Origin of the sequence: Streptomyces sp. NPDC005805, assembly GCF_040630445.1 — a bacterium.
Classification (GTDB): domain Bacteria; phylum Actinomycetota; class Actinomycetes; order Streptomycetales; family Streptomycetaceae; genus Streptomyces.
On record NZ_JBEXXN010000034.1, the window covers coordinates 1 to 57,671 of the forward strand.

Here is a 57,671-nt window from a genome sequence, read left to right on the forward strand (position 1 = left end):
CCGCAGGGTGAGCGCCTCGGGCGCCTCCAGCTCGATGCGCCGCCGCAGCCGCAGCCCGGGGCCACCGCCCCGGGGCGACCGGGCGGTTCAGCCCCTGGTGGGGGCGTGCGGCGTCAGGGCGTGATGAGCGGCGTGCGGCCCTTGGCCTCGGTGTAGCGCTTGGCCACGTCCTGCCAGTTGACGACCTGCCACATGGCCTCGATGAAGTCGACCTTCTGGTTCTTGTACTGCAGGTAGAAGGCGTGCTCCCAGGCGTCGAACACCAGGATCGGCACGGAGCCCTGGCCCACGTTGCCCTGGTGGTCGTAGACCTGCTCGACGATCAGCCGGCCGCTGACGGGCTCGTACGCCAGGACGCCCCAGCCGGAGCCCTGCGTGGTGGCGGACGCCTTGGTGAGCTGGGTCTTGAACTTGGCGAAGGAGCCGAAGGACTCGGTGATGGCGTCCGCGAGGTCGCCCACGCCGTCCGCCGCCAGCGGCTCACCGCCGCCGCCCTCCTTCGGGCCCGTCATGTTGTTCCAGTAGATGCTGTGCAGGATGTGGCCGGAGAGGTGGAACGCGAGGTTCTTCTCCAGGCCGTTGATCGAGCCCCAGGCCTCCTTGTCGCGGGCCTCCTCAAGCTGTTCGAGGGTGTCGTTCGCGCCCTTGACGTACGCGGCGTGGTGCTTGTCGTGGTGCAGCTCGATGATCTGCGGATTGATCACCGGCTCCAGCGCCGCGTAGTCGTACGGGAGTTCAGGAAGCGTGTAGATGGCCATGATCGGTGGTCCCTCCGACTGCTTTCTTGTTGCACACTCTATGCAACTGCACGCTAGCAGCAGATGCCCGAAGGAGTGATCAGCCCCTGGTCCTAGGCCGGGGCGTGCCCCCGGCGGGCCTTCCGGCGGAGGACCCTCAGGCGCGGCGGGCGCGTTCGCGGGCCGCGGCGAGGCGGTCGAGGTGGTCCTCGTACGCCTTGGTGTACGCGGCCGCCCGGCCCTCGTCCGGTGCGACGGTCCCGCTCGGCGCCGTCCACGCGGCGGTGTCCAGCGCCACCCCGTGCCGGGCCGCCGACGCCAGGACCGCGCCCCGCGCCCCCACCTCGCCCTCCATGACGCGCAGTTCGCGCCCCAGCACGTCGGCGAAGAGCCGCATCCACGCGGGGGAGCGGGTGCCGCCGCCGCAGATCGCCAGCGAGCCGGTGAGCCCGGCCGCCTCCAGGCAGTGCCGGGCGGCGAAGGCGATCCCCTCGCAGGTGGCCCGGACCAGGTCGCCCCGGGTGGACTCCAGGCTCACCCCGGACAGCTCCGCCCGCAGCCGGGGCTCGACGAAGGGCGCCCGCTCGCCGGACGGCGCGAAGTACGGCAGCACCCGCACCCCGTGCGCCCCGGGCGGGGTGTCCGCGAGGAGCGCGTCGACCTCGGCGTGGCGCACCCCGGTGGTGGCGAGGACCCAGTCCAGGGCCGCGGTGCCCACCATCGCGGGCATCGCGCGCAACCAGTGGCCGGGCCGGTCGGTGGAGATGTGCAGTCCGGCCGGCTCCCCGTCCAGGGCGAGGGAGCGGGTGGCGACCAGGGAGGCCAGACAGGTGCCCACGATGAGCAGCCCGTCCCCGGGCTCCGTCACCCCCGCGCCCAGCGCGCAGGCGGGCAGGTCGTAGGGGCCGTTGGCGATCGGCGTCCCGGCGCCGGGCAGCCCGCCGGCCACGGTCGCGGTGGCGAGCGGGTCGGCGACGGGCGGCAGCAGCCCGCGCCGGGCGCCGAGCCCGAAGGCGTCCACCACCTCGTCCGCCCAGGTGCGGGTGCGGGGGTCCAGGAACGGCATGGACGCGTCCGAGACATCGGTCGCCCGCCGTCCCGTGAGCCGTTCGAAGACCATGTCCTTGCAGTACAGGGCGGTCTCCGCCGCGTCCAGGGCGGCGGGCTCATGGCGTTCCAGCCAGGCGAGGACCGGGCCGGGGCAGCCGGGGAACACCGCGCTGCCGGTGCGCCGGAACACGGACTCGAACACCCCGGAGGCCAGCCACTCGTCGACCAGCCCGTGCGCCCGGCCGTCCATCCAGGAGATCGCCGGGCGCACCGGGCGGCCGTCGGCGCCGACCAGCCAGACGCCGTCGCCCTGTCCGGTGAGGCCGATCAGACGCACCTCGGGGCAGGTGGCGGTCAGGGTGCCGAGGGCGTCGGTGACGGCCTCGTACACCTCGTCCATGTCCTGCTCGACGCGGCCGCCGCGGATGTCCAGCCCGACCGGGCGGGACTCGGTGGCGAGCGTCCGGCCGCCCTCGTCGAAGGCGGCGGCCTTCACCACGGAGGTGCCGACGTCGACACCGATGAACACGGTCATGCTGCGGCTCTCCTCGGGGTCGGACCCGGCCGGGTCCGGGTCGCGGTCGGGCGGTTCGGTCGCGGGGCGGGTCCGGGGCGGCCGGGTCCGGCCGGTCAGTCCAGCGCGTGGACGAGGGGTTCGCCCCGGACGTACCGGGCCACCTCGGCGGCCGCGATCGCCGCCGCCTTGTGCGCCACCTGCCGGCTCGCGCCGCCGAGGTGCGGGGTGAGGACCGTGTTCGGGGCGGCCAGCAGCCGGGAGCCCGGCGCGGGCGGCTCCTGCGCGTAGGTGTCCAGGGCCGCGGCGGCCAGATGTCCCTGCCCCAGCGCGTCGCACAGCGCCTCGGTGTCCACCAGGCCGCCGCGCGCCGCGTTCACCAGGACCGACCCCTCGGGCATCAGGGCCAGTTCGCGGGCGCCGATCAGCCCCTGGGTCTCGGCCGTCAGCCGGGCGTGCAGGGTCACCACCCGGGAACGGGTCAGCAGCGCGTCCAGGGAGTGCGCCCGCATGCCGTGCACATCGCCGCGCACATAGGGGTCGAACACCTCCACCTCGGCGCCGAAGGCGGTGAGCACCCGGGCGACCCGGCTGCCCACCGCGCCGTAGCCGACCAGCCCCACCGGCAGGTCCTCCAGCTCCGGGCCGCACTTATCGTAGGTGTAGTACGAGGCGTCCCAGCGCCCCTCGTCCGCCAGCGACCGGTGGGCCTCGGGGATGCGGCGGAGCGCGGCGAGCAGCAGCCCGACGGTGAACTCGGCGGTGGCGGCGGCGTTCCGGCCGGGTGCGAAGCAGACCGTCACGCCCCGGGCCCGGGCGGCGGCCGCGTTCACATTGACCGGGCCACCGCGGCAGACGGCGATCAGCCGCAGGTCGGGGGCCGCGTCCAGGACGCGTTCGGTGAACGGGGCCATCTGGGTCACGCACACCTCGGCCCCGCTGCCCGGGCCCTTGCCGCGCAGGGCCTCGATCAGGGCGTCCTCGGCGTCGCTCGCCTCCTCGACCTCGCCGACCGTGCCGAAGGGCTCCAGGGGCCAGGGCAGGGTGAGTTCGTCCGCCGTGAAGGGGTGGTCGGCGAGGGCATGGCGCAGCGCCCCGACCAGGAGGGGGCTGCGCACGAAGTGGTCACCGGCGGCAAGGATCCTCGTCACGGCTGCTCTCCCGTCTCGGTGCCGCGGACCGGGCCGCGGGTTTCGGGCGGCGGCTGAGGGGCGGGCCGCCGGTCGGTGACCAGGATGGTCGCGCCGCCGGGGCCTTCGCGGCTTCGCCGGTCCGCCCGGCGCGTCGCGTCGCGCGGGCCGTGCCGTGTTGTGTGCGGGGTGCGCGGGTCGTGTCGTGCCGGGCGCGGGTCGTGCGGGGTGCGCGGTTCGTGTCGTGCCGGTTCCGTCATCGGGACCACCGTCCGTCCGGTCGGGGACGCCGTCTTCACGCGCGGGCACCCATTCTCGGTGCAGAGTGGGAGTTTCGCGGGACCTTCCGGAAAGGGGCCGGTATGTGGCTGGGCATCGACCTCGGCACCCAGGGCGCACGGGCCCTGCTCGCCGACGACGAGGGCCGCGTCCTCGGCAGCGGTTCGGCGCCGCTCACCGGGCTGCGGGACGGCGCCCGCCACGAGCAGTCGCCCGAGGACTGGTGGACCGCCGTGTGCGCCGCGGTCCGCGCGGCCCTCGCGGACGCGCCGCCCCCGCGCGCGCTGGCCGTCTGCGCCACCTCCGGCACGGTCTTCCTCGGCGACGCGGCGGGCCGGCCGCTCACCCCGGCCCTGATGTACGACGACGGCCGCGCGCCGGGCCGGGGCCTCGGGCGGGCCCGGTGGCTGGCCCGGACGTACCCACCAGGCCCGGGCGCGCGGATCATGCACCAGGCCGACCTGATCACCACCCGCCTGACCGGGCACCCGGTCCCCACGGACTCGGGCCACGCCCTGAAGACGGGCTACGACCCGCGGGCGGGCGCGTTCACGGGCGGGTTCACCGGGGCGGAAGGAGCGGCGGAGCCGGACGGGACGGACCCCGGCGCGGGGGGCGCGGACCTCGCCGGGACGCTGCCCGAGGTCGTGCCGCCCGGCTCGGTCCTCGGCGAGGTCTGCGCCGCCGCCGAGGCGGCCACCGGCATCCCCCGCGGCACCCCGGTCGTCGCCGGGACCACCGACGGCTGCGCCGCCCAGCTCGCCTCCGGCTCCCTGACCCCCGGCTCCTGGAACTCGGTCCTCGGCACCACCCTGGTCCTCAAAGGTGTGTCCGCCACACCCCTCCACGATCCCGGGGACGTGGTCTACAACCACCTCTCGGCGGACGGCTCCTGGCTCCCCGGCGGTGCCTCCGCCACCGGCGCCGGCGCGCTGCGGGCCGCCTTCCCGGACGCCGACCCGGCCCGGATGGACGCCCTCGCCGCCGCCCATGAACCCGCCGCCACCCTCGCGTACCCCCTGGTCGGCCGGGGCGAGCGGTTCCCGTTCACCGGCCCCGAGGCCACCGCCTTCCTGCTGGGCTCCCCGGAGTCGGACGCGGAGCACTGGGCCGCCCTGCTCCAGGGCGTCGCCCTGGTGGAACGCCTCTGCCTGGACTACCTGGACCACCTCGGCGCGGCCGTCGACGGGCCGCTCACCGTCACCGGCGGCGCGGTGCGCAGCGCGTACTGGACCCGGCTGCGGGCGGAGGTCCTCGGCCGTGAGCTCCGTGTCCCGGAATCCGCCGAACCCGCCCTCGGTATGGCGGTCCTGGCCGCGTACGGCGCGGGCGGGGCGGAGTCGCTGAGCGGGGCCGCGTCCCGGATGGTGCGGCTGCGCACCACGGTCCGGCCGGGCGGCGGCACGGCACGCTGGGACGGCCCGTATCTGCGGCTGGTGGACGAACTCGCGCGCAGGGGCTGGCTCCCGGAACCGGTCGCCGCCCACGCCCGGGCCCGGACCCGTACGCGCGGGACCGCCGGGTGACACGAGCCCCCCGCCCGGAATCACGCCGCCCCGGCCACCACCCCGCCACCCCCGAAGGGACCCCATGACCGCGACCCTGCTCCTCGCCCGCCACGGCCAGACCGTCTGGCACGCCGAGAACCGCTACGCGGGCGTCAGCGACGTCGCTCTCACCGACGAGGGCCGGAGGCAGGCCGAACGGCTCGGCGCCTGGGCGCACGCCGAGCCGGTGGACGCGATCTGGACCTCCACCGTGCCGCGCGCCATCGCGACGGCCGCGCCCGCCTGCCGGGTCCTCGGGCTGGAGCCGCACCGCGAACACGAGCTGCGCGAATGCGACTTCGGGGTGGTCGAGGGCCGCACCCTCGCCGAGTTCGCCGCCGAGGACCCGGCGGCGGCCGAGGCGTTCCGCGCGGACCCGGCCGCCCATCCGTTCCCGGGCGCGGAGGACCCCCGGGCCGCGGCGGCCCGGGGGTCCGGTGCGCTGCGCCGGATCGCCGGCGCGCACGAGGGGCAGCGGGTCCTGGTGGTCGCCCACAACACCCTGCTGCGGCTGGTCCTCTGCGAATTGCTCGGCATCCCGCTCGCCGACTACCGCAGGGTCTTCCCGCAGTTGCGCAACACCGCGCTGACCGAGCTGCGGCTGGCGCCGGACGGGAGCCGTCCGGCGCTGCTCGGGCTCAACCTGCCCTGCTGACCTCGTCGTTCGTCCCGGCTGCCGCGCGCCGCCGCTGGAGGGCGTAGCCCGTCGCGGCGAGTGCCAGGGTGAGCACCCCCGTGGCGAGGAGCTGGTTGCGGGTGTCCGGCTCGCCCAGCATCAGGACGAACACCGTCGCCATCCCGAGCAGCGCCGCGATGCTCAGCCACGGGTAGAGCCACATCCGCACGACCAGGGTCTCGGGCGCCTCGCGTTCGGTGCGGCGGCGCAGCACCAGCTGGGAGACGGTGATGAAGAACCAGACCACCAGGATGATCGCGCCGATGGTGTTGAGGAGCCAGGCGAAGATGTCGTCCGGCCGCCAGTAGCTGAGCAGCACACAGCAGAAGCCGATCACCGAGGACGCCAGCACCGCCGGGCGCGGCACCCCGCCGAAGACCCGCCCGAGCCAGGACGGCCCCTGCCGGCGGGCGACGAGGGAGCGGGCCATCCGGGAGGCGCCGTAGATGTTGGCGTTCATCGCGGAGAGCAGGGCGATCAGCACGACCACGTTCATGATCTCGCCGGCCGCCGGGATGCCCAGGTGGTCCAGGGTCGCGACATAGGGGCCGCCCTTGACGGCCGGGTCGTTCCACGGCACCAGGGCGACGATGACCGCCATGGAGCCGATGTAGAAGACGGCGATCCGCCACATCGCGGTGCGCACCGCCTTGGCGACCCCCTGCACCGGGTGCTCGGACTCGGCGGCCGCGATGGTGACCGTCTCCAGGCCGCCGTACGCGAAGACCGAGGCGAGCAGGCCGACGACGAAGCCCTCGTAGCCGTTGGGCAGGAAGCCGCCCTCCCCGGTGAGGTTGTCGGTGCCGGGGGACTCGGTGCCGGGCAGCAGTCCGGTGATCGCCAGTACGCCGATCGCGAGGAAGATCACGATCGCGGCGACCTTGAGGGCGGCGAACCAGAACTCGAACTCGCCGAAGTTCTTCACGGCCGCCAGGTTGGTGCCGCAGAAGACCACCATGAACAGCGCCACCCAGGCCCAGCCGGGGGTGCCGGGGAACCAGCCGGTCATGATCTCCGCCGCGCCGATGGCCTCCAGCCCGACCGCCACGCACAGCAGGAACCAGAACGCCCAGCCCGCGGTGAAGCCCGCCCAGGGGCCGAGGGCCCGCTCGGCGTGCACGGAGAAGGACCCCGAGGCCGGGTTCGCCGCCGACATCTCGCCGAGCATCCGCATCACCAGCATGACCAGCACACCGGAGAGGACGTAGGCGAGCACGATGGACGGGCCCGCCGCGGCGATGGCCGTACCGGAGCCCACGAAGAGCCCGGCGCCGATCACGCCGCCCAGGGCGATCATCGAGAGATGGCGCTGCTTGAGGCCGTGCGAGAGCGCGGCGGTGTCCTGCTGCCGTTCGGTGGGCGACGACGGGGGCGGCGGAGCGGCGGGCGGGGACAGTGACATGAGCGGCCCTGTTTCACTGACGGGGGCGGGGAGCAGCCGACAGTCTGGACGGGCTGTCCGGTCCCCGGGAACGTATGTCCGCTATACGGTCACGATGTTCACACAACGCCACCACGCGGCCACCGGGCACCTGGTTCAGCCGCGCGCCCGTCGCCGCTCCAGGACCTCCCGCGCACCCGCGACCAGCAGCACCAGCGCCGTCGCGCCCGCGGACCACAGCACCTGGGTGCGGGCGGCGTTGTCCAGCAGCATCAGGACCAGCACCGCGGCCATCGCCACCAGCGCGGCCACGGTCAGCCAGGGGAAGAGCCACATCCGCAGGGTGAGCGCCTCGGGCGCCTCCAGCTCGATGCGCCGCCGCAGCCGCAGCTGCGAGAGGGCCACCAGCGCCCAGACGAACAGCAGCACCGCGCCGACCGAGTTGAGCATGTAAAGGAACACCGTCTCGGGCCACGCCAGGTTGAGCAGCACCGATACGAACCCGAAGGCGACCGAGGCCAGCACCGCCCGGCGGGGCACGCCGCCCTTCGAGACGGTGAGCAGTGCCCGGGGTCCCTCGCCGCGTTCGGCGAGGGAGAAGACCATCCGGGAGGAGCCGTAGAGATTGGCGTTGAGGGCGGAGAGCAGCGCCACGAAGACGACGATCTCCATGATCCGCCCGGCGCCCGGGATCCCGATGCCGTCGAGCACGGTGACGAAGGGGCTGAGACCGGCCTTCTGCACCGTCCACGGCAGGACGGTCACGATCACCAGCATCGAGCCGACGTAGAAGAAGAGGATGCGCACCACGGCGCTGCGGACCGCCCGCGCCACGGCCCGCGCCGGGTCGGCGGTCTCGGCTGCGGCGATGGTGACGACCTCCAGGCCGCCGAACGCGAACACCACCACCAGTACCCCGGAGACCACCCCGGACCAGCCGTTGGGCAGGAAGCCGCCGTCGCCGGTGAGGTGGGACAGCCCCACGGGCTCGGTGTCGGGCAGCACGCCGAAGACGGCGAGGGTGCCGAGGAGCAGGAAGAGGACGAGAGCGCCGACCTTGAGGGAGGCGAACCAGAACTCGAACTCGCCGAAGTTCTTCACCGCCGCCAGGTTGGCCGCGGTGAAGACCAGCATGAACACCAGCACCCAGCCCCACTGCGGTACGGCCGGCGCCCAGCCGTGGGCGATGGCCGCGGCGGCCGTCGCCTCGGCGGCGAGCACGACCACCAGCAGGAACCAGTAGAGCCAGCCGACGCTGAAGCCCGCCCAGCGGCCGAGGGCGCGCTCGGCGTGCACGGAGAAGGAGCCGGAGGCCGGCATCGCGGCGGACATCTCGCCGAGCATCCGCATCACCAGCATCGCGAGGGTGCCCGCGATCAGATACGAGACGACGATGCCGGGGCCGGCGAGGGAGATCCCGGCGCCGGAGCCGACGAACAGCCCGGCGCCGATCACACCGCCGAGCCCCAGCATCGTCAGATGCCGCTGCTTCAGCCCGTGTTCGAGGGGCTCCCCGCTGTCGGGGGGCGCCGCCCCGGTGGTCGCGGGCGGGGGCGGGGCGTCGCGCATGGTGTGGAGTACTCTCGGCCGGCTCAAGTGGAGTTATGGGGTCCCTACAGTCTCGCCGAGTACCGTCCCCGGGCGCAAAACGCGCTGCACGGCCAGGACCTCAGTGACGAGCGTCACCCCACCGTCTGTGCCGGGGGCTCGCTTTGTGTGATCCCCACCAAGGTGCCAACGCGTGCTTTGTGGACGGCTGATGGTGATCCGGTTGGTTCCGCTGGGCTACGGTCGCCGTGTCCCGCTCCTTCCCCGTCCCTCACTTCGCGGAGTCCCCGATGAGCACTGCTGCCGCCCCCGTCCGATCCGGCCTGGTCCTGGCCGATCTGGTCCCCGCGTCCCGCGTCCGGGACGTCGCCCTGGTGGTCGGCGGTGCCGTCCTGACCGGGCTCGCCGCCCAGGTCTCCCTGCCGGTACCCGGCTCCCCGGTGCCGGTGTCCGGCCAGACCTTCGCCGCGCTGCTGGTGGGCACGGCCCTCGGCGCCCGCCGGGGCTTCCTCTCCCTCGGGCTGTACGCGGTCGCCGGTGTGGCCGGCGTCCCGTGGTTCGCGCAGGGCGCCTCGGGCTACGGCATGCCGTCCTTCGGCTACATCCTCGGGATGCTGCTGGCCGCGACGGTCGTCGGCGCGCTCGCCCGCCGGGGCGCGGACCGCACGGTCCTGCGCACCGCCGGCTCGATGGTCCTCGGCTCCGCGATCATCTACGCGGTCGGCGTCCCGTACCTGGCCGCCGCCACCGGTATGTCCCTGAGCGAGGCGGTCGCCGCGGGCCTGGTCCCCTTCCTCATCGGCGACGCCCTCAAGGCGGCCCTCGCGATGGGCGCCCTCCCCACCGCCTGGAAGCTCGCCGGCCCCCGCGCCTGACCACCCCGCTTCCCCCCGGCCCCCGGCCCGCCTCCGCGCGAGCCGGGGGCCGGGGCGTTTCCGCCCCCGGGCCCCGGCCCGGACGCACCCCGGCCCGGACGCACCCCGGCCCGGATGCAGCGCTGCCCCGAGCCCTTGCCCGGACGCACCCCGGCCCCGGCCCGGACGCAGCGCTGCCCCGGTCCGCGCGGAGGCGGACCGGGGCAGCGGGAACGGCGTGCGCCCGGCGGGATCAGCCCGCGGAGCGGGCGGCGGGGTCCGCCGTCCTGCGCCGGTGGCGGTCCCGGGCGATGCCCACCGTCAGGACCACACCCGCCGCGAGCAGCGACAGCAGCATCTGCTGGCGGCCCTTGTCGTCGAAGAGCATGTAGACGATCACGAACGAGATCATCGCGATGGTCGCGTACGTGAGGTACGGGAACAGCCACATGCGCACGACGAGCCTCTCCGGCGACTCGCGCAGGATGATCCCGCGCATCCGCAGCTGCGTCACACAGATGACCAGCCACACGAAGAGCGCCACCGCACCGCTGGAGTTCAGCAGGAACTCGAAGACCGTGTCGGGCCACTTGTAGTTGAAGAACACCGCGAGGAACCCGAAGGCGACCGACGACAGGATCGCCGCCATCGGCACGCCCCGCGCGTTGACCTTCGCGAAGGAGGCCGGCGCGTCACCGCGCTGACCCAGGGAGAACGCCATCCGGGAGGCGGTGTAGAGCCCGGAGTTCAGGCAGGAGAGCACCGCGGTCAGGATGATGAAGTTCATCAGCTCGCCGGCGTGCGGGATGCCGATCGATTTCAGGGCCGCGACGTAGGAGCCGTCGTCCAGGATCTCCTTGGAGTTCCACGGCAGCAGCGTCAGCACCACGAAGATCGAGCCCAGGTAGAAGACCGCCACGCGCCAGATCACGCTGTTGGTCGCGCGGGACACGGCCCGCTGCGGGTCCGCGGACTCGCCCGCCGCCAGGGTGACGATCTCGCTGCCCATGAACGAGAAGACGACCATCAGGATGCCCGTCAGGATCGCCCCGTAGCCCATGGGGAAGAAGCCGCCCTCGGAGGTCAGGTACGACAGACCCGCCCCGGGGTTGTCGGAGCCGGGCAGCAGGCCGAACACGGCCAGTCCGCCGACCACGACGAACGCGCCGATCGCGACGACCTTGATCCCCGCGAACCAGAACTCGAACTCGCCGTAGGAGGCGACGGAGGCGAGGTTGGTGGCCGTCAGCACGACCATCACCAGCAGCGCCCAGCCCCACTGGGGTACGGACGGGAGCCAGCCCTCCAGGATCTCGGCCGCGATCGTCGCCTCGACGGCGAGCACGACCACCCAGAAGAACCAGTACAGCCAGCCGATGGAGAAGCCCGCCCAGCGGCCGAGCGCCCGGTCCGCGTACGCGGAGAACGAGCCGGAGCTGGGGTTGGCCGCGGCCATCTCGCCCAGCATCCGCATCACCAGCACGACCATCAGGCCGACGAGCGCGTACGACACGAGGATCGCGGGGCCCGCCGCCGCGATGCCGGAACTGGAGCCGGCGAAGAGGCCCGCTCCGATGACACCGCCGATGGCGATCATGGAGAGATGGCGGTTCTTGAGACCGGCCTTGAGACCGTCGGGGGAGGAGGGCTGCCCGGGGTTCTCGGGCTGCTCACCTTCCTTTGTGAGGGTCATCTGCGACGTCATGCATGAATCCTTATGCCATTGGGGCCGCTCGGGTTACGAACTGGGGAAGTGAAACCCAATACGCCGGTGTGCGGAAGGTCTGCATCCGTTTCGTTGCGTTCGTCACTCCGGATCTTCACTCCGGACCCGGAGCGATCTTCACACCGGAATGCGGACGGACCCCGTGCCGGAGCCCCGCGCCGGGCCCGGGCCGCGGCCCGCCGAGCCGGGCCCCGCGCCGGACCGCGCCCGCCCCGCATGCCACACTCGGACCATGCGCGTGTACCTCGGCTCCGACCATGCCGGCTTCGAACTCAAGAACCACCTCGTCGAGTGGCTCAAGGCCCACGGCCACGAGCCCGTCGACTGCGGTCCGCACATCTACGACGCCCAGGACGACTACCCGCCGTTCTGCCTGCGCGCCGCCGAGCGGACCGCCGCGGACCCCGACTCGCTGGGCATCGTGATCGGCGGCTCCGGCAACGGCGAGCAGATCGCCGCCAACAAGGTCAAGGGCGTGCGCGCGGCGCTCGCCTGGAGCGAGCAGACCGCCGCTCTCGGCCGCGAGCACAACAACGCCAACGTCGTCGCCATCGGCGGCCGGATGCACTCCCTGGAGGAGTCGACGAAGTTCGTCGAGATCTTCCTCGGCACCCCCTACTCCGGCGAGGAGCGCCACACCCGCCGCATCGAGATGCTCTCGGCCTACGAGAACACCGGCGCGCTCCCCCCGATCCCGGCCCACCACCCGCAGGAGCCGACCGCCTGATGCCCGAGGGGCACACGATCCACCGGCTGGCCGCCGACTACCGGGAACGGTTCGGCGGCCGGCCCGCGCGGGTGAGCAGCCCGCAGGGCAAGTTCGCCGACTCCGCCGCGCTGCTCGACGGCACGGAGCTGGAGACCACCGAGGCCCACGGCAAGCACCTCTTCCTGGGCTTCGCCGGTGAGGAGTGGGTCCACATCCACCTCGGCCTCTTCGGCAAGGTGGCCTTCGGCGCGGCCCCCGCCCCGCCGCCCACCGACACCGTCCGGCTGCGCCTGGCCAACGCCGAGTCCTGGGTCGACCTGCGCGGCCCCACCACCTGCGCCCTGCTCACCGACGGCGAGAAGCAGGCGGTACACGACCGGCTCGGCCCGGACCCCCTCCGCGCGGACGCCGACCCGGACCTCGCCTGGGCCCGGATATCCCGCTCGCGCACCACCGTCGCCGCCCTGCTGATGGACCAGAAGGTCGTCGCGGGCGTGGGCAACGTCTACCGCGCCGAGGTCCTCTTCCGGCACGGCATCGACCCCTACCGCGCGGGCCGGGACCTCACCCGCCGCGAGTGGGACGCGATCTGGGCCGACCTGGTGCTGCTGATGCGGGAGGGCGTCCGCCTCAACCGCATCGACACCGTCCGGCCCGAGCACACCCCCGAGGCCATGGGCCGCCCGCCGCGCGTGGACGACCACGGCGGCGAGGTGTACGTCTACCGGCGGGCCGCGATGCCCTGCCACATCTGCGGCGCGGAGATCCGCACCGCGCCGCTGGCCGCCCGCAACCTCTTCTGGTGCCCCGACTGCCAGCACCGCCCGGCGCCCGCCAACTGACCGCGCCCGGCTGCCCCGCGCCACCGGCTGACCCGCGCCCGCCGCACGCCCGGCCGGCGGGCGCGGGACCAGATCAGAACCGGATCAGAACCCGTGCGGCAGCCACGGCGCCACGTCCGAGGAGAACGCGGACGACGCCTCCGCCAGCGCCCCCTCGCGCAGCTCGCTCACCCGCCCGGCCCGCGCCAGGGACGCCAGCGTCACCCCGCCGAAGTAGGCCGCGCCCAGCTCCCGTACCGACAGCGCCAGTTCCGGCGCGTCGCCCGTCCGCTCGCAGGACGCCCCCTTCGCGTCGCCGGAGAGCCGCCAGCGCCCCTCGTTCCAGGGGCAGAAGGCGTCCGAGACCTCCAGCACCACGTCCACCGGCGTCCGGTAGGTGCGGGCCGCGAGCGCCGCGCCCACCTCCACCGGCCGCGCGTGCAGGGTGTCCCGGACGCGCACCTCGCAGCGGCGGATGTCGGAGACCAGGTGCAGCAGCGGGTCGTCCACCGGCCGGTTGCGCGACTGCACCGAGACCGTGAGGTCGATCCCGCAGAGGAAGTCCCAGAGTGCCGCGTAGGCCCCCGGGTCCTCGGCGGCGATGTCCCGGAGCGAGATCGTGCCCTGCGGCCCGGTCGCCGACCAGTCCGGCTTGTTGTGGAAGCGCGCGAAGCCCACCACCCGGCCCGCCCGTTCCGCCACCACGCACTGGAGCGGGGAGCCGCCGCCCCGCTCCGAGGGCGGGTCGAGCAGCGGCAGCCGCTCCCAGCCGGGGGAGCGCCGCGGCATGCCGGGCCGGGAGTCCAGCGTCGACCGGTAGACGCGTTCGCACGCCTCGGCCGCCTCACCGACCTCCGCGAAGCGCAGCCGCACGTCCTCCGCGCCCGGCGGCAGCGCGATCCGCACCCGGGTGGAGTCGACGGCGACGGACATCTGGTGGCTGGCGATCCCGTAGCCGAAGCGGCCGTAGATCGCCGGCTCGGAGGCGGTCAACACCGCCAGCGGCTCGCCGAGGGCCCGTACGTCGTCGAGCTGACGGCGCATCATCGCGGTGAGAATCCCGCGCCTGCGGTGGGTCGCGGCCACGCTCACCATCGTCACGCCCGCCGTGGGCACCACGGACCCGCCCGGTACCGACATCCGGAACGAGAAGGCCCCGGCCGTGCCCACGCACACGTCGCCGTCCCAGGCGCCGAGGGAACGTTCCGCCTCGGTCAGGTCCTGCCACAGCCGGCGTTCCTCCGGCGCCTCCCCGACCCCGCCGAAGGCCCGTTCCAGGCCGGTGTACCAGAGATCCCAGTCGGAGGGGTCGAGAATGCGCAGCTCAGTCGTCATGTGCCCATCCCTACCAGGACCCCGCGGACAGCTGCGACCGTATTTCGAACGCATAGTCGCGGGGTACCCCTCCACGGGAGCCGGGCGGGTGGATAGGGTCCACCCGATGGCCCGAGGCTCGGCAGCAGACTCGTTCGGGGCCCGGACGCGGAAGGCCGTGCACCGGGTCCGCACCGGGCTGCGCCGTTCCGCCGTCGACTACTTCCGCGGCGGCGGCTCCGACCGCCTGGCCCTCGCCGGGCTGCTGCTGACCGTCCCGGCCCTGGTCTGGGGCACCGTCACCAACCCGGTCTGGTGCTCCCCGGTCGCCCTGGTCCTGCCCATCGTCGCGGGCGGCCTGGTGCTGCGCCCCGCGAGCCTGCTGGGGCTGTACGCGGCGGCCGCGGCGGGCCTGATCGTGGAGTCCACCGTCCTCGGCCCGTACACCGAGGGCCCGGCCCGGGTCACCCCCGGCACCGTCCTCACCGTCGCCGCCTGCGGCTTCTTCGGGCTGCTCATCGCGCAGTTCCGGGCCCGGGTCGGCGTGCCCTGGCGCCGTGGCGGCACCATGCTCTTCGACCTGCGCGAGCGCATCCGGGTGCAGAGCGCCCTGCCGAGGCTGCCGCAGGCCTGGCACCGGGAGATGGCGCTGCGGCCGGCCGGCGGGCAGTCCTTCTCCGGGGACTTCGTCGTCGCGGCCCGCACCAACGGCGGCCGCACCCTGGAGATCGTCCTCACCGACGTCTCCGGCAAGGGGATGGACGCGGCCTCCCGGGCCCTGCTCCTCTCCGGCGCGTTCGGCGGACTGCTCGGCTCCCTGCCGCCGCACGGCTTCCTGCCCGCGGCCAACGGCTATCTGCTGCGCCAGGACTGGGACGAGGGCTTCGCCACCTCGATCCACCTGGTCCTGGACCTGGACTCGGGCGACTACGAGCTGCTCTCCGCGGGCCATCTGCCCGCCCTCCAGCTCCACGCGGGGACCGGCCGCTGGGAGGAGAAGGCCGCCGAGGGGCCGCTCCTCGGGGTGTACGACGGGGCGCAGTTCGACCCGGTGAAGGGTTCCCTGCGCCCCGGCGACGTGCTGATGCTGTTCACGGACGGCCTGGTGGAGGCGTCCGGCCGGGACATCGCCGAGGGCATCGACCGGCTGACGGGTGAGGCCGACCGCTATGTGGCCGCCGGGTTCGAGGGCGCCGCCTGGCACCTCATCGAGGCGGTGGCCAAGGACGTCAACGACGACCGGGCGCTGCTGCTGCTGTGCCGCCAGGGGTGAGGGCCGGCTCCTCCTCCCCGGTCGTCCGTCCGCCCTCGGGGGGCGGGCCGTCGCCCGGGTCCTTCTTCCGGCCGCCGGGCAGGACGCGCGCCAGCCAGTGCGAGCGTCCGGCGGCCAGCGGGCCGAGGACGGCGAGCAGCAGGACATAGCTCGCGATGAACGGGGAGAGGCGCGAGTCCAGCCCGGCGGCGGCCGCCATCGTGGCGAGGATCAGCGCGAACTCGCCGCGGGCGAGCAGGGTGGTGGCGACGTTGGACGACTCCTGCGGTCCGAACCGGTAGAGCCGTCCGGCGGCGAGGCCGGCGACCACGTTCATCACCAGGGTGAGCACCACGGCGGCGAGCACCGGCCAGATGACGACCGGGAGGTCGCCCGGGTCGATGGAGAGGCCGAAGGCGAAGAAGAAGATGGCACCGAAGGCGTCCCGGAGCGGGTGCACCAGCTGCCGAATCCTTTCGCCCGACGAGGTGCTGCCGAGCATCAGACCGACCATGAACGCGCCGATGGCGTCGGCGACGCCGAACCACTCGGAGACCCCGGCCACGAAGACGGCGGCGCCGAGGAAGGAGATGACCAGCAGCTCGTCGTCCCGGGTGGCGAACAGCCGCCCGACGACGGCCGTGCCGAACCGGGCCGCGAGGGCCAGCAGCAGCAGGAAGGCGAAGGCCTTGCCGCCGTCCACCACGGCCGCGCCGAAGCTGTCGGCGCCGGAGAGGATCGGCTGGAGGGCGGCGAGGTAGAGGGCGAGGAAGATGTCCTCGACCACGATGATGCCGAGGATCGGCCGGGTCTCGGGATTGCCGAGCCGCCCCAGGTCGACGAGGACCTTGGTGACGATCGCCGACGAGGAGATGCCGAGGACACCGGCGAGGACCAGGGCCTCCGAGGTGCCCCAGCCGAGCGCGAAGCCGAAGGCGAGTCCGGCGCCGACGTTGAGCACCAGGTACGCCCCGCCGGCCAGGGCCATCTTGCGGCCGCCGGCCTTGAGGTCGTCGATGTGGAACTCGAGACCCAGATAGAAGAGCAGCAGCACCAGCCCGAGCGCGGAGAGCATCTCCAGCTCGTGCGGGTCGGAGACGAGGACCACGCCGGGGGTGTGCGGGCCGAGCAGGATTCCGGCGACGATGAACAGGGGGATGGTCGGCAGGCCGATGCGGCCGCCGAGCCGCGCGATGACGGCGGCGGCCAGGAAGGCCCCGCCCATCGCGATGAGGGTGTCTGCGTGTCCGATGGCCGTCCTCCGGATGTCGGGGGAGTCAGGGGACTCTGGTGAGGTCAGGGGAGTGTCAAGAAAGCGTCAATGATTAGTTTGCCAAAGGATTTATATGGCAACAATGAGTGCTGACACCCATTGACGCGCTTGACACCCCACCCGCCCCGGCCTACGCGCGCGTCCGCCCCGGCCTGTGCGCGCGTCGGGGCGCGCACCCACGGGCGCGGCAGGTCAGGGGCCGTAGAGTCGGCCCATGCCGGATTATCTGAGCCTGGCCGAGATCGAGGCCATCGCCCGCGAGGCCCACGCGGGGCAGACGGACAAGTCGGGACGCCCCTACGCGGAGCACATCGCCGCCGTCGCCCACGGGGTCCGCCAACGCGGCGGGAGCGACGAGCAGATCGCGGCCGGCTGGCTGCACGACGCCGTCGAGGACGACCGGCTCAGCCGGGCCTGGCTGGACGGGGCCGCCCTGCCGCGGTCCGTCAAGGACATGGTCCTGGCGCTGACCAAGGGGGAGGGGGAGGGCCTGGAGTCCTACACCGCTCGCGTCCTCGCCACCCCCGGCGCCCTCCTGGTCAAGGAGGCGGACCTGGCCCACAACACCGACCCGCGCCGCCTCGCCGCCCTGGACGAGGCGACCCGGGCCCGGCTCACCGAGAAGTACGCCACCACCCGCCGGCTCCTCGGCCTGGACACGCCCCGGCCCTGAGCCGGCGGGCCCGGACACGGCACCGGCCCCCGTGCCGCGAGGGCGCCGGGGGCCGGAAGGGGCGCTCCGGGCGGCGGGCCGCCCGGAGCCGGCGGGCTACCGCGCCGCGCCCGCCTTCGCCGGCTCCTCCTTGCGGAAGGCCCACGCCATGTCGGGCTCCGTCACAGGCCGCATCAGCCGGCGGACCGGCGGGGTGCAGAGCAGGGTGACCACCCCGGCCATCACCAGGGTGATGGTGACCAGGCCGATCGGGCCGCTCAGCCAGTCGTTCTCCGCGAAGACGCCCAGGTAGTCGCAGGCCTTCACCACGAAGCCGTGCAGCAGGTAGCCGCAGATGGTGCCCGCGCCCAGCGCGGTCATCCAGCTCTGCCGGCTCGGCACCCAGGCCAGGAACGCGGCGGTCAGCACGGCCGCGCAGCCGAAGAAGCCGAGGACGATCAGGGCCCCGGACCACCACTCGGTGCCGATGTCCTGCACCGCGCTGGAGCGGTAGAACCAGCGCAGCGTGATGTCCGGCGCGAGCCAGTAGGCGAAGAGCGCGGTGCCCGCCAGCAGCGGCAGGGTCAGCAGCTTGACCTCCCGGCGGCGCAGCATCCGGAAGTGCTCGGGCTTCATGCACAGGCCGAGCACGAAGAACGGCAGGAACTGGAGCACCCGCTGGAGGTTGAGGTCCGCGCCGATCCCGGGTGTCAGGGCCGCCGCGACGGCGATGGCGAGGGCGATGGGCAGCGGCCACTTCACCACGCGCCACAGCGGGGTGGTGAGCCGCCAGATGAACAGGGCCGCAAGGAACCAGGTCAGGTAGTACGGGTCGAGCAGGGTGATCTTCTGACCGGAGTCCCCGCCCGCGTACTTGGCGAAGAGGGAGTACGCGACCTCGAAGACCACGTACGGCAGGGCGATGCCGGTCAGCAGCCGCCGGATCTGGTGCGGCTTGCCCTGGTAGCTGCGCGAGAAGTAGCCGGAGATCAGGATGAACGCCGGCATGTGGAAGGTGTAGATGATCATGTACAGCGCACGGGCGGCCCGGCTGCCGTCCATGACCGGCTCCCAGGCGTGCGCGACGGCCACGAGCACGATCGCCAGGTACTTCGCGTTGTCGAAGTAGGGATCGCGGCCGGCGGGCTTCGTCGATCCGGCGGGGGCCGGCGGGGCGGACGTCCGCCCGGTCCTCCGCTCGGCCGGGGCCGTCGCGAGAGCGGTCGCGGTGTGCGTGGCTCCCGGTTCGGGGGCGGGGCCCGGCTCCTGAGCCTCCGGTGAGGGAGTCTTCTGATATCCGTGCGCAGCGTGGAACATTCAAGGCACCTTAGCCATGCTTTTTCGGTTTGGAAAATACCGGCGACACGGCGGTCATTCGAATCAGGAAACCCTACGAACTGCCCCTTTTGCACCGTTTAATACAGCTTAAACGGGGTAATTCGCCTCGCTTTTGGCGTGACGTAAATTACTCTTCGAGCGTCCTTCGAATTTCATGTGACCAACATGTGGGGGCATGGAAACGATCGGGTCGTGTTCCTTCTCGCATTTCACTCCGCCGGAGCCGTCGCTCCGCGGCTGCCCCGGATGCCGCCGCCCATGCCCGCCGAGTCTGGCGTGATCTTGCCGGCGACGATTCGTCACCCGGCAGCAGGGGCAGGGAGGTTGGTGGCACCATGGGTGCCGTCGGGGGCGCGCTGGGCCGTGTGCCCCCGGGCCGGCAAGGCGGACCGACCGAGGGTGTGATCAGTGTGGCCATTTCACTGTCCGTGGTGGTGCTGTTGTTGGTCATCCTCGTGGTGATGATCCGCAGCGGCTCCATCAAGCCGGGACCGGCCGTCGTCGCCGTCCTGTTCGGCTTCTTCCTGGCGTCGACGGGCATGGCCCCGTCGATCAACCGCTTCATGAACTCCCTGGCGGACACGATCAACCAGATAAGTTTCTGAAGGCCCCCGCGCCAACTCCCCTGCGACGGACCCCGGGAACGCCGCAGGGCCGGTCCGGCGCGTGCTGCGCCGGACCGGCCCCGGGCGGAAGAGAGCGGGCGACGGGAATCGAACCCGCGTAGCTAGTTTGGAAGACTAGGGCTCTACCATTGAGCTACGCCCGCGTGGAGAACTGCCGGTGCGGCGACCGCCCGGCACGCACAGCATCGTAGCGTCTCGCCGAGGCCCGGCGCACACCCCGCCCCGGCCTCCGCGAAATCGCGCCGAAATCACGCCTGACCGGGGCCTCGCGGCATGTACCCTACGGTTCGCACCGACGGGGTGTGGCGCAGCTTGGTAGCGCGTCCGCTTTGGGAGCGGAAGGTCGTCGGTTCGAATCCGGCCACCCCGACCAGCAAGATCGCACCGCGCCGTCCGCGCGGGTCTCCGGAGCCGTGTCACGGCGGGCAAGATCGCGTTGTGAGGGTCCTCCTGCTTGCCGTTACTATGCAAGCTGCGTGCCCGTGTGTCTGATGTGCCGGGCCCGATCCGCTGAAACGCCCGTTCGGGGCGTCGGCAGAACCCCTAGATGTCAGCCACCAAGGAGACCGAACCGTGAAGAGCGCCGTGGAGACCCTGAACCCGACCCGGGTTCGGCTCACTGTCGAGGTGCCCTTCGAGGAGCTCAAGGACAGCCTCGACGCGGCGTACAAGAAGATCAACCAGCAGGTCACGGTGAAGGGCTTCCGCAAGGGCAAGATCCCTGCCCGGGTCATCGACCAGCGGTTCGGCCGCGGTGCTGTGCTGGAGGAGGCCGTCAACGACGCGCTTCCGAAGTTCTACACCGAGGCGGTCAACGAGGCGGAGATCAACCCGCTCGGCCAGCCCGAGGTGGACATCACGGAGCTGAAGGACGGCGAGACGCTGAACTTCACCGCCGAGGTCGACGTCCGCCCCGCCATCGAGATCCCGGACTACTCCGGCATCGAGGTCACCGTCGACGCCGTCGAGGTCACCGACGAGGACGTCGAGAAGTCCGTCGAGCAGCTCCGTGAGCGCTTCGCCTCGACGAACCCGGTCGAGCGCGCCGCCGCCGACGGCGACGTCGTCACCATCGACCTGGAGGCCAAGGTCGACGGCGAGGTGCTGCCCGACGGCGTCGCCAACGGCGTCTCCTACACGATCGGTTCGGGCGAGCTGCTCGACGGCGTCGACGAGGCCGTGACCGGCCTGGAGGCCGGCGGCGAGGCCACCTTCACCTCGCAGCTCAAGGGCGGTTCCGCCGAGGGCAAGGACGCCGAGGTCACCGTCAAGGTCACCGCCGTCGCCGCCCGCGAGCTCCCCGAGCTGGACGACGACTTCGCCCAGCTCGCCTCCGAGTTCGACACCCTTGAGGAGCTGAAGGCCGACAGCCGCAAGCGACTTGAGAACATGAAGCAGTACGACCAGGCCACCCAGGCCCAGGAGCGCGTCCTCGACGAGCTGCTGAAGCTGGCGGAGGTCCCGATCCCCGAGAAGCTCCTCGAGGACGAGATCAACACCCGCAAGCACAACCTGGAGCACCACCAGCTCGGCCAGATGGGCCTGGACCTCGCCAAGTACCTGGAGATCCAGGGCAAGACGGCCGAGGAGTTCGACGAGGAGACCCGCGAGCAGGCGGTCAAGGGCATCAAGACCCAGTTCATCCTGGACGAGCTGGTCAACAAGGAGAAGCTGAACGTCAACCAGGAGGAGCTCACCGAGCACCTCATGCGCCGTGCGGCCTCCTCCGGCATGAGCCCCGACCAGTTCGCCCAGGCCGTCGTCGAGGGCGGCCAGGTGCCGATGCTCGTCGGCGAGGTCGCCCGCGGCAAGGCGCTGGCCGTGGTCGTCGAGGCCGCCAAGGTCACCGACACCAACGGCGAGACCGTCGACCTGGACGACGACGAGGACGAGACCGCGCCGGCCGAGGCCGCCGAGGCGTCCGCCGACGCCGACGAGGCCGCCGAGGCCGCCGAGAAGAAGAACGAGGGCTGAGTCCCCGCTCCCGCAGCCGTGGACGGGCTCCGGACGCCGAAGGGCGCCCGGAGCCCGTCTCCGTAGGGGCGTCGGGCCCGCGGAGGCCGCGACGACCGCCCGGGGGCCGGGACCTTGCGCTCCGAGCGAACAGTTCGGGAACCGGGATGGCTCTGTCCGACCTGCGCGTTAGGGTCCATGAATACGAGGGCAGGCAAGTCCCCGCCCCCCGGTACGAAGACGCTGAGACGGCCGGAAGCCGTCAGAGACGAGCAGGTGGATACGTGACGAATCTGATGCCTTACGTCGCCGGTGAGCCGTCCATCGGCGGTGGCCTCGGCGACCAGGTCTACAGCCGGCTGCTCGGCGAGCGCATCATCTTCCTCGGCCAGCAGGTCGACGACGACATCGCCAACAAGATCACGGCGCAGATGCTGCTCCTTGCCGCCGACCCGGACAAGGACATCTTCCTCTACATCAACAGCCCCGGCGGTTCGGTGACGGCCGGCATGGCGGTCTACGACACCATGCAGTACATCCCGAACGACGTGGTCACCATCGGTATGGGCATGGCGGCCTCGATGGGCCAGTTCCTGCTGACCGGCGGCGCCGCGGGCAAGCGCTTCGCCCTGCCGAACACCGACATCCTCATGCACCAGGGCTCCGCCGGGCTCGGCGGTACCGCCTCGGACATCAAGATCCAGGCCGAGTACCTGCTCCGGACGAAGAAGCGCATGGCCGAGATCACCGCCCAGCACTCCGGCCAGACCGTCGAGGCGATCATCCGCGACGGCGACCGCGACCGCTGGTTCACCGCGGAGGAGGCCAAGGAGTACGGCCTCATCGACGAGATCATCTCCGCCGCTTCGGGCGTGCCCGGCGGCGGCGGCACCGGCGCCTGAGCCAGGTCCGCCGCGTCCGCACCCCGCACCGCCCGAGCCCGCAGAACGCCACCAGGATGGTGAACACCCATATGAGCAACTTCTCCGCGAGCGGTCTCTACACCGGTCCGCAGCTCGACAACCGCTACGTCGTCCCGCGCTTCGTGGAGCGCACCTCGCAGGGCGTGCGCGAGTACGACCCGTACGCGAAGCTCTTCGAGGAGCGCGTGATCTTCCTCGGCGTGCAGATCGACGACGCCTCCGCCAACGACGTCATGGCGCAGCTGCTGTGCCTGGAGTCGATGGACCCGGACCGCGACATCTCGATCTACATCAACAGCCCCGGCGGCTCGTTCACCGCGCTGACCGCCATCTACGACACGATGCAGTTCGTGAAGCCGGACATCCAGACGGTCTGCATGGGCCAGGCCGCCTCCGCCGCCGCCGTCCTGCTGGCCGCCGGCACCCCGGGCAAGCGCATGGCCCTGCCGCACGCGCGCGTCCTGATCCACCAGCCGTCCTCGCAGACCGGCCGTGAGCAGCTCTCCGACCTGGAGATCGCCGCCAACGAAATCCTGCGCATGCGCGAGCAGCTGGAGGAGATGCTGGCCAAGCACTCCACCACGCCGATCGAGAAGGTCCGCGACGACATCGAGCGCGACAAGATCCTCACGGCCGAGGACGCCCTCGCGTACGGCCTGGTCGACCAGATCGTGTCGACGCGCAAGAGCACGGCCGCAGCGGCCGCCTGACGCGTTCCGGCGCCCTTGGCACGGTCCACGGTCATGTGAACCGTGCCAAGGGGGGCCCGAACGGGGGGCCAGGCAAGGTACCGTCGGATATGAGGCACCAGGAGCGGCTGAACCAAGCCGCTCCCAGGCGAAGGGGAAGCACCTCGTGGCACGCATCGGTGATGGCGGCGACCTGCTCAAGTGCTCGTTCTGCGGAAAGAGCCAGAAGCAGGTGAAGAAGCTCATCGCAGGCCCCGGGGTCTACATCTGCGACGAGTGCATCGACCTCTGCAACGAGATCATCGAGGAAGAGCTCGCGGAGACCTCCGAGGTGCGGTGGGAGGAACTCCCCAAGCCCCGTGAGATCTACGAGTTCCTGGAGAGCTACGTCGTCGGCCAGGAGCCGGCGAAGAAGGCCCTCTCGGTGGCGGTCTACAACCACTACAAGCGCGTCCAGGCCGGCGAGAACGGCGGCGGCCAGGGCCGCGAGGACGCGATCGAGCTCGCGAAGTCCAACATCCTGCTGCTGGGCCCCACGGGCTCCGGCAAGACCCTGCTCGCGCAGACCCTCGCCCGGATGCTGAACGTCCCCTTCGCCATCGCCGACGCGACGGCGCTCACGGAGGCGGGCTACGTCGGCGAGGACGTCGAGAACATCCTGCTGAAGCTGATCCAGGCGGCCGACTACGACGTCAAGAAGGCCGAGACCGGGATCATCTACATCGACGAGATCGACAAGGTCGCGCGCAAGAGCGAGAACCCGTCGATCACCCGGGACGTCTCGGGCGAGGGTGTCCAGCAGGCCCTGCTGAAGATCCTGGAGGGCACCACCGCCTCCGTGCCCCCGCAGGGCGGACGCAAGCACCCGCACCAGGAGTTCATCCAGATCGACACGACGAACGTGCTGTTCATCGTGGGCGGCGCCTTCGCCGGTCTGGAGAAGATCATCGAGTCCCGCGCGGGTGCCAAGGGCATCGGCTTCGGCGCGACGATCCGCTCCAAGCGCGAGATCGAGGCGAGCGACCAGTTCCAGGAGGTCATGCCGGAGGACCTGGTCAAGTTCGGCATGATCCCCGAGTTCATCGGCCGCCTCCCGGTGATCACCTCGGTCCACAACCTGGACCGCGAGGCCCTCCTCAAGATCCTGGTCGAGCCGCGCAACGCGCTGGTGAAGCAGTACCAGCGCCTCTTCGAACTCGACGGCGTGGAGCTGGACTTCGACCGCCCGGCCCTGGAGGCCATCGCCGACCAGGCCATCCTCCGCGGCACCGGCGCCCGCGGCCTCCGCGCGATCATGGAGGAGGTGCTGATGTCGGTGATGTACGAGGTCCCCTCCCGCAAGGACGTGGCCCGCGTGGTCATCACGGAGGACGTCGTCCACAACAACGTCAACCCGACCCTGGTCCCGCGCATCGTCAAGGACGAGGGCAACGGCCGCCACGAGAAGAGCGCGTAAGCACGCACGACGAAGGGGCGCCCCGGACGACACTCGCCGGCCGGGGCGCCCCCTTGTGTCCCGCTGTCGTCAGACCTTGCTGCGCGAGGCCTTGTAGTGCTTCGCGGTCAGCTCCGCGACCTCGTCCAGCGTGTAGCTCTTGCCGCTTCCGGTCAGGACCGCGCCCAGCTCCATGGCGTTGACCACGCCGACGGTGCTGTAGTCCGCCCAGATGCAGGCGGGGACCTCGAACTCCTTCGGGCCCTTCGCCATGGTGCCGTCGCCCTCGGGGTTGAGGAACTTGATGCTCTGGCACTTCATCAGGGCGCCCTCGAAGCCGGCGGGGGTCTTCTCGACCGGGTCCCCGATAGGCTGCATCTTCACGTCCTTGCCGAGAGTGGCGCTCTGGTCCTTCTCGTAGTTCGCGAAGCCGGTGTCGATGGCCTTCTCCGGGTCGGCGACCTCGCCCCACATGCCGTTGAGGCTCAGGTTCTTCGCCTGGAGCGGGTTGTTCTCGTCGCCCGCCGCGTAGGAGGCCTGGACCATGTGCGGGTCCTTGATCCCCATGGCGTCGGCGCTCGCCTTGGCCTTGGTGTCCATCGGTGGGTTCTTGTCGGTGCCCAGCTTGGTGAAGTCGTCGATCGACGCCGCCGGGGTCACCTTGTAGCCCTTGGTGTCGTCCGCGACCGCCGCGTTGCCGCTGCCGCCACCGCCGAAGAGGAAGTACGCGCCGACGCCGAGCGCCGCCACGACGGCCACCGCGCCGAGGATCAGGCCGGTCTTCTTGCCGCCACCGCCGCTGGGCGGTGGGGGCGGGGCCGGGTAGCCGCCCGGGTACTGGGGCTGCTGGCCGTACGGGCCCGGCGCCTGGGGCTGGCCGTAGGGCGGGGTGCCCGGCGCGCCCTGCTGCGGGTAGCCGTATCCGGGCTGCGGCGGGACGCCCTGCGGGGCCTGCTGCGGGTAGCCGTATCCGGGCCCCGGCGGTCCGGGCGGCTGCTGGCCGTAGGGGCCCGGCTGGTTGTACGGGCCGGGCTGCTGGCCGTAGGGCCCCGGCTGGTTGTGACTCATTCACGGTCTCCTTGGGGCTACTTGACTTCGACGCGCACGTCGTCGCGCACCTTGGCGCTCGTTCCCGCGGCGGTCTCCAGCGGAATGGCCTTGCCACTCAGCATCAGCGACGCGTCCGACTGCATCACGTACGCGAGGGTGCTGTGGTCGCCCCACACGCACAGCGGCATCGTGAAGGAGGAGGGCAGCCCGGAGCCGGAACCACCCGCCCCGGTGCTGAACTCGGCTTCCTGGCACTTCATCACGGCGTTGTCGAGGCCCTCGGGCGTGTACTCCTTGGGGCTGCCGACGAGGGTGATGTCCTGGTCCTTCTCCTCGGCCGAGGAGCGCTTCAGCTCGGCGAAGAGCGCGTCGACGACCTTCTCCGGGTCGGCGATCTCGCCGTGGACGCCGTTGAACATGAGCTTCTTCTCGCTCAACCCGCTGCCGGTCTTGTACTCGCCGCTGACGTTGACGGGGTTCTTCACACCCCACTTGGCGGCGTCCTTGACCTCCTCGGCATTGGTCGGGGAGGACGCGCCGGACTCCTTCTTGTACTCCGTCGCCACCGTCTCCGGCGTCGTCAGCTCGTACCGCTTGCCGTCGTCCGCGACCGAGCCGCCGCCCTCACCCCCGCCCACGAGGAAGTACACCCCGCCGGCGACGACGGCGAGCGCGACCACGGCGGCGGCCACGATCAGCCCCGTCTTCTTCTTCGGTTGCTGCGGCGGCGGGAAGCCCTGCGGGGGCTGCTGCGGATACCCGTACGGCGGCTGCTGCGGCGGCACTCCCGGGGGACCCTGCTGCGGGTAGCCGTACCCGGGCTGCTGCGGCGGCGGGTAGCCGTACCCCGGCTGCGGCTGCTGCCCGTAGGGCCCCGGCTGCCCGTACGGACCGGACCCCGGCGGCTGTCCGCCGTACGGGCCCGGCTGGTGGTAACTCATGACCGGCGTCCCCCTCGTGATGCTTACGCGTTCCGAACATCCTGGCGCAATGCCGTTCCCCGCGGCACGGCAGGGGTCACACCGTTACGGAAGAATCGCGTTTCAGGACGCCCCCGTGACACCTCTAAACTGACCCCGTGACCGAGAACACTCAGCAGCAGACAGCGCCCACCACCGAACTGCCGACCCAGTACGCGCCGGCCGAGGTAGAGGGGCCGCTGTACGAGCGCTGGGTGGAGCGGGGGTACTTCACCGCCGACGCCACGAGCGAGAAGCAGCCCTACACCATCGTCATCCCGCCGCCGAACGTCACCGGTGCGCTCCACCTGGGCCACGCCTTCCAGGTGACCCTGATGGACGCCCTCACCCGCCGCAAGCGCATGCAGGGCTACGAGACCCTGTGGCTGCCCGGCATGGACCACGCGGGCATCGCCACGCAGAACAAGGTCGAGCAGCAGCTCGCCGAGGAGGGCAAGTCCCGCCACGACCTGGGCCGTGAGGCGTTCACCGAGCGCGTCTGGCAGTGGAAGGACGAGTACGGCGGCCGCATCCTCGGCCAGCTCCGCCGCCTCGGCGCCGGACTCGACTGGTCGCGCGAGCGGTTCACGATGGACGAGGGCCTCTCCCGCGCGGTCCAGACGATCTTCAAGAACCTCTACGAGGACGAGCTGATCTACCGCGCCGAGCGCATCATCAACTGGTGCCCGCGCTGTCTGACCGCGATCTCCGACATCGAGGTCGAGTACCAGGAGGACCCGGGCGAGCTGGTCTCCCTGAAGTACGGCGAGGGTGAGGACACCCTCGTCGTCGCCACCACCCGCGCCGAGACGATGCTCGGTGACACCGCGGTCGCCGTCCACCCCGACGACGAGCGCTACCGGCACCTCATCGGCAAGCGGATCAAGCTCCCGCTCACCGACCGCACCATCCCGGTCGTCGCGGACACCCACGTCGACCCGGAGTTCGGCACCGGCGCCGTCAAGGTGACGCCGGCGCACGACCCGAACGACTTCGCGATCGGCCAGCGGCACGGTCTCGAATCGCTCACCATCATGGACGAGCGGGGCATCCTCACCGTCCCCGGCCCGTTCCAGGGGCTGGACCGGTACGAGGCGCGGTCCGCGGTCGTCGGCGCCCTCAAGGAGCAGGGGCGCATCGTCGCCGAGAAGCGGCCGTACATGCACTCGGTCGGCCACTGCTCGCGCTGCAGGACGACGGTCGAGCCGCGGCTGTCCATGCAGTGGTGGGTCAAGGTCGGACCGCTGGCGAAGGCCGCGGGCGACGCCGTCCGTGACGGCCGGGTCGGCATCCACCCCGAGGACATGTCGAAGCGCTACTTCGACTGGGTCGACAACATGCACGACTGGTGCATCTCGCGCCAGCTCTGGTGGGGTCACCGCATCCCGATCTGGTACGGCCCCGACGGCGAGGTCGTCTGCGTCGGCCCCGACGACGAGATTCCGGCCGGCGAGGGCTGGCACCAGGACCCGGACGTCCTGGACACCTGGTTCTCGTCCGGGCTGTGGCCGTTCTCCACCCTCGGCTGGCCCGAGAAGACGGACGACCTCGCGAAGTTCTATCCGACCGACGTCCTGCTCACCGGCCACGACATCATCTTCTTCTGGGTCGCCCGGATGATGATGTTCGGTCTGTACGCGATGGACGGCGAGGTCCCGTTCCGGACCATCGCCCTCACCGGTCTCGTTCGCGACGAGTTCGGCAAGAAGATGTCCAAGTCCAACCCGAACGCGGTCGACCCGCTGACGTGGATGGACGCCTACGGCTCGGACGCGGTCCGCTTCACGCTCGCCAACGGCGCCAACCCGGGCGCGGACGTGCCGATCGGTGAGGACTGGGTCAAGGCGTCCCGCAACTTCGCCAACAAGATCTGGAACGCCACCCGCTTCGCCCTGATGAACGGCGCCACGATCGAGGGCGAGCTGCCCTCGGTCGAGGAGATGTCGGCGACGGACCGCTGGATCCTGTCCCGGCTCAACACGACGGTGGCGGCCGTCGACGCGTACTACGACGACTACCAGTTCGCGAAGCTGAGCGACGGGCTCTACCACTTCGCCTGGGACGAGGTCTTCGACTGGTACGTCGAGCTGTCCAAGACCACCTTCTTCGCCGGCGGCGAGCCCGCCAAGGTGTCCGGCCGGGTCCTCGGCGAGGTCCTGGACGTGATGCTGCGGCTGCTGCACCCGGTCGTCCCCTTCGTCACCGACACCCTGTGGACCACCCTCACCGGCGGGGAGTCCCTCGTCGTCGCGGACTGGCCCAAGGCTGTGTTCGTTCCTGGGGCTGACGCCCCGGGCGGCTTCCGGGACGAGGCCGCCGAGCGGGAGATCGAGCTGGTCCAGCAGGTCGTCACCGAGGTCCGCCGCTTCCGCAGCGACCAGGGGCTCCAGCCGGGGCAGAAGGTTCCGGCCCGGCTCACCCTGGACGGCACCGCGCTGGCGCCGCACGAGGCCGCCATCCGGCAGCTGCTGCGCCTCCAGCCGGAGGGCGAGGGCTTCCACGCCACCGCCTCCCTGCCGGTCGCGGGTGCCACGGTCGCGCTCGACCTCTCGGGCACGATCGACGTCGAGGCCGAACGCAAGCGCCTGACGAAGGACCTGGGCGCGGCCGAGAAGGAGGTCGCCCAGGCGAACGCCAAGCTCGGCAACGAGGCGTTCCTCGCCAAGGCCCCCGACCAGGTCGTGGAGAAGATCCGCACCCGCCTGGCCAAGGCCGAGGCCGAGATCGCGCGGATCACCGGCCAGCTCGCGGGCCTGCCCCAGGGCTGAGGCACGGCACGGACAGCACGGGCGAGGCCCCGGGGACACCCCGGGGCCTCGCCCCTTCCCGCCCGCCGCCCTCCGTAGACTGGTCCCCGTGAGTGAGCACCCCGACGAGGCCGACGCCTTCGACGAGATCGTCGACGCCGAGACAGACCGCGACCCCGACCTGGCGGTGATCGAGGCCGGCAGCCGCACCCTGCGCACCCGGTCCGGCACCCCCCAGGCCGACCAGGTGCCCGCCAGGCCCGCCGACCCCGAGGTCGACAAGGCGCTGCGCGAGGTCGAGGCGGACCTGGCCACGCGCTGGGGCGAGACCAAGCTGGAGCCGTCCGTCGCCCGGATCTCCGCGCTGATGGACGTGCTCGGCGAGCCCCAGCGGGCGTACCCGTCGATCCACATCACCGGGACCAACGGCAAGACGTCCACGGCCCGCATGATCGAGGCGCTGCTCGCCGCGTTCGAGCTGCGCACCGGGCGGTACACCTCGCCGCACGTCCAGTCGATCACCGAGCGGATCAGCCTGGACGGCGCGCCGGTCAGCCCCGAGCGCTTCATCGAGACCTTCCGGGACATCACCCCGTACGTCGAGATGGTGGACGCCGGCCAGGAGTACCGGCTGTCGTTCTTCGAGGTGCTGACCGGCATGGCCTACGCGGCCTTCGCCGACGCCCCGGTGGACGTGGCGGTGGTCGAGGTCGGCATGGGCGGGTCCTGGGACGCGACCAACGTGATCGACGGCTCGGTCGCCGTCGTCACCCCGATCGACCTGGACCACACCGACCGCCTCGGCGCCACACCCGCGGACATCGCCGCCGAGAAGGCGGGGATCATCAAGCCGGGCGCGACGGTGGTGCTGGCCCAGCAGCCGGTGGACGCCGCCCAGGTGATGCTGAAGAAGGCCGTCGAGGCGGACGCGACCGTCGCGCGCGAGGGCATGGAGTTCGGCATCGTCTCCCGCGAGGTGGCGGTCGGCGGGCAGCTGCTGACCCTGCGCGGTCTGGGCGGCGAGTACGACCAGATCTTCCTGCCGCTGTACGGCGCGCACCAGGCGCACAACGCGGCGGTAGCCCTCGCGGCCGTGGAGGCGTTCTTCGGCGTCGGGGCCGGCCAGGCGCGGACGCTGGACGTGGGCACCGTGCGCGCGGCCTTCGCCTCGGTCGTCTCCCCGGGCCGGCTGGAGGTCGTGCGCCGCAGCCCCACCGTGGTACTGGACGCGGCCCACAACCCGGCGGGCGCGCGGGCGGCGGCCGAGGGCGTCACCGAGTCCTTCGGCTTCTCCCGGCTGATCGGCGTGGTCGGCACCAGCGCCGACAAGGACGTGAAGGGCCTGCTGGAGGCGTTCGAGCCGATCTTCGCGGAGATCGTGGTCACGCGGAACTCCAGCCACCGGGCGATGGACGCGGACGAGCTGGCGGCCCTGGCCGTGGAGGTCTTCGGCGACGACCGGGTGGTCGTGGAGCCCCGGCTGGACGACGCCCTGGAGGCGGCGATCACGCTGGCGGAGGAGGAGTCGGAGTACGCCGGGGCGGGTGTCCTGGTGACCGGCTCGGTGATCACGGTCGGCGAGGCCCGGCTGCTTCTGGGAAGGGCCTGAGCTGCCGTGCGTACCCTGTGTGCCTCCACCCTGATCGGCGAGTTCTTCGTGATCGGCTTCGCCGGACTGGTGGCCATGAAGGCGGACGGCGCCTCCATGACGGCCGTCTGGACGGTCTGCGGGATCGCCATGCTGCTCTCGGTCCTGCTGTGCGGGATGATCACCCGCCCGGGCGGGGTCCAGCTCGGCTGGGCGCTGCAGATCGCGCTGATCGCGGGCGGTTTCGTGGTCCCCGCGATGTTCTTCCTGGGCGTGGTGTTCGCGGGGCTCTGGTGGGCCTCGGTCCACTACGGCCGCAAGATCGACGAGGCGAAGGCCCGCTGGGCCGCCGAGGCCACCGCTGGGCCTGACGCTGCGTAACGGGCGCCGTCCGCGCACGGTAGCCTCAGGGATGCCCGCCGTCCGGAACACGGACGGCGGGCCCCCGCACCCGCACATGAAGGAGCCCGCACCGTGAGCCAGCGCACGCTCGTCCTGCTCAAGCCCGACGCCGTACGCCGGGGCCTGATCGGGGAGATCATCGGCCGTATCGAGGCCAAGGCCGGCTGGACCATCAGCGCGCTGGAGCTGCGCACCCTCGACCAGGACACCCTGGAGCAGCACTACGGCGAGCACAAGGGCCGCCCCTTCTACGAGCCGCTGATCGCGTTCATGTCCTCCGGTCCGGTCGTCGCGCTGGTCGTCGAGGGCGAGCGGGTCATCGAGGGCGTCCGCCAGTTGGCGGGTCCGACCGACCCGATCGCGGCGGCCCCCGGGTCCATTCGTGGCGACTTCGGCACGATCGTCCGGGAGAATCTGATTCACGCCTCGGACTCCGAGAAGTCCGCCATTCGGGAACTGGAGCTGTTCTTCCCGGAACTCCGATAGCGGGGCCTACGCCTGGGATTCGCTGTGATCCGCTGACAAAGCATCAGCCATACAGCGCTCACGACCTGGGGCGACCGAAGGAATTTCGGTCGCCCTTCGGCATACGCCGAGCCATTGCGGGAACGCATCGCCCCGACGCATCGTCACCACATACAGAGGTGGACCAGCGCGCCGGATCCGCGGGGACGGCACTACGATGTAAGCCTCCACGCACATCACACCCACCTCGCCATCCTGATTAGCCATCAACGCTCGATTTGGGAAGGCCAGACGCATCCTCATGGGGAACAACATGTCGTTCATCGGCCGTGACATGGCTGTCGACCTCGGGACCGCCAACACGCTGGTGTACGTCAGAGGCCGGGGGATCGTTCTCAACGAGCCGTCCGTCGTCGCGATCAACACCAACACGGGCGGCATTCTCGCGGTCGGCGCCGAGGCGAAGAAGATGATCGGGCGCACGCCCGGGAACATCGTCGCGGTCCGTCCGCTCAAGGACGGGGTGATCGCCGACTTCGAGATCACCGAGCGAATGCTCCGCTACTTCATCCTGAAGATCCACAAGCGCCGGTACCTCGCCCGGCCGCGGGTCGTCGTCTGTGTGCCCTCGGGTATCACGGGCGTCGAGCGCCGCGCGGTCATCGAGGCGTCGACGCAGGCGGGCGCGCGCCAGGTGCACATCATCGAGGAGCCCATGGCCGCCGCCATCGGCTCCGGGCTCCCGGTCCACGAGGCCACCGGCAACATGGTCGTGGACATCGGCGGCGGCACCACCGAGGTCGCGGTGATCTCCCTCGGAGGAATCGTCACGGCGCAGTCCATCCGGGTCGCCGGCGACGAGCTGGACAACGCGATCATCCAGCACATCAAGAAGGAGTACTCCCTCCTCCTCGGTGAGCGCACCGCCGAGAGCATCAAGATCACCATCGGCTCGGCGTACGACATGGACAAGGACGAGCACACCGAGATCCGCGGGCGGGACCTGGTCTCCGGGCTGCCCAAGACCGTGGTCATCTCGGCCGCCGAGGTCCGCAAGGCCATCGAGGAGCCGGTCAACGCGATCGTCGACGCCGTGAAGACCACGCTCGACAAGTGCCCGCCGGAGCTGTCCGGCGACGTCATGGACCGCGGCATCGTCCTCACCGGCGGTGGCGCGCTGCTGCGCGGGCTGGACGAGCGCCTGCGCCGTGAGACGGGCATGCCGATCCACATCGCCGAGGACCCGCTGGACTCGGTCGCCCTCGGATCCGGCAAGTGCGTCGAGGAGTTCGAGGCGCTCCAGCAGGTACTGGACGCGCAGCCGCGCCGTTAGACGGGACGGGCGGCCCGCCCACCGGGGCCGGGCCGCCCGCTCCGCCGTACGGGGGCCGGGGGACCGCCACCCGGGGGGTCGGCCCGTCCCTCTCGCGGCCGCAGGACCGTTGCACCACCGACACCACCATTCCGACGAGGAAGGCACGGCCGCCGCACTGTGAGGGACACACGAGAGAGCCGGCTGCTCCTGGTGCTGCTGATCGCCATCGCGTTCGCTTTGATCACGGTGGACATCCGCGGCGGCGAGGAGTCACCGGTCGACGGAGCCCGCCACGCCGCGGCCACGGTGTTCGGCCCCGTCGAGAACGGCGTCGCGGCGGCGGTCGACCCGATCGGCAACGCCATCGGCGCCGTGCGCGACTCGGGTGAGCGCCACGACCGCATCAGCGAACTGGAGCGGGAGAACGCCGAGCTCAAGCAGCGCCTCGGCAGCGACGACCGCAACAGCAGCCGGCTGCGCGAGCTGGACGGCCTGATCCGCACCGCCGCCGCCGGGCAGTACGGCATCAAGGGCGCGGAGGTCATCGCCATAGGAGCGGCCCAGGGCTTCTCCTGGACCGTCACCATCGACATCGGCTCCAACGACGGCGTCGGCCGGGACATGACGGTGATCAACGGCGACGGCCTCGTCGGCCGGGTCACCACCGTCGGCCCCAACACCGCCACGGTCCTGCTCGCCAACGACCCGGACTTCACCGTCGGCACCCGGATGGAGAAGTCCAGCGAGCTGGGGTTCGCGACCGGGCAGGGCGACCGCCCGCTGATGGTCCAGCTGCTCAACGGCAAGGCCAAGGTGAAGAAGGGCGACCGGCTGGTCACCTTCGGTTCGCAGGCCAACAAGCCCTTCGTGCCCGGTGTCCCGGTCGGCGAGGTCATCCGTGTCGACCCCTCGGGCGGCGACCTGACCCGCAACGTCTACGTGCGCCCCTACGCGGGCTTCAGCAAGCTCGACATCGTCGGCGTCGTCGTCCAGGCACCGCGCAGCGACCCGCGGGACACGGTCCTGCCGCCGAAGCCCGCGAAGCCCAAGCCGACGCCCACCGTCACCGTGACCGTCACCCCCGGCGCCGACGGCACCGTGGAGGGGCAGGCCGACGGGCAGCAGCCCCAGGGACAGACCGACCCCCAGCTCCAGGGCCGCGGCGACGAGCAGACCCCGGCCCCCGGCCGGACCCCGGGCGCGGGACAGCTCCCGGACACCGGGGCGGACCCACCGGGTGACACGCTTCCCGGCGGCCAGGACGACGAGTAACAGGAGCTGATCCGTACATGCGCTTCAACCGGGTGCTGCTCTCCACGACCCTCGTCGTGGTCGCCCTCGTCGTCCAGGTCACCGTCCTCGCCCGCCTCCAGCTGCCCGGCGCGGTCCCGGACCTGCTGCTGCTGACCGTCCTCGGACTGGCCATGGTCTACGGCCATGTGGCGGGCGCCTTCATCGGCTTCGGCGCCGGACTCCTCGCCGACATCGCCCCGCCCGCCGACCACGCGGCCGGCCGCTACGCCCTGGTGCTCTGCGTCATCGGCTACCTGGCCGGGCTGGTCCGCCCCGAGGGCGGCCAGCAGATCCGCTCGGCCACCGCCCCCATGCTGGTCGTCGTCGCCGCCGCGGTCGGCTCCACCCTGCTGTACGCGGGCGTCGGCGCGCTGGTCGGCGACACCGCCGCCCGCCATGTGGGCCTGGGGAGCCTGCTGTTCACGGCCGCCGTCTACGACCTGCTGCTCGCGCCCTTCACCGTCCCGCTGATCATGTGGCTGGCCAGACGGAGCGACAACGACCCGCTCGCCGAGAACCAGAGCGGCGGCAGCGACGTCGCCTCCGGCTGGCTCTCCTCCGGCACGGGTCTGCGGATCGGCGCGCAGCGCAGCGGGCTGCGGATCAAGGCGGCGCGGACCCGGGCCTCCCGGGCGGGCCGCATCAAGGGCGTCAAGCGACTGTGACCGAGGGGGCAGCAGCGTGAGCAACATCCCGGAGACCGGGCGGACCCCCAGGGTCCAGATCCGGCTCGTCATCATCCAGGTCCTGGTCTTCTCCCTCCTGCTCACCCTCGGCGGACGGCTCTGGTACCTCCAGATCCGCAACGGCGACGAGTACGCGAACGAGGCCAGCGGCAACCACGTCCAGCGGGTGGTCTCGCCCGCCGTGCGCGGCTCGATCCTCGACGCCCGCGGGGTGCCGCTCGCCGACAACGAGACCCGGCTGGTGGTCTCCGCGTCCCGTACCGAGCTGATGAAGATGAAGGACGACGGCAAGGCCGTCCTCACCCGGCTCGCCGGGGTCCTCGGCATGAAGCCGAAGGAGGTCATGGACAAGGTCCGGCTCTGCGACGCGAAGACCCCGCAGCCCTGCTGGAACGGTTCCCCCTACCAGCCGATCCCGGTCACCGACGAGGCCACCACCCAGCAGGCCCTCCAGATCCGGGAGCGCACCGAGGACTTCCCCGGCATCACCGCCGAACCCACCGCGGTCCGCCGCTACACCGCCCCCGCCGACGCCCGGACCTCCCAGGTCCTCGGCTACCTCTCGCCCGTCACCGACGAGGAGATCCAGAAGGCCAAGGACTCCGAGTCGCCCTATCTCCGCTCCGACCAGGTCGGCCGCTCCGGCCTGGAGCGCACCTACGACAAGGAGCTGCGCGGCAAGGCGGGCGTCACCTCCTACGAGGTCGACAAGCTCGGCCGGGTCATGGGCCAGGCCGAGTCGGACCCGGGCGTCCCCGGCTCCAACCTGGTCACCAGCATCGACGCCCGGGTCCAGGCGGTCGCCGAGGCTGAGCTGCACCAGGCGATGAAGACCGCCCGCAAGGAGGTCGACAAGATCACCGGCCGGCCGTACGAGGCCGACTCCGGGGCCGTCGTCGTCATGGAGTCGAAGACCGGCCGGATCGTGGCCATGGCCTCCCAGCCCGACTACGACCCCAACGCCTGGGTCGGCGGCATCTCCGCCAAGGACTACGCGAAGATGACCGGCAAGGGCTCCAACTACCCGCTGCTCAACCGCGTCATCCAGGGCCAGGCGGCCCCCGGCTCGGTGTTCAAGGTGGTCTCCGCGAGCGCCGCCGTCCGGGCCGGCTACGACTTCAACGACCGCTACAACTGCAGCAGCTCCTACCAGCTCGGCAGCCGCAGCTTCGCCAACTTCGAGTCCCAGGGACACGGCCCCATCACCCTCGGGGACGCCCTCAAGTTCTCCTGCAACACCGTCTTCTACGCCCTCGGCCACAAGGAGTGGCAGCGCGACGGCGGCACCAAGCCGAAGAAGAAGACCAACGACTGGTTCTACCGGACCGCCCACGACTTCGGCTTCGGCTCCGAGACCGGCGTCGACCTCCCCAACGAGGTCACCGGCCGCATCCCGGACCGGAAGTGGAAGCAGAACTTCTGGAAGGCCAACAAGGACGCCTGGTGCAAGGACGGCAAGAAGGGCGGCTCCTACGTCGAGCAGATCGCCTACGAGAACTGCCTCGAAGGCAACCAGCTCAAGGCCGGTGACAGCATCAACTTCTCCATCGGCCAGGGCGACATCCTCGTCACCCCCATCCAGATGGCGACCGCCTACTCGGCCATCAGCAACGGCGGCACCCTCTTCAACCCCACCATCGGCAAGGCGGTCATCAGCCCGGACGGCAAGCGGATCGACGAGATCAAGCCCTCCTCGCACGGGAAGCTGCCGATAGGAGCGGAGACCGTCGCCGACCTCGACAAGGGCCTGCGCTCGGTCGTCGGCCCGGGCGGCACCGCCGCCTGGCGGTTCGGCGGCTGGCCCCAGGACAAGATCCCGATGCGCGCCAAGACCGGTACCGCGCAGGTCTACGGCAAGCAGACCACCTCCTGGTTCGCCACCTACACCGACGACTACACGGTCGTCATGACGATCTCCCAGGGCGGCACCGGCTCCGGCGCCTCCGGCCCGGCCGTCCGCAACATCTACAACGCGATGTACGGGCTGGACGCGGAGGGCAACCAGGACCTGAAGCGCGCCCTGCTGCCCAAGCCGCAGAAGGCCCTGCCGAAGATCTCCCCGGACGGCTCGGTCGTCGCACCCGAGGTCCGGCCCTATGTGCCGCCGAAGCCGAAGGACCCCGCACTGGAAACGCTCGCGGGACCGCCCCCCGCACGGAGGGACTAGAGATGACTGGCGCAGGCGGCTTCTCCGTCTCCGGATACTGCCCCGACCGCGGCGGTCTGTGGACCCGGCTCAGTGCCCGCGACTCGGTCGTGCGCCGGCTCGACTGGCCGCTGATGGTCTCGGCCCTGGCCCTCTCCGTCATCGGCACCCTGCTGGTGTGGTCCGCGACCCGCGGGCGCACCGAGCTGAACGACGGCGACCCGTACAGCTTCCTCATCAAGCACAGCCTCAACATCGGCATCGGGATCGCCCTGATGGTCGGCACGGTCTGGCTCGGGCACCGCACCCTGCGCGGCGCGGTCCCGGTCCTCTACGGGCTCTCCGTCGTCCTGGTGCTGCTGGTGCTCACCCCGCTGGGCGCGACGATCAACGGCGCGCACGCCTGGCTGGTCATCGGCGGGCTGTCCCTCCAGCCGTCCGAGTTCGTGAAGATCACGATCATCCTCGGCATGGCGATGATGCTCGCCGCCCGGGTCGATGCCGGTGACCAGCTCCACCCCGACCACCGCACCGTCGCCAAGTCCCTGGCCTTCGCGATCCTGCCGATGGGCATCGTCATGCTGATGCCCGACCTGGGCTCGGTCATGGTGATGGCGGTCATCGTGCTGGGGGTGCTGCTCGCCTCGGGCGCCTCCAACCGCTGGATCCTCGGCCTGATCGGCGCGGGCGTCGGCGGGGCGGTCCTGGTGGCCGCGCTCGGGCTGCTCGACGAGTACCAGATCAACCGCTTCGCCGCCTTCGCCAACCCCGAGCTGGACCCGGCGGGCGTGGGCTACAACACCAACCAGGCGCGCATCGCGATCGGCTCGGGCGGGCTGTACGGGGCGGGGCTCTTCAACGGCCACCAGACCACCGGCCAGTTCGTGCCCGAGCAGCAGACCGACTTCATCTTCACCGTCGCCGGTGAGGAACTCGGCTTCGTCGGCGCCGGGCTGATCCTGGTCCTCCTCGGCATCGTGATGTGGCGCGCCTGCCGGATCGCCCGGGAGACGACCGAGCTGTACGGCACGATCGTCGCCGCCGGGATCATCGCCTGGTTCGCGTTCCAGTCCTTCGAGAACATCGGCATGGCGATGGGCATCATGCCGGTCGCCGGGCTGCCCCTGCCGTTCGTCTCCTACGGCGGCACCTCCATGTTCGCCGTCTGGATCGCGGTCGGGCTGCTCCAGTCGATCCGGGTGCAGAAACCCATAAGCGCCTGAGCGGCCGCGGGGGTGGCGCGCGCACTGCCGCGCCGCCCCCGCGGCGACTAGATTCGGTGCATGGCGGACACCAAGCGCGAGATCGAGCGAAAGTACGAAGCCACCCCCGACACCCGGCTCCCGGACCTGACCCGCATCCCCGGCGTCGCCGAGGCCGAGGAGCACGGCGTCACCGAACTGGACGCCGTCTACCACGACACCGAGGACCTGCGGCTCGCCGCGTCCGGGATCACCCTGCGCCGCAGGACGGGCGGCGCGGACGCCGGCTGGCACCTCAAACTCCCCGTCGCCCCCGGCGTGCGCGACGAGATCACCGCCGACCTCTCCGACGAGGTGCCCGGCGAACTCACCGCCCTGGTCCGGGCCCGCACCCGCGGCGCGCCCCTGGTGCCCGTCGTCCGTCTGCTCTCCTCCCGTGAGGTGCGCCTGCTGCGCGACGCGGACGGCACGGCCCTCGCGGAGCTGAGCCGGGACGCGGTCGTCGCCGAACGGCTGCACGGCGAGGGGCGCACCGCCCAGTGGGACGAGATCGAGATCGAACTCGCGGACGGCGCCGACCCCGCCTTCCTCGACGGCGCGGACAAGAAGCTCCGCAAGGCCGGACTGCGCGCCGCCGCCTCCCCGTCCAAGCTCGCCCGCGCCCTCGACGAGACCGGCGGCGGCCCGGCCGCCCGCCCCGAACCGGGCGAGCCCCGCACCGCGGGCGACCACATCACCGCCTACCTCCGCGAGGAGACCGAGGCGCTGCTCGCCCACGACCCCGGGGTCCGTCGCGATCTGCCCGACGCCGTCCACCAGATGCGCGTCGCCACCCGCCGGCTGCGCAGTGCCCTGCGCACCTACCGGAAGATCCTGGACCGGGAGGCCACCCAGCCGCTGATCGACGAACTCAAGTGGCTCGCCGGTGAACTGGGCGCCGCCCGGGACCAGGAGGTCCTCGCCGCACGCCTGCGGGACCGGGTCGCCGAACTGCCCGCCACCCTGGTCCTCGGCCCGGTCGAGGCACGCCTCACCGCCTGGGCCGCCGCCGGGGACGAGGACACCCGGGCGGTGGCGCTCGCCGCCCTGGACAGCGACCGCTGCCTGCGGCTGCTGGACGCCCTCGACGCGCTGCTCGCCGACCCGCCCCTGCTCAAGGCCGCCGGCAAGGCCCCGGACGCGGCGATCCCGGACGCGGTGCTGCGCGAGTACCGGCGGGTGTCCGGCCGGGTCGAGCACGCCCTCGCCCTGGCGCCGGGCCCGGAGCGGGACACCGCCCTGCACGACGCCCGCAAGGCGGCCAAGCGCGCCCGGTACGCGGCGGAGGCGGCCACCCCCGCTCTCGGCCGGCCCGCGCGCCGGTTCGGCAAGCGGATGAAGGCGGTGCAGAAGGTCCTCGGCGACCACCAGGACAGCGTGGTCGCCCGGGACGCGGCCCGGGACCTCGCGGTCGCGGCCCATCTGGCGGGGGAGTCCGCGTTCACCTGGGGACTCCTCTACGGGCACGAGCAGGCGGCCGCAGCCGAGCGGGAGGCGGAACTCCCGGCGGTGTGGGCGAAGGCGGCGGACCCGGACCTGCGGGCGGCCCTGCGGTCCTGACCCGCGCCCGGCCGTTCCCGGCCCGTACGCCTTCCGGTGGTTCGCCGGAAGGCGTACGGGGGGCTGCTCCACTCGCGTTACGCTTGAGAGTCGCCCCCGCCAGCTCCACGAAGGTTCCAGATGTCTGCCGAGTCGGTCTTCCCGCAGCTCGAAGCTCTGCTCCCGCATGTGCAGAAGCCCATTCAGTACGTCGGCGGTGAACTGAACTCCACCGTCAAGCCGTGGGAGTCCTGCGACGTCCGCTGGGCGCTCATGTACCCCGACGCGTACGAGGTCGGGCTGCCCAACCAGGGCGTCATGATCCTCTACGAGGTCCTCAACGAGCAGGAGGGCGTCCTCGCCGAGCGCACCTACAGCGTGTGGCCGGACCTGGAGGAGCTGATGCGCGAGCACCGGGTCCCCCAGTTCACCGTGGACTCGCACCGCCCGGTCGGCGCCTTCGACGTGCTCGGGATGAGCTTCTCCACCGAGCTGGGCTACACCAACATGCTCACCGCGCTCGACCTCGCGGGCATCCCGCTGGAGTCGAAGGACCGCACCGTCGACCACCCGATCGTGCTCGCCGGCGGCCACGCGGCCTTCAACCCCGAGCCGATCGCGGAGTTCATCGACGCGGCGATCATCGGCGACGGCGAGCAGGCCGTCCTCGACATGACCCGGATCATCCGCGAGTGGAAGGCCGAGGGCCGGCCCGGCGGCCGCGAGGAGGTGCTGCTGCGCCTCGCGAAGACGGGCAGCGTCTACATCCCCGCGTTCTACGACGTGGAGTACCTGCCCGACGGCCGGATCGGCCGTGTGGTGCCCAACCGCTCCGGTGTGCCGTGGCGCGTCTCCAAGCACACCGTGATGGACCTGGACGAGTGGCCCTACCCCAAGCAGCCGCTGGTCCCGCTCGCGGAGACGGTCCACGAGCGGATGTCCGTCGAGATCTTCCGCGGCTGCACCCGCGGCTGCCGCTTCTGCCAGGCCGGCATGATCACGCGCCCCGTGCGGGAGCGAAGCATCACCGGCATCGGCGAGATGGTGGACAAGGGGCTCAAGGCGACCGGCTTCGAGGAGGTCGGCCTGCTGTCGCTGTCCTCCGCGGACCACTCCGAGATCGGCGACATCGCCAAGGGCCTCGCGGACCGGTACACCGAGGACAAGGTGGGCCTCTCCCTGCCCTCCACCCGGGTCGACGCCTTCAACGTGGACCTGGCCAACGAGCTGACCCGCAACGGCCGCCGCTCGGGTCTCACCTTCGCCCCCGAGGGCGGCTCGGAGCGGATGCGGAAGGTCATCAACAAGATGGTCTCCGAGGAGGACCTGATCCGGACCGTCGCCACCGCGTACGGCAACGGCTGGCGCCAGGTGAAGCTGTACTTCATGTGCGGCCTGCCGACCGAGACCGACGAGGACGTCCTCCAGATCGCCGACATGGCGATGAACGTCATCCAGAAGGGCCGCGAGGTCTCCGGCTCCAACGACATCCGCTGCACCGTCTCCATCGGCGGTTTCGTGCCCAAGCCGCACACCCCGTTCCAGTGGGCCCCGCAGCTCTCGGCCGAGGAGACGGACGCGCGGCTGGCGAAGCTGCGCGACAGGATCCGCGGCGACAAGAAGTACGGCCGCTCCATCGGCTTCCGCTACCACGACGGCAAGCCCGGCATCGTCGAGGGCCTGCTCTCCCGCGGCGACCGCCGGATCGGCGCGGTCATCCGCGCGGTGTACGAGGACGGCGGCCGCTTCGACGGCTGGCGCGAGCACTTCAGCTACGACCGCTGGATGGCCTGCGCGGACAAGGTCCTCCCCGGCTTCGGCGTCGACCTCGCCTGGTACACCACCCGCGAGCGCACCTACGAGGAGGTCCTGCCCTGGGACCACCTGGACTCCGGTCTGGACAAGGACTGGCTCTGGGAGGACTGGCAGGACGCCCTCGACGAGGTCGAGGTCGAGGACTGCCGCTGGACGCCGTGCTTCGACTGCGGGGTCTGCCCCCAGATGGACACCAGCATCCAGATCGGCCCGACGGGCAAGAAGCTGCTGCCGCTGACCGTGGTCAAGTAGCCGCCGCCGCGCCCCGGCGCGCCGTTCGGGGCGCGTAACCTGGGAGAAGCGCAACCACAACCACAGACCGTTCCCGGCGCGGCGGCCGGACCCGAGTCTCCCTCGCCGGACTTCACGGCGGGGCGGGAGCCGGGACCGCCCGCGAGGGAACACCCGCACGCCGTGGGCGGTGCGCCACCCGCGCCCGCTCCGCACCGAGGAGAAGAACCCCTGGGCAAGCGACAGCCCGAAGGACCGCCGCCCGCACCCGCGGTACAGCGCATCCGACTGCGCTACACCAAGCGCGGCCGCCTCCGGTTCACCAGCCACCGCGACTTCCAGCGCGCCTTCGAGCGGGCCCTGAGGCGTGCCGAGGTGCCCATGGCGTACTCGGCGGGCTTCACCCCGCACCCCAAGGTGTCGTACGCCAATGCCGCACCCACCGGTACGGGCAGCGAGGCCGAGTACCTGGAGATCGCCCTCACGGAGGCGCGCGACCCGGACAAGCTGCGCGCGCTGCTGGACGAGTCGCTGCCCACCGGACTCGACATCACCGACGCCGTGGAGGCCCGCACCCCGGGCCTGGCCGACCGGCTGACCGCCTCCGTGTGGGAGCTGCGGCTGGACGGCGTCACCCCCGAGGACGCCGAGAGCGCCGTCGCCGCCTTCCTCGCCGCCGAGACCGTAGAGGTCAGCCGGAAGACGAAAAACGGCGTACGGAGCTTCGACGCCCGGGGAGCCGTCGCGGATCTTCAGGCGGCTCGTCCACAGGCTGATAGGCCGGTGGACGGGCCCTGTGCGATACTGCGGCTGGTTGTTCGGCACGTAGCACCTGCCGTGCGACCCGACGACGTCCTGTCCGGTCTCCGAGCTGTGGCCGACCTGGCGCCGCCGGTCCCCGCAGCGGTGACCAGGCTGGCGCAGGGGCTCTTCGACGAGGAGTCCGGCACGGTGACCGACCCGCTCGCGCCCGACCGCGAGGCAGCCCCGGCCGCTCCACCCACGGCCGCCGGGACCGCCTCTGCGACGGCGCCGGAAGGTCCCGCCGCGTAAGGACGGTCGTCGTAGCGCGGCTCTCGTACTCGGGAGCCACCTGGGTCGGGCCGCGCAAGGGACACAGAAGACTTTCGCCAGGCCGTGCGTACATCGCGTACGGAACCGGCGAGCCAGACATCAGCTCCCGTGCGGCGCCCGCGCCCCGGACGGCGGCATCGCGCTCATCACGCGGCCGCACCGGACCGGATCAGGCGCGGCGCCCGGGAGCGCGACGGGAGAAACGCCCGCATGCTCGAACAGCCGAACGAGTCCGGCACTGCCGGATCGCAGAACGAAGATCACAACAGCCCCAGCGACACGCTGCCGCCGCGCCGCAGGCGCCGGGCGGCCTCGCGTCCCGCGGGCCCGCCGGCCGGGGGCGAGACCGCGGCTCCCGCGGAGGCCGCCGGGACCGCCGAACGCGTCGCCGCGGCCGAGGCCACGGCGGACCGCTCCGGCACCGCCGAGGTCGTCGAGGCGCCCGCCCCGCGTACCCGCCGCCGGGCCACCCGTAAGGCGACGGCTCCGGCCGGTGGGCCCGAGGGCGAGGCCGTCGTGGAGACCCCCACCGCTCCGGCGGAGGCCCCGGCCCAGGCGGAGACCGAGTCCGTGACCACGGAAGAGGCACCCGCGCCGCGTACGCGTCGTCGGGCGACGCGCAAGGCGACGGCGCCCGCCGGTGCGCCCGAGGCGGTGGCCGCCGGGCAGGCGGAGCCGGCCGAGACCGCGGCCGCGGAGACCGCCGAGGCCGCTGCTGCCGAGGCGTCCGCGCCGCGTACGCGTCGTCGGGCGACCCGTAAGGCGACGGCTCCGGCCGGTGCGCCCGAGGCCGCCGCCGCCGCGGAGACCGCCGAGGCCGAGCCGGTCGCCGCCGCGAAGGCGGAGACCCCTGCGGCCGAGCCGGTGGCCGCCGAGGAGGCGCCCGCGCCCCGCACGCGTCGCCGCGCCACTCGTAAGGCGACCGCGCCCGCCGGTGCGCCCCAGGCCGAGGAGGCCCCCGAGGCCGAGTCCGCCGAGTCCGCCGAGGAGCCCGCGCCGCGTGGCCGTCGCCGGGCCACCCGTAAGGCCACTTCCCCCGCCGTCGCCGAGGTCCCCGTGACCGAGGCCGAGGAGGACGAGGAGGCCGTCGAGGCCGTCGAGGCGGGCGAGAGCCTGCCCGAGGACGCCGTCGAGCAGATCGCCGCCGAGGAGGCGGAGGTCGCCGCCGCGGAGAAGGCCGCCACGCGGGGCCGCACCCGCCGCCGCGCCGCCTCGCCCGAGTTCACCGCGCCGCCCGCCGAGGAGGCGCCCGCCCGCGGCCGCCGCGCCACCCGGGCCGCCGTGCCCACCTTCCAGGCCCCGGTCTTCGCCGAGCCCATGTTCCAGACGCCGGAGACGGCCGCCGCGGCTGCCGCCGCCGCGGTCGAGCCCGAGGACGCCGAGACCGCCGAGGCCGTCGAGGCCCCGGCGCAGGAGCAGACCGGTCGCCGTCGCCGCCGTCGCCGTGGTGAGGCCGCCGAGCCCGCCGAGGCCCCGGCCGCCGCCGCCCCCGCCTCCGACGAGAGCGCCGGGACCGACGAGGACACCGAGCCCGAGCAGGCCGACGCCGAGGCCGGCGAGGACTCCGACGAGTACGAGGACCGCCCCTCGCGCCGCCGCCGCCGGGGTGGCCGCCGCCGTCGCCGTGGCGAGGCCGCCGAGAGCGACGAGTCCGCCGACGAGCAGGGCCCCGAGGGCGCCGAGGCGTCCGAGGACACCGACGACGAGGACGAGGACGAGTCGGAGGGCGGCACCCCGTCCGCCGCCGGTACCTCCAGCAGCCGGCGCCGCCGTCGCCGTCGCCGCCGCAGCGGTGACGGCCCCGCGGACGGCGAGTCCGGCACCGGCGCCGACGACCCGGAGCGCACGGTCGTCAAGGTCCGTGAGCCGCGCAAGAAGGAGGAGCCCTCCGACGAGGTCCAGTCCATCAAGGGCTCGACCCGTCTGGAGGCGAAGAAGCAGCGCCGCCGCGAGGGCCGCGAGCAGGGCCGCCGCCGGGTGCCGATCATCACCGAGGCGGAGTTCCTGGCGCGCCGCGAGGCCGTCGAGCGCGTCATGGTGGTCCGCCAGAGCGGCGAGCGCACCCAGATCGGCGTGCTCGAGGACGACGTGCTCGTGGAGCACTACGTCAACAAGGAGCAGGCCACCAGCTACGTCGGCAACGTCTACCTGGGCAAGGTGCAGAACGTCCTGCCGTCCATGGAGGCCGCCTTCGTCGACATCGGCAAGGGCCGCAACGCCGTCCTGTACGCCGGTGAGGTCAACTTCGAGGCGCTCGGCATGGCGAACGGGCCGCGCCGGATCGAGGCCGCCCTCAAGTCCGGCCAGTCCGTCCTCGTCCAGGTGACCAAGGACCCGATCGGCCACAAGGGCGCCCGCCTCACCAGCCAGGTCTCGCTGCCCGGCCGGTACCTGGTCTACGTGCCCGAGGGCTCGATGACAGGCATCAGCCGCAAGCTGCCGGACACCGAGCGCGCCCGGCTGAAGACCATCCTCAAGAAGGTCGTCCCCGAGGACGCGGGCGTCATCGTGCGCACCGCGGCCGAGGGCGCGAGCGAGGACGAGCTGCGCCGTGACGTCGAGCGTCTGCAGTCGCAGTGGGAGGACATCAAGAAGAAGGCGAAGAGCGGCAACGCCCCGACCCTTCTCTACGGTGAGCCTGACATGACCGTCCGGGTCGTCCGCGACATCTTCAACGAGGACTTCTCCAAGGTCGTCGTCAGCGGTGACGAGGCGTGGGAGACGATCCACGGCTATGTCTCGCACGTCGCGCCCGACCTGGTCGACCGCCTCCAGCGGTGGACCAGCGAGGTCGACGTCTTCGCGGTCCACCGGATCGACGAGCAGCTGATGAAGGCCCTGGACCGCAAGGTCTGGCTGCCGAGCGGCGGTTCGCTGGTGATCGACAAGACCGAGGCGATGGTCGTGGTCGACGTCAACACCGGCAAGTTCACCGGCCAGGGCGGCAACCTGGAGGAGACCGTCACCAGGAACAACCTGGAGGCGGCCGAGGAGATCGTGCGCCAGCTCCGGCTGCGCGACCTGGGCGGCATCGTCGTCGTCGACTTCATCGACATGGTCCTGGAGTCCAACCGGGACCTGGTGATGCGCCGGCTGCTGGAGTGCCTGGGCCGGGACCGGACCAAGCACCAGGTCGCCGAGGTGACCTCGCTGGGTCTGGTGCAGATGACCCGCAAGCGGGTCGGCCAGGGGCTGCTGGAGTCCTTCTCCGAGACCTGCGTCCACTGCAACGGCCGCGGTGTCATCGTCCACATGGAGCAGCCCTCGGGCACCGGTGGCGGGGGCGGCGGCAAGCGCTCCAAGAAGCGCGGCCGCGGCGGTTCCGGCGAGCACACCCATGAGCAGCACACCCACGAGCACGAGGCCCCGGCCCAGGCCGCCCCGGCCGAGGAGCGGGCGGAGACCGAGGCGGAGGTGGCGGCCGAGGCCGCGGCCCCGGCGGCCCTGCCGGAGCCGGAGTTCACCCCGGACGAGGAGCTGTACAGCAGCGCCGCCGAGGCGGAGGCCGCGGCCACCCGCGGTCGCGGTCGCCGGCGGGCCTCCCGCAGGGCGAGCGCGCCCGCGGGTGCGCCGAAGGCGGCGGAGTCCGCGCCGGCCGCCGAGGCCGTGGTGACCGCACAGCCCGAGCCCGAGCGGCCCGGTCCCGTCGAGCCCGAGGCCGTCGCGGCCCCGGCCGCGCCGGAGACCGCGTCCGAGGCGCCCGTGGAGGAGCAGGCCCCCAAGGGCCGTACCCGCCGCCGGGCGACCCGCGCCGCCTCGGCCCCGGCCGGACCCCCGGCCGCCGCCGAGCCGACCGTGGTGGAGACGACGGTCGTGGAGTCCGAGCCCGCCGAGGCACCGGCCGCCCCTGCGGCGGCCGAGCCGGAGCCGGTCGCCGAGGAGACCCCGGTCGCCCCGCCGCGCGCCCGTCGCCGGGTGACCCGCAAGGTCACCGCCCCGGCGGGGTCGCCCTCGGGCGCGGAGGAGGCCGCGGTCGTCGTGGTCGCCGCCGCGCAGCCGTCCGGCACCGAGGCGCAGCCGGAGACGGCCGGGGCGGACGAGGGTGCCGAGGCGCCCGCGGCCAAGAAGGCGGTCCGCAAGACCGCCAAGAAGGCCACCGCGAAGAAGGCCGCGGCCAAGAAGACCGCCGCCAAGAAGACGACGGCCAAGAAGTCGACCGCGAAGAAGACGGCCAAGAAGACCTCGGCCGCCGAGCAGTCGCCGGCACCGGAGGTCACGGCGAGCACCTCCGACGCGTAGCACCGTCACAGGTGTGCGGCCCGCCCCCGGTCACCGGGCGCGGGCCGCACACGCGTCTGCCCGCCGGGCCGGGGGTCGCGGCCGCGCGGGTGCTCCCGCCGGTCGGGGGCCGGGGCCGTGAGGACCTCGGTTTGACCCCCTGAGCAGCGGCCCGTAACCTTGACCCTCGGCGTGTTTCCCTATGCGCGCCCACTCCTGAGCAACTCCCTCCCGGTTCCCGGGAGAGGCCGCTCGTCCGTTTCCGGATCATCCCGGGCTCCGGCCCGTGTGAGCGGCTGGCATCAGGAGTTCCGTATCGAGCGAGAGAGAGATCCGCGTGTACGCCATCGTGCGCAGCGGTGGTCGCCAGCACAAGGTTGCTGTCGGCGACATCGTCGAAGTTGACAAGATTTCCACCGCCAAGGTCGGCGACACGGTCGAGCTCTCGACCCTGCTCGTTGTCGACGGGGACGCCGTCACCAGCGACCCGTGGGTGCTGGACGGCATCAAGGTCACGGCCGAGGTCGTCGACCACCACAAGGGCGCGAAGATCGACATCCTTCGCTACAAGAACAAGACCGGCTACCGCCGCCGCCAGGGTCACCGCCAGCAGTACACGGCGATCAAGGTCACCGGCATCCCCACGGCTGCGAAGTAAGGGACTGAGGAGAGATGGCACACAAGAAGGGCGCATCGTCCACCCGGAACGGTCGCGACTCCAACGCTCAGCGGCTCGGCGTGAAGCGCTTCGGCGGTCAGGTCGTCAACGCCGGTGAGATCCTGGTCCGCCAGCGTGGCACCCACTTCCACCCCGGCGCGGGCGTCGGCCGTGGCGGCGACGACACGCTGTTCGCGCTGCAGCCGGGCGCCGTGGAGTTCGGCACCCACCGCGGCCGCAAGGTCGTGAACGTCGTTCCGGTCGCCTGACCGGTTCCTCACGAGGGGCGGACCTCACTTCCCGGACGGGAAGCGGGTCCGCCCTTCGCGTGTTGAGAGACAGACATTTCCCCTCGTAGTCCCGTAGTCGTCAGTCCCGTAGTCGTTCCGCACCACCCCACCCTTCACTGGAGGCACCCCCATGACCACCTTCGTGGACCGCGTCGAGCTGCATGTCGCCGCGGGTAACGGAGGCCACGGCTGTGCCTCCGTGCACCGGGAGAAGTTCAAGCCGCTCGGCGGACCGGACGGCGGCAACGGCGGGCGCGGCGGCGATGTGATCCTCGTCGTCGACCAGTCCGTGACCACGCTGCTGGACTACCACCACAGCCCCCACCGCAAGGCCACCAACGGCCGGCCCGGCGAGGGCGGCAACCGCTCCGGCAAGGACGGCCAGGACCTGGTCCTGCCGGTCCCGGACGGCACCGTGGTCCTCGACGGCAAGGGCGACGTCCTCGCCGACCTCGTGGGCCACGGCACCACCTACATCGCCGCCGAGGGCGGCCGCGGCGGCCTCGGCAACGCGGCCCTCGCCTCCGCCCGCCGCAAGGCGCCCGGCTTCGCCCTGCTCGGCGAGCCCGGCCGCTCCGGCGACATCGTGCTGGAGCTGAAGACCGTCGCCGACGTCGCGCTGGTCGGCTACCCGAGCGCCGGGAAGTCCTCCCTGATCTCGGTCCTCAGCGCCGCCAAGCCGAAGATCGCGGACTACCCGTTCACCACCCTGGTGCCCAACCTCGGTGTGGTGACGGCGGGTTCCACCGTCTACACGATCGCCGACGTCCCCGGCCTGATCCCCGGCGCCAGCCAGGGCCGCGGGCTGGGCCTGGAGTTCCTGCGGCACGTGGAGCGCTGCTCGGTGCTGGTGCATGTGCTGGACACCGCGACGCCGGAGTCCGAGCGGGACCCGGTCTCCGACCTCGACGTCATCGAGGAGGAGCTGCGGCAGTACGGCGGTCTGGAGGACCGGCCGCGGATCGTGGTCCTCAACAAGATCGACGTCCCCGACGGCCAGGACCTCGCCGATCTGATCCGCCCGGACCTGGAGGCCCGCGGCCACCGTGTCTTCGAGGTCTCCGCGGTCGCCCACAAGGGGCTGAAGGAGCTGTCCTTCGCCCTCGCCGAGATCGTGGCCGAGGCCCGTGCCGCCAAGCCGGTCGAGGAGGCGACCCGGGTCGTCATCCGCCCCAAGGCGGTGGACGACGCCGGGTTCACCGTCACCCCGGAGGAGGACGGCCTGTACCGCGTTCGGGGAGAGAAGCCGGAGCGCTGGGTGCGTCAGACGGACTTCAACAACGACGAGGCCGTCGGCTACCTCGCGGACCGGCTGGCCCGCCTCGGCGTCGAGGAGCAGCTGATGAAGGCGGGTGCCCGCGCGGGCGACGGCGTCGCCATCGGCCCCGAGGACGACGCCGTGGTCTTCGACTGGGAGCCGACCGTCATGGCGGGCGCCGAGATGCTCGGCCGCCGCGGTGAGGACCACCGGTTCGAGGCCCCGCGACCTGCGGCGCAGCGCCGCCGCGACCGGGACGCGGAGCGGGACGACGCCCAGCGCGAGTTCGACGGCTTCGAGCCCTTCTGACCGCTGCCCGGCGCTCCGCCGGGCCCGTTCGACGCGCCGCCCGGGGCCCCGGCCCCGGTGCGCAGCGGCATCCCTCCCCGCCGAGGGACCGGCCGGATCCAGCCTCTGCGAGGGGGCCGGATCCGGCCGTTTTCCGTCGCTGAGGGCAACCGTGCGCCCGGTGCGCCCGTCTCACCCGGATGAAGGCGGGAAGTTCACCTGGTATGCATGCAATCGAGGCCGATCGCTCATGGTCGACCATATCGTGCCCTGGCGTGCCGACGTCCCGCCTCGTCACGAGAACCAGTGCCGGCGGGTGACGGGTCGCCCGTCCGGTCCCTGGAGCAGCATCGAGCCGGGAGCACCGATGAAGATCTCCTTCCTCATCCACACCGTCTACGGGATCGGGGGGACCATCCGTACGACGCTGAACCTCGCGGAGGAGCTGGCCAACCGCCACGAGGTGGAGATCGTGTCGGTCTTCCGGCACCGCGACGACTTCGCGTTCGCGCTGGACCCGCGGCTGACCGTGGTCCCGCTGGTGGACACCCGGCCGGGCAGCGCCGACCGCGAGGAGCCGCGCTTCTCCGAGCCGGCCGCGGCCTTCCCCCGGGCGGAGGCCCGCTACAAGGAGTACAGCCGCCTCGTCGACGACCGCGTCCGCGCGCACTACGCGGAGTCGGACGCGGACGTCGTCATCGGCACCCGCCCCGGCCTCGTCGCGTACGTCGCGCAGTTCGCCCCGGCCACCGCGGTGCGCATCGGCCAGGAGCACATGACGCACAACCACCACAAGGCCGCGTTGCGCGAGCAGATGTACGAGCACCTGGACGCCGTGGACGCGTTCGTGACCGTCTCCGAGGGCGACGCGCGGGTCTGGCGGGAGAAGATCCCCCTGCCCACGACCCGGGTCCTGTCGATCCCCAACAGTGTCCCGGAGCCCTCCGTGCCGCCCTCCGACGGCACCGGGAGGACCGTGGTCGCGGCCGGGCGGCTGGCCTCGGAGAAGCAGTACGAGGTGCTGATCGAGGCCTTCGCCAAGGTCGTCGCCGTGCACCCGGACTGGTCGCTGCGCATCTACGGCTCCGGGGACCAGCGCGACCGGCTGCGGTCCCGGATCGAGGCGCTGGGCCTCTACAACGAGATCCATCTGATGGGCCCGCACGCGCCGATCGAGCCCGAGTGGGCCAAGGGCGCGATCGCGGCCTCCACCTCCCGCCACGAGTCCTTCGGCATGACCCTGGTCGAGGCGATGCGCTGCGGGGTGCCGATGGTGAGCACCGACTGCGACTACGGGCCCCGGGAGATCATCGAGGACGGAGTCGACGGACTGCTCGTCCCGGTCGGGGACACCGACGCGGTGGCCGGGGCGCTGCTGCGGCTGATCGAGGACGAGGACCTGCGCCGTTCCATGGCCGCCGCCGCGGTGCGCAGCTCCCGCCGCTTCGACCCGGGGGTGGTCACCAAGCAGTACGAGGCCCTCTTCGACGAGCTGGCCGCCGACGCCGCCCAGCGGGCGCACGTCCCCGGGGTGTCCCCGGTCGCGGACTGCGCGGTCGCCGCGGACGGCTCGGTGTCGGTGACCCTGGTCGCCCCGCTGCCCGCCGGGGTGGAGCGCGGCGCCCGCCTGGTGTGCACGCGCACCGGGGCCCGGACCGAGGTGCGGACGTACGAGGTGGACGAGGCGGGCACGGCCCGCGTCCCGGCCGGGGAGGCGCTGCCCGAGGGCGTGTGGAACGTCTTCGTGGAGCTGGCCGGCTCGGGTGTCCGGGGCCGGGTCGCGGCCCGGGTGGTCGACCAGCGCGGGGCCCTGCACGCTGCCGAGCGGCGGGCGCCGGGGGACCCGGTGCGCAACCTGGTGCCGTACGAGGACAAGGCGAAGGGCGGGGCGCTGATGCTGCGCGCCTGGAACCGCGAGGTGCACGCGGAGGCCGCGGACGTCCAGGTCGACGGTGCGCGGGTCACTCTTTCGGGCAGCGTTCTGGGGTCGGCGACGGTGTCCGGGACCCCGGTGCTGGTGCTGCGCAGACGCGGCCGGCCCGCCGACCAGATCACCTTCCGCGGCGAGCGGGCCGGGGAGCGGGGCTTCCGCTTCTCCTTCGTGCAGACCGTGCTCGCCGCCTCCCAGACCACCCCCCACGATGTGTGGGACGCCTTCCTGCGGTACGCGCCCGGCGCCGACCCGGTCAGGATCGGCCGGGTCCTGGACGATGTGGTGGCCAAGCAGCGGATCTTCGTCTTCCCGCACTCGGTGACGCCCAAGCGGCGGCAGGGGAGCCTCGCCCGGGACCTGGCCAAGCGCGTGCTGCGGCGGCCGCGGAAGAAGGTCCGCGTCCGCGTCTACTACACGGTCTCCAACGATGTCGCCCTCAATGTGGTGGACCTGTAGCGGGCCCGCGCGGGCCCGGTCGCGGCGGTCCGTGACGGCAGCGACACGCCCATGTCCCGCTCATGAGTGGTTCATGCCACTCATGTGTGTGGTGTCGGTCACTCGCGGATTGCCGTGCGGTTTCTCCAACGTCCCTGATCACCCGGTGAACAGCAGGTTTCCGCCCTCCGTGAGCAGGGCGTCACCCGCCTTGCGGTGCGGTAACGGAGAGTGCAACCATCGGTTTCGTCCCCCAGCCCTCGCAAGGTAGGTCGTCCGTGTCTGTGCTGCCCATAGCCAAACCCCGAACCACAGCAGTCGTGCTCGCCGGCGGCACCGGCCAGCGCGTGGGCCTGTCGATCCCCAAGCAGCTGCTGAAGATCGCCGGCAAGGCGGTCATCGAGCACACCCTGGCCATCTTCGAGCAGGCGGACTCCATCGACGACGTCATCGTGCTGATGGCGCCGGGCTATGTGCCGGACGTCGAGAAGATCGTCGCCAAGGCGGGGCTGACCAAGGTCGTCAAGGTCATCGAGGGCGGCTCCACCCGCAACGAGACCACCGAGCGCGCCATCGCCGCCCTCGGCGAGGGCCTGGCCGAGGGCGAGGACCGCAACGTCCTCTTCCACGACGCCGTGCGCCCGCTGCTCTCCGCCCGCGTGATCCGCGACTGCGTGGACGCCCTGGAGCGCTACCAGGCGGTGGACGTCGCCATCCCGTCCGCGGACACGATCATCGTGACCCGCACCCACGGCGAGGACGGCGAGTTCATCACCGATGTGCCGGACCGCTCCCGGCTGCGCCGCGGCCAGACCCCGCAGGCGTTCAAGCTCTCCACCATCCGCCGGGCCTACGAGGTCGCGGCCGGCGACCCGAACTTCCAGGCGACCGACGACTGCTCGGTGGTCCTGAAGTACCTGCCGGACGTGCCGATCTACGTCGTCGCGGGCGACGAGTACAACATGAAGGTCACGCAGCCGGTCGACGTCTTCATCGCCGACAAGCTCTTCCAGCTCGCCTCCACCGCGGCCCCCGGCCCGGGCGACGAGGCGGCCTACCGCGAGCTGCTCGCCGACAAGACCCTGGTCGTCTTCGGCGGCTCCTACGGCATCGGCGCGGACATCGCGCAGCTCGCCGAGTCCTACGGCGCCAAGGTCTACGCGCTGGGCCGGTCCACCACCGGCACCCACGTGGAGAACCCGGAGCACGTCGACGACGCCCTGTCCAAGGCGTACGCCGAGACGGGCCGAATCGACTACGTGATCAACACCGCGGGCGTGCTGCGGATCGGCAAGCTGGCCGAGACGGACAACACGACGATCCAGGAAGCGCTGAACGTCAACTACCTGGCGCCGGTGCAGATCGCGCGCGCCTCGCACAAGTACCTGGCGGAGACCAAGGGCCAGCTGCTGCTCTACACCTCCAGCAGCTACACCCGCGGCCGCGCCGAGTACAGCCTGTACTCCTCCACCAAGGCCGCCATGGTGAATCTCACCCAGGCCCTGGCGGACGAGTGGGCCGGCGACGGCATCCGCGTCAACTGCGTCAACCCGGAGCGCACCGCCACCCCGATGCGCACCAAGGCGTTCGGCACCGAGCCGGCCGGCTCCCTGCTGTCGTCCGAGGCCGTGGCCCGGACCTCGCTCGACGTGCTGCTCTCCGAGCTGACCGGCCATGTCATCGACGTCCGGCAGCAGGACCCGACCCGCGGCGCCTCCGAGGCGTCCGGCTTCGAGCAGGCCCTCGCATCCGTCCTGGACCGTCAGGAAGATGTGTAATACTTCTTGACATTCGAACATTCGGGCCTCTGCAGTCGCTGTTCAGCGCACCGCAGAGGCCCGAGTCTGTGGAGCCCGGTCTTCACGCCTCCTCCGCAGAGCACATCCGCAAGGCACAAACAGTCGGCACCCCCTGAAGCAGGTTCTTCGTGATTTCGAAAGCCATTCGCATGGCTCGCGTGGGCAGCGGACCCGAGCTGGCCGCGGCCGTCCTCCTGGTGCTCGGGTTCCCGTGCGTCATGCTCGCGGCGATAATCCCCAGCGTCTGGTTCTTCGCGGCGGCCGCCGCGGTGACCTATCTCGCCGATACCTACCTGCACCAGAAGTCCAGCTACCTGGTCAACCGGCTGGCCAAGGTCCGCGCGGGGCTGTCGATCCGCTTCCTGGTGCGCCAGCTGCTCCTGGTACTGCTGCTGGCCCGCATGGGATACGCGGAGGAGCCGCTCTTCTATGTGACGGTCGCCTGCCTCCTCGGCTTCTACGGACTCCAGGCACCGCACGGCGCCATGGTCACCCTGCTGCGCCTGCGGCGCCGGCTGCCCGTGGTCACCCGCAATATCGACCTCTCCCACCTGCGGATTCCCGACGCCCCCCGGCCCGGTCTGATCAACCGCAGCGCCGAGAAGATGCTCCACCTCGACGTCTTCTCCTTCGTCGGTGTGCTGATCGCGCTGCTGACCGATGTGAACCTCTTCGCCTACGCCGGGCTCGCCCTGACCCTGGCCCTGGCGATCGGGTACCTCGCCGTGCTGCTCCCGAAGCTGCGCCCGGCCGCGCTGCCCGTCTCGCAGCAGAAGGTCCTCGACGGCGTCGACACCTGGCTGCGCGAGTACCGGCCGACCGTGCTGCTGTACTTCTCCGGCTCCAAGGACTCGGCCTACCAGGTCAACATGTGGCTGGAGACCATGGCGCAGCTCGGCGGCCGGCCGCTGATCCTGCTGCGCGAGCGCAACATCGTCCCCCAGCTCGGCAACACCTCGGTCCCGGTGCTCTGCGTCCCCGGCGGTGTGCACCTGATGAACCTGGACCTGTCGTCCGTGCGGGTCGCCCTGTACGCGGCGAACGTGGGCAAGAACATCCACCTGCTGCGGGTGCCGACCATGAAGCACGTCTTCATCGGCCACGGCGACAGCGACAAGCTCGCCAGCGTCAACCCGTTCAGCAAGGCGTACGACGAGGTGTGGACCGCCGGCCGGGCCGGCCGCGACCGGTACGCGCTGGCCGACGTCGGCGTGCGCGGCGAGGACATCGTCGAGGTGGGGCGTCCGCAGCTCGCCCCGATCAAGACCTGGACCGGCCGTCCGCTGCACCCGGTCCCGACCGTGCTCTACGCCCCCACCTGGGAGGGCTGGGACGACAACCCCGGCAACACCTCCCTGCTGCTGGCCGGCGAGAACATCGTCCGCCGGCTGCTCACCGCGGCCGACCCGGTGCGGGTGATCTACAAGCCGCACCCCTTCACCGGTACCCGCGACCCGCGCGCCAAGGCCGTCCACCTGCGGATCACCGCGATGATCGAGCAGGCCGCCGCCGAGCGCGCCCGTGAGCCGCGCTGGGTCCAGGAGGCCACCGCGCACGCCGGTGCCCAGGCCGCCGCGCGCGCCGAGCTCCAGCGGATCGAGGCCCGCCTCGCCGAGCTGTCCGGCAGCACCCGCACCGGCCGGGACGAGGCCGAGGAGTCCCGCGACTCGGTCGCCGACCCGGTGCGCGAGGCGGAGACCGCGAAGCTCAAGGAGGAGTGGAACGCCGCGTACTGGCGCTCCTTCGGCTGGTGGGAGCACAAGACCGTCACCGGCCCCGAGCCCCGGCTGTACGACTGCTTCAACGAGTCGGACGGCATGGTCTCGGACATCTCCAGCGTGGTCTCGGACTTCATCGCCAGCGGCAAGCCGTACGCGGTGACCGACTCCGCGGCCCTGGGCGAGGCCGAGTTCAAGCGGCAGAACACCGCCGTGCGCGCCGCGGTGATCCTCTCCAACAGCGCGGCGGAGCTGGACGAGTTGCTCACCGCCGTGACCGACCGGGCCGCCGACCCGCGCGCCGAGGCCCGCGCCGAACTCAAGGAGTACCTGCTCGGTCCCGACGAGCCCACCTCCATCGAGCAGTTCGAGGCGGCGGTGCAGACGCTGACGGCCAAGGCGGAGGCCCGCAACGCCGGGGTGCAGCAGCGCCTCGCGGAGCCGGAGCAGGCGCCGGGGCTGGACGACTCGGCCGTCGCCTGACGCCCGGAAGCCCTGACGTCCGGGAGCCCTGACGTCCGGGAGCCCTGACGCCCGGAAGTCTTACGCCGCAGGACGCGGCACGGCCGGTGGCCCGGCCCCCTCGGTGAGATCCAGGGGGCCGGGCCACCGGCCGTTCGTACGCACCCTGTGGGCGATTCGGGTGGGCCGTCGCCCGTCCGACGGAGCGTCGGGGGCAACCTTTCGTCCGCCGGATTGTCTTGTAGGCATATGAAGGACGACGCGGTACCCGACGTGAGCGTGGTCGTCGGCGCCTATGAGGCCATGCCCTACCTGATCCGCTGCCTGGAATCGGTGGAGTCGCAGACCCTGGGCGCCGACCGCATCGAGCTCGTCGCCGTCGACGACGGCGCGACCGACGGCACGGCCGAGTACCTGGACGAGTTCGCCGCCCGGACGAAGGTGCCCACCACCGTCGTCCACCAGCCCAACTCCGGTGGCCCCAGCGGCCCCCGCAACACCGGCCTGGCCCGCGCCCGCGGGCGCTACGTCTTCTTCCTCGACGCGGACGACTACCTCGGCGACGAGGCCCTGGAGCGTATGGTGGCGATGGCCGACCGCGCCGGGACCGACGTCGTCCTCGGCAGGATGGCCGGCCGCGGGCGCGGGGTGCCCCGCTCGATGTTCAGCCGGACCCTGGAGCACGCGGACGTCTGCACCTCGCGGATCATCTTCGCGCTCAGCGCCCAGAAGCTCTTCCGCCGCGAACTCCTGGTGCGCACCGGCCTCACCTTCGACGAGGCACTCGCCACCGGCGAGGACTCCCTCTTCACCATGGAGGCGTATCTGCGGGGCGCGGGCGTCTCCGTGGTCGCGGACTACGACTGCTACTACCTGGTGGGCCGCGAGGACGGCAAGCACGCGACCCGGCGGGGCGACCACCGGGACCGCTTCGCCGCGCTGACCGCCCTCGCCGAGCTGATCGCCCGTCTGGTGCCGCCCGGCCCGCGCCGGGACCAGCTGATGGTGCGTCCGTTCACGGTCGGGCTGCTCCAGCAGTTCGGGCCCGCGCTGCTGGGCCGGCCGGAGGCGGAGCAGCGGGAGAGACTGCGCCTCGCCGGGGCGATGACCGGCCCGCACTGGAACCGCGGCGTCGCCAGGCGCATCAAGGTGGGTGAGCGGTTGGTGCTGGAGTGCGTGGCGCGCGGGCGGCTGGATCTCCTGCGCGACATGCTGGAGTTCACCGCCGCGGGCTCGGTGCCCGAGGTGGTGCGCGGACGGCTCACCGGCCGCACCCGGCTCGCGTATCCGCACTTCCGCGACCGGGCCTCGGGCCTGCCGCTCTCGGTGTACGAGGTGACGGTCCCGGACTGGTCGGGTGACCGCCGGGTGACACCGGGCGTCCCCGGCCCGTTGCCGGGAAGAATCCTGCGACGGGCCCGCCGGGAGGCCGGCCGGCTGCGGCGGCGAGCGGCCCGGCGACCGGCCGGGCTGACCCGGAAGGATAGGTAACATCAGATGTGCTGGAGCGGTAAGAGCTCTGGAAATACTTTCGAAACTTTGGGGCAGGGGCAGTGAAGGCACTCGTACTTTCCGGGGGAGCGGGCACTCGGCTGCGTCCGATCACGCACACGTCCGCCAAGCAGTTGGTGCCC

General features: G+C 72.0%; 44 protein-coding genes and 2 tRNA genes (1 of these 46 running past the window's edge). 34 read left to right on the forward strand and 12 right to left on the reverse strand.

The features are described from left to right. Positions 1-113: 113 nt before the first annotated feature. The 3 genes from ABZ457_RS19430 to ABZ457_RS19440 form a co-directional block, all read right to left on the reverse strand. Positions 114-758 carry a superoxide dismutase gene (locus ABZ457_RS19430; RefSeq protein WP_018846613.1) on the reverse strand — a complete coding sequence of 215 codons (645 nt, stop codon included), beginning with the start codon at positions 756-758 and terminating at the stop codon, positions 114-116. Between the two features lie 136 nt (positions 759-894). Then, positions 895-2,316: an FGGY-family carbohydrate kinase gene (locus ABZ457_RS19435; RefSeq protein WP_359158859.1), complete on the reverse strand. Its 1,422-nt coding sequence runs from the start codon at positions 2,314-2,316 to the stop codon at positions 895-897. A 101-nt stretch (positions 2,317-2,417) separates the two neighbouring features. Then, positions 2,418-3,452, reverse strand: a complete 1,035-nt coding sequence (locus tag ABZ457_RS19440; RefSeq protein WP_359158807.1) for a 2-hydroxyacid dehydrogenase — start codon at positions 3,450-3,452, stop codon at positions 2,418-2,420. Positions 3,453-3,793: 341 nt separating this feature from the next. On the opposite strand from ABZ457_RS19440, the gene ABZ457_RS19445 reads away from it, so the two are divergent. Together ABZ457_RS19445 and ABZ457_RS19450 are read left to right on the forward strand one after the other, a co-directional pair. Beyond that, positions 3,794-5,236 (forward strand): FGGY-family carbohydrate kinase, encoded by a 1,443-nt coding sequence (locus ABZ457_RS19445; protein ID WP_359158808.1) that lies wholly within the window; start codon positions 3,794-3,796, stop codon positions 5,234-5,236. A 64-nt stretch (positions 5,237-5,300) separates the two neighbouring features. Then, positions 5,301-5,912 (forward strand): histidine phosphatase family protein, encoded by a 612-nt coding sequence (locus ABZ457_RS19450; protein WP_359158809.1) that lies wholly within the window; start codon positions 5,301-5,303, stop codon positions 5,910-5,912. Here the strand turns inward: ABZ457_RS19450 and ABZ457_RS19455 are convergent. Together ABZ457_RS19455 and ABZ457_RS19460 are read right to left on the reverse strand one after the other, a co-directional pair. Continuing rightward, complete coding sequence (locus tag ABZ457_RS19455) at positions 5,896-7,335, reverse strand: amino acid permease (protein ID WP_359158810.1); 1,440 nt, start codon at positions 7,333-7,335, stop codon at positions 5,896-5,898. The two genes, ABZ457_RS19450 and ABZ457_RS19455, sit on opposite strands and share 17 nt — an antisense overlap. A 135-nt stretch (positions 7,336-7,470) precedes the next feature. Continuing rightward, the gene (locus tag ABZ457_RS19460; protein ID WP_359158811.1) at positions 7,471-8,883 is read right to left on the reverse strand and encodes an amino acid permease; all 1,413 of its coding nucleotides are present in this window, start codon (positions 8,881-8,883) and stop codon (positions 7,471-7,473) included. 269 nt (positions 8,884-9,152) lie between these two features. On the opposite strand from ABZ457_RS19460, the gene ABZ457_RS19465 reads away from it, so the two are divergent. After that, complete coding sequence (locus ABZ457_RS19465; protein ID WP_359158812.1) at positions 9,153-9,737, forward strand: biotin transporter BioY; 585 nt, start codon at positions 9,153-9,155, stop codon at positions 9,735-9,737. 232 nt (positions 9,738-9,969) lie between these two features. Here ABZ457_RS19465 and ABZ457_RS19470 read toward each other — a convergent pair whose 3' ends face one another. Continuing rightward, positions 9,970-11,421, reverse strand: coding sequence for an amino acid permease (locus ABZ457_RS19470; RefSeq protein ID WP_359158813.1), 1,452 nt, complete (start codon positions 11,419-11,421; stop codon positions 9,970-9,972). 253 nt (positions 11,422-11,674) lie between these two features. Between ABZ457_RS19470 and ABZ457_RS19475 the strand changes: the two genes are divergently transcribed. Next, the gene (locus ABZ457_RS19475; protein ID WP_359158814.1) at positions 11,675-12,169 is read left to right on the forward strand and encodes a ribose-5-phosphate isomerase; all 495 of its coding nucleotides are present in this window, start codon (positions 11,675-11,677) and stop codon (positions 12,167-12,169) included. Then, positions 12,169-12,993, forward strand: a complete 825-nt coding sequence (locus ABZ457_RS19480) for a DNA-formamidopyrimidine glycosylase family protein (protein ID WP_359158815.1) — start codon at positions 12,169-12,171, stop codon at positions 12,991-12,993. Before ABZ457_RS19475 ends, ABZ457_RS19480 begins: the two co-directional genes overlap by 1 nt. An 84-nt stretch (positions 12,994-13,077) precedes the next feature. Here the strand turns inward: ABZ457_RS19480 and ABZ457_RS19485 are convergent, their stop codons facing one another. Further along, positions 13,078-14,307: a GNAT family N-acetyltransferase gene (locus ABZ457_RS19485; protein WP_359158816.1), complete on the reverse strand. Its 1,230-nt coding sequence runs from the start codon at positions 14,305-14,307 to the stop codon at positions 13,078-13,080. 106 nt (positions 14,308-14,413) lie between these two features. Between ABZ457_RS19485 and ABZ457_RS19490 the strand changes: the two genes are divergently transcribed. Continuing rightward, positions 14,414-15,559 (forward strand): PP2C family protein-serine/threonine phosphatase, encoded by a 1,146-nt coding sequence (locus ABZ457_RS19490; RefSeq protein ID WP_359158817.1) that lies wholly within the window; start codon positions 14,414-14,416, stop codon positions 15,557-15,559. Here the strand turns inward: ABZ457_RS19490 and ABZ457_RS19495 are convergent. Further along, positions 15,516-16,763, reverse strand: coding sequence for a cation:proton antiporter (locus ABZ457_RS19495; protein ID WP_359158818.1), 1,248 nt, complete (start codon positions 16,761-16,763; stop codon positions 15,516-15,518). The genes ABZ457_RS19490 and ABZ457_RS19495 overlap by 44 nt on opposite strands. Before the next feature lie 262 nt (positions 16,764-17,025). Between ABZ457_RS19495 and ABZ457_RS19500 the strand changes: the two genes are divergently transcribed. Continuing rightward, positions 17,026-17,484, forward strand: coding sequence for an HD domain-containing protein (locus ABZ457_RS19500; RefSeq protein ID WP_359158819.1), 459 nt, complete (start codon positions 17,026-17,028; stop codon positions 17,482-17,484). A 96-nt stretch (positions 17,485-17,580) separates the two neighbouring features. Here ABZ457_RS19500 and ABZ457_RS19505 read toward each other — a convergent pair whose 3' ends face one another. After that, positions 17,581-18,780 (reverse strand): acyltransferase family protein, encoded by a 1,200-nt coding sequence (locus ABZ457_RS19505; RefSeq protein ID WP_359158820.1) that lies wholly within the window; start codon positions 18,778-18,780, stop codon positions 17,581-17,583. A 431-nt stretch (positions 18,781-19,211) separates the two neighbouring features. On the opposite strand from ABZ457_RS19505, the gene ABZ457_RS19510 reads away from it, so the two are divergent. Continuing rightward, positions 19,212-19,406, forward strand: coding sequence for a hypothetical protein (locus tag ABZ457_RS19510; RefSeq protein WP_359158821.1), 195 nt, complete (start codon positions 19,212-19,214; stop codon positions 19,404-19,406). Positions 19,407-19,499: 93 nt separating this feature from the next. Here ABZ457_RS19510 and ABZ457_RS19515 read toward each other — a convergent pair. After that, a tRNA-Gly gene (locus ABZ457_RS19515) sits at positions 19,500-19,570 on the reverse strand. A gap of 153 nt (positions 19,571-19,723) precedes the next feature. On the opposite strand from ABZ457_RS19515, the gene ABZ457_RS19520 reads away from it, so the two are divergent. From ABZ457_RS19520 to clpX, 5 genes are all read left to right on the forward strand, one after another. Then, positions 19,724-19,800 (forward strand) — tRNA-Pro (locus ABZ457_RS19520). Between the two features lie 200 nt (positions 19,801-20,000). Further along, entirely contained in the window at positions 20,001-21,401 is a 1,401-nt protein-coding gene (gene tig, locus ABZ457_RS19525) for a trigger factor (protein ID WP_359158822.1), read from the forward strand. A 275-nt stretch (positions 21,402-21,676) separates the two neighbouring features. Further along, a complete protein-coding gene (locus ABZ457_RS19530; RefSeq protein ID WP_359158861.1) occupies positions 21,677-22,282 on the forward strand; it encodes an ATP-dependent Clp protease proteolytic subunit in 606 nt (201 codons plus the stop codon). 56 nt (positions 22,283-22,338) lie between these two features. Continuing rightward, positions 22,339-23,013 (forward strand): ATP-dependent Clp protease proteolytic subunit, encoded by a 675-nt coding sequence (locus ABZ457_RS19535; protein WP_359158823.1) that lies wholly within the window; start codon positions 22,339-22,341, stop codon positions 23,011-23,013. Between the two features lie 145 nt (positions 23,014-23,158). Then, entirely contained in the window at positions 23,159-24,448 is a 1,290-nt protein-coding gene (gene clpX / locus ABZ457_RS19540) for an ATP-dependent Clp protease ATP-binding subunit ClpX (RefSeq protein WP_018846631.1), read from the forward strand. Between the two features lie 69 nt (positions 24,449-24,517). On the opposite strand, the gene ABZ457_RS19545 is transcribed toward clpX, so the two are convergent. Both ABZ457_RS19545 and ABZ457_RS19550 read right to left on the reverse strand, forming a co-directional pair. Beyond that, positions 24,518-25,495: a hypothetical protein gene (locus ABZ457_RS19545; protein ID WP_359158824.1), complete on the reverse strand. Its 978-nt coding sequence runs from the start codon at positions 25,493-25,495 to the stop codon at positions 24,518-24,520. A 17-nt stretch (positions 25,496-25,512) separates the two neighbouring features. Then, on the reverse strand, positions 25,513-26,418 hold the full coding sequence (locus ABZ457_RS19550) for a hypothetical protein (RefSeq protein WP_359158825.1): 906 nt from the start codon (positions 26,416-26,418) through the stop codon (positions 25,513-25,515). Positions 26,419-26,555: 137 nt separating this feature from the next. Here ABZ457_RS19550 and ABZ457_RS19555 point away from each other — a divergent pair, with 137 nt between their 5' ends. The 21 genes from ABZ457_RS19555 to ABZ457_RS19655 form a co-directional block, all read left to right on the forward strand. Continuing rightward, the gene (locus ABZ457_RS19555; protein WP_359158826.1) at positions 26,556-29,204 is read left to right on the forward strand and encodes a valine--tRNA ligase; all 2,649 of its coding nucleotides are present in this window, start codon (positions 26,556-26,558) and stop codon (positions 29,202-29,204) included. A gap of 88 nt (positions 29,205-29,292) precedes the next feature. Then, positions 29,293-30,792: a folylpolyglutamate synthase/dihydrofolate synthase family protein gene (locus tag ABZ457_RS19560; RefSeq protein WP_359158827.1), complete on the forward strand. Its 1,500-nt coding sequence runs from the start codon at positions 29,293-29,295 to the stop codon at positions 30,790-30,792. 6 nt (positions 30,793-30,798) lie between these two features. Continuing rightward, positions 30,799-31,152, forward strand: a complete 354-nt coding sequence (locus ABZ457_RS19565) for a DUF4233 domain-containing protein (RefSeq protein WP_359158828.1) — start codon at positions 30,799-30,801, stop codon at positions 31,150-31,152. A gap of 93 nt (positions 31,153-31,245) precedes the next feature. Then, positions 31,246-31,659: a nucleoside-diphosphate kinase gene (gene ndk, locus ABZ457_RS19570; protein WP_018846637.1), complete on the forward strand. Its 414-nt coding sequence runs from the start codon at positions 31,246-31,248 to the stop codon at positions 31,657-31,659. A gap of 292 nt (positions 31,660-31,951) precedes the next feature. Beyond that, positions 31,952-32,971 (forward strand): rod shape-determining protein, encoded by a 1,020-nt coding sequence (locus ABZ457_RS19575; RefSeq protein ID WP_020610253.1) that lies wholly within the window; start codon positions 31,952-31,954, stop codon positions 32,969-32,971. Between the two features lie 159 nt (positions 32,972-33,130). Beyond that, complete coding sequence (gene mreC / locus ABZ457_RS19580) at positions 33,131-34,225, forward strand: rod shape-determining protein MreC (protein WP_359158829.1); 1,095 nt, start codon at positions 33,131-33,133, stop codon at positions 34,223-34,225. Positions 34,226-34,242: 17 nt separating this feature from the next. After that, a complete protein-coding gene (gene mreD / locus ABZ457_RS19585) occupies positions 34,243-34,911 on the forward strand; it encodes a rod shape-determining protein MreD (protein ID WP_359158830.1) in 669 nt (222 codons plus the stop codon). Between the two features lie 16 nt (positions 34,912-34,927). Further along, on the forward strand, positions 34,928-37,099 hold the full coding sequence (gene mrdA, locus ABZ457_RS19590; RefSeq protein ID WP_359158831.1) for a penicillin-binding protein 2: 2,172 nt from the start codon (positions 34,928-34,930) through the stop codon (positions 37,097-37,099). A 2-nt stretch (positions 37,100-37,101) separates the two neighbouring features. After that, a complete protein-coding gene (gene rodA / locus ABZ457_RS19595) occupies positions 37,102-38,301 on the forward strand; it encodes a rod shape-determining protein RodA (protein WP_359158832.1) in 1,200 nt (399 codons plus the stop codon). Positions 38,302-38,361: 60 nt separating this feature from the next. Beyond that, entirely contained in the window at positions 38,362-39,879 is a 1,518-nt protein-coding gene (locus ABZ457_RS19600) for a CYTH and CHAD domain-containing protein (RefSeq protein ID WP_359158833.1), read from the forward strand. A gap of 120 nt (positions 39,880-39,999) precedes the next feature. Then, positions 40,000-41,925, forward strand: a complete 1,926-nt coding sequence (locus ABZ457_RS19605) for a TIGR03960 family B12-binding radical SAM protein (protein WP_359158834.1) — start codon at positions 40,000-40,002, stop codon at positions 41,923-41,925. A gap of 210 nt (positions 41,926-42,135) precedes the next feature. Next, complete coding sequence (locus ABZ457_RS19610) at positions 42,136-42,957, forward strand: TIGR03936 family radical SAM-associated protein (protein WP_359158863.1); 822 nt, start codon at positions 42,136-42,138, stop codon at positions 42,955-42,957. Between the two features lie 231 nt (positions 42,958-43,188). Next, complete coding sequence (locus ABZ457_RS19615) at positions 43,189-47,217, forward strand: Rne/Rng family ribonuclease (protein ID WP_359158835.1); 4,029 nt, start codon at positions 43,189-43,191, stop codon at positions 47,215-47,217. A gap of 316 nt (positions 47,218-47,533) precedes the next feature. Next, positions 47,534-47,854, forward strand: a complete 321-nt coding sequence (gene rplU / locus ABZ457_RS19620; RefSeq protein WP_018846647.1) for a 50S ribosomal protein L21 — start codon at positions 47,534-47,536, stop codon at positions 47,852-47,854. 14 nt (positions 47,855-47,868) lie between these two features. After that, a complete protein-coding gene (rpmA, locus tag ABZ457_RS19625; RefSeq protein ID WP_018846648.1) occupies positions 47,869-48,123 on the forward strand; it encodes a 50S ribosomal protein L27 in 255 nt (84 codons plus the stop codon). Between the two features lie 151 nt (positions 48,124-48,274). Further along, positions 48,275-49,711, forward strand: coding sequence for a GTPase ObgE (obgE, locus tag ABZ457_RS19630; protein WP_359158836.1), 1,437 nt, complete (start codon positions 48,275-48,277; stop codon positions 49,709-49,711). 346 nt (positions 49,712-50,057) lie between these two features. After that, on the forward strand, positions 50,058-52,079 hold the full coding sequence (locus ABZ457_RS19635) for a glycosyltransferase family 4 protein (protein ID WP_359158837.1): 2,022 nt from the start codon (positions 50,058-50,060) through the stop codon (positions 52,077-52,079). A gap of 257 nt (positions 52,080-52,336) precedes the next feature. After that, positions 52,337-53,836 (forward strand): bifunctional cytidylyltransferase/SDR family oxidoreductase, encoded by a 1,500-nt coding sequence (locus ABZ457_RS19640; RefSeq protein WP_359158838.1) that lies wholly within the window; start codon positions 52,337-52,339, stop codon positions 53,834-53,836. 170 nt (positions 53,837-54,006) lie between these two features. Continuing rightward, positions 54,007-56,058 (forward strand): hypothetical protein, encoded by a 2,052-nt coding sequence (locus tag ABZ457_RS19645; RefSeq protein ID WP_359158839.1) that lies wholly within the window; start codon positions 54,007-54,009, stop codon positions 56,056-56,058. 228 nt (positions 56,059-56,286) lie between these two features. Continuing rightward, positions 56,287-57,528: a glycosyltransferase family 2 protein gene (locus ABZ457_RS19650; RefSeq protein WP_359158840.1), complete on the forward strand. Its 1,242-nt coding sequence runs from the start codon at positions 56,287-56,289 to the stop codon at positions 57,526-57,528. A 62-nt stretch (positions 57,529-57,590) separates the two neighbouring features. Further along, positions 57,591-57,671, forward strand: partial view of a glucose-1-phosphate thymidylyltransferase gene (locus ABZ457_RS19655; protein WP_359158841.1) — the 5' end (the start) only. It continues 987 nt past the right edge of the window; only the first 81 of its 1,068 coding nucleotides appear in the window; the start codon lies at positions 57,591-57,593; its stop codon lies beyond the right edge, outside the window.

What these genes read in the sequence shown, in the direction of transcription:
- ABZ457_RS19430 (WP_018846613.1), bottom strand. Translation starts at nt 758, where the DNA reads ATGGCCATCTACACGCTTCCTGAACTCCCGTACGACTACGCGGCGCTG.
- ABZ457_RS19445 (WP_359158808.1), top strand. Translation starts at nt 3,794, where the DNA reads ATGTGGCTGGGCATCGACCTCGGCACCCAGGGCGCACGGGCCCTGCTC.
- ABZ457_RS19450 (WP_359158809.1), top strand. Translation starts at nt 5,301, where the DNA reads ATGACCGCGACCCTGCTCCTCGCCCGCCACGGCCAGACCGTCTGGCAC.
- ABZ457_RS19455 (WP_359158810.1), bottom strand. Translation starts at nt 7,335, where the DNA reads ATGTCACTGTCCCCGCCCGCCGCTCCGCCGCCCCCGTCGTCGCCCACC.
- ABZ457_RS19460 (WP_359158811.1), bottom strand. Translation starts at nt 8,883, where the DNA reads ATGCGCGACGCCCCGCCCCCGCCCGCGACCACCGGGGCGGCGCCCCCC.
- ABZ457_RS19465 (WP_359158812.1), top strand. Translation starts at nt 9,153, where the DNA reads ATGAGCACTGCTGCCGCCCCCGTCCGATCCGGCCTGGTCCTGGCCGAT.
- ABZ457_RS19470 (WP_359158813.1), bottom strand. Translation starts at nt 11,421, where the DNA reads ATGACGTCGCAGATGACCCTCACAAAGGAAGGTGAGCAGCCCGAGAAC.
- ABZ457_RS19475 (WP_359158814.1), top strand. Translation starts at nt 11,675, where the DNA reads ATGCGCGTGTACCTCGGCTCCGACCATGCCGGCTTCGAACTCAAGAAC.
- ABZ457_RS19480 (WP_359158815.1), top strand. Translation starts at nt 12,169, where the DNA reads ATGCCCGAGGGGCACACGATCCACCGGCTGGCCGCCGACTACCGGGAA.
- ABZ457_RS19485 (WP_359158816.1), bottom strand. Translation starts at nt 14,307, where the DNA reads ATGACGACTGAGCTGCGCATTCTCGACCCCTCCGACTGGGATCTCTGG.
- ABZ457_RS19490 (WP_359158817.1), top strand. Translation starts at nt 14,414, where the DNA reads ATGGCCCGAGGCTCGGCAGCAGACTCGTTCGGGGCCCGGACGCGGAAG.
- ABZ457_RS19495 (WP_359158818.1), bottom strand. Translation starts at nt 16,763, where the DNA reads ATGGGCGGGGCCTTCCTGGCCGCCGCCGTCATCGCGCGGCTCGGCGGC.
- ABZ457_RS19500 (WP_359158819.1), top strand. Translation starts at nt 17,026, where the DNA reads ATGCCGGATTATCTGAGCCTGGCCGAGATCGAGGCCATCGCCCGCGAG.
- ABZ457_RS19505 (WP_359158820.1), bottom strand. Translation starts at nt 18,780, where the DNA reads ATGTTCCACGCTGCGCACGGATATCAGAAGACTCCCTCACCGGAGGCT.
- ABZ457_RS19530 (WP_359158861.1), top strand. Translation starts at nt 21,677, where the DNA reads ATGCCTTACGTCGCCGGTGAGCCGTCCATCGGCGGTGGCCTCGGCGAC.
- ABZ457_RS19535 (WP_359158823.1), top strand. Translation starts at nt 22,339, where the DNA reads ATGGTGAACACCCATATGAGCAACTTCTCCGCGAGCGGTCTCTACACC.
- ABZ457_RS19545 (WP_359158824.1), bottom strand. Translation starts at nt 25,495, where the DNA reads ATGAGTCACAACCAGCCGGGGCCCTACGGCCAGCAGCCCGGCCCGTAC.
- ABZ457_RS19550 (WP_359158825.1), bottom strand. Translation starts at nt 26,418, where the DNA reads ATGAGTTACCACCAGCCGGGCCCGTACGGCGGACAGCCGCCGGGGTCC.
- ABZ457_RS19575 (WP_020610253.1), top strand. Translation starts at nt 31,952, where the DNA reads ATGTCGTTCATCGGCCGTGACATGGCTGTCGACCTCGGGACCGCCAAC.
- mreD (WP_359158830.1), top strand. Translation starts at nt 34,243, where the DNA reads ATGCGCTTCAACCGGGTGCTGCTCTCCACGACCCTCGTCGTGGTCGCC.
- rodA (WP_359158832.1), top strand. Translation starts at nt 37,102, where the DNA reads ATGACTGGCGCAGGCGGCTTCTCCGTCTCCGGATACTGCCCCGACCGC.
- ABZ457_RS19600 (WP_359158833.1), top strand. Translation starts at nt 38,362, where the DNA reads ATGGCGGACACCAAGCGCGAGATCGAGCGAAAGTACGAAGCCACCCCC.
- ABZ457_RS19605 (WP_359158834.1), top strand. Translation starts at nt 40,000, where the DNA reads ATGTCTGCCGAGTCGGTCTTCCCGCAGCTCGAAGCTCTGCTCCCGCAT.
- ABZ457_RS19615 (WP_359158835.1), top strand. Translation starts at nt 43,189, where the DNA reads ATGCTCGAACAGCCGAACGAGTCCGGCACTGCCGGATCGCAGAACGAA.
- rpmA (WP_018846648.1), top strand. Translation starts at nt 47,869, where the DNA reads ATGGCACACAAGAAGGGCGCATCGTCCACCCGGAACGGTCGCGACTCC.
- obgE (WP_359158836.1), top strand. Translation starts at nt 48,275, where the DNA reads ATGACCACCTTCGTGGACCGCGTCGAGCTGCATGTCGCCGCGGGTAAC.
- ABZ457_RS19635 (WP_359158837.1), top strand. Translation starts at nt 50,058, where the DNA reads ATGAAGATCTCCTTCCTCATCCACACCGTCTACGGGATCGGGGGGACC.
- ABZ457_RS19645 (WP_359158839.1), top strand. Translation starts at nt 54,007, where the DNA reads ATGGCTCGCGTGGGCAGCGGACCCGAGCTGGCCGCGGCCGTCCTCCTG.
- ABZ457_RS19650 (WP_359158840.1), top strand. Translation starts at nt 56,287, where the DNA reads ATGAAGGACGACGCGGTACCCGACGTGAGCGTGGTCGTCGGCGCCTAT.